Genomic DNA, 57,671 nt, shown 5'->3' on the forward strand with positions numbered 1-57,671 from the left:
GGACCAGGGCGCTGCTCACCGGGGTGGTGGTGAAACTGCGCCAGCCGCGGACCTTCTCCCGGCGCCGGCGGACCGTACCGGGCCTGGCCAGGAGCACCCGGGCCATCACGCGGGCCCAGCCGGAGCCGCCGTATCCCGTGTACGCGGTGATGTACGGCTTCCATCCGCGGCCACGCAGGCGGCGCTCGACCATCTCGTGGACGGCGTCCTCGATCAGGGCGGCCCGATGTATCCGGACCATGGGCGAGGATCCCCCCGCGGGAGTTATCGTCACCGTCGCCTCCTTGCCGATCCGTACCGCCCGCCCGGCCACGGTACCCGGAGGTTGTCACGGTCCGCTGGGAACGGTCGGCGGATCCGGGGTGGACATCAGGCGGCGGCGGGTAGTTCCGCCGGTGTCCAGTGCTCGGCGAAGACCTGCTGCTCGCCCGCCTCGGTGACCGGGCCGCGCAGCCGGGCGGCGGCCGCCTCGGCGCGCAGGCCGCGCAGGGTCTCGGCGGCGGCGTCGGCGCTGCGCCAGGCGGCCCGTTCCTTCTCGACGGCCCGCTGGTACGCGTCGAAGCGGTGCGCCCGGACCGCGTTGAGCAGGACCGGCTCCTGCTGGACCGGGTGCAGCCGGGGGTTCCAGCCGCGGTGCGCGTAGACGTCGTTGAGCTGGGCGATCGACAGGTCCTGGGAGCGGCACAGTTCGGTGGCGGCACGGTGCAGGTAGCGCTGACGGTCGACGTTGTCGCCGAGCTTGCGGCGGCGGCTCATCAGCGGGAACGCCGTGGCGGCGCCGGCCCGGCGGGCCTCGTCGGACGCCTGCTCGTAGGCGGCCCAGGTCTCGTCGACGGCCTGCTGGGCGGTGAGCCAGTCGGCGCGGCGCCGCTCGGCCACGTCGGCCGCCTCGTCGGCGGCGGCCTCCAGCCGGTCGGCGAGCCGGTTCTCCTCGACGGGCGGCTCGGGCACGGTCACGCCCCGGGGCAGGGCCGCGACGGCGACCGCCACGGCCAGGGCGAGCAGGATGGTGAGCCAGATCGCGGTCGCCTGCGGGACCGCGCTGAGAAAGGTTTGCAGGACGGATTCCATGGAGCACCCCAGTGGTAGGTCGATCTACGGCCGGTGGTGACGGATCCGGGAGGGGACCCGTCAGTGAACCGGGGGTGCGCGGGGGCCGGTGGCCCCCGGGGTCTCGCCACGCGGGATACGGGTGGTGAACGTCACTGTCGTGGGGAGGGCGGCGGCCTGGCCGACCGGCTCCGGCCCGATCCGCTCCGACTCGTAGATCGCCGGATCCGGGGCGGTGATCTCCGCCGCCGCGACGGCCGGCGCGGGTGCGGCGGGTGCGGCCACGGGGGCCGCCGTCGCAGGTCCGGGCAGGCGCAGGGTGACCGCCAGGGCGAGCATCGCCAGCCCGGTCAGGAAACGCAGAATCCGCTGCCCGTCCCAGGGACGGGCGGCCGGCTGCGCCACCGTGATCACGTCCATCAACCTACTGGGCACCCCTCCCGGTCGCGCCGGACGAACGCGGCCGCACCACTCGTACGGGTTGCTTCCGCGGTCACCCGGGCGAGGGACCATGGAGGGCATGGACCTCGAGATGGTGGAGCAGGTGGCCCGGCTGGACGAGTGGGTCGCCGAGGGTGACGTCGTGGTGCTCAGTGGCGCCGGCCTGTCCACCGATTCCGGTATTCCGGACTACCGCGGCCCCTCCGGTTCGGCCCGGCGCGGCTCGCCGATGACCTATCAGACGTTCACCGGCGATCCGGTGGCCCGCCGGCGTTACTGGGCGCGCAGCCACCTGGGCTGGCGCACGATCGGTGACGCGCGGCCCAACGACGGCCACCGGGCGGTGGCCCGGTTGCAGGAGCGGGGCCTGCTGGCCGGGGTGATCACGCAGAATGTGGACGGTCTGCACCAGGCCGCCGGTGCCCGGGACGTGATCGAGCTGCACGGCAACATGGCCCGGGTGGTGTGCCTGGCGTGTGGCGACACGTCCGGCCGTGACGAGCTGGAGGCGCGACTGTCGGCGGCCAATCCGGGGTTCGAGGCGGTGGCGGCGACGGTCAATCCGGACGGGGACGTGGAGCTGGACGACGCCGAGGTGGCCGGGTTCACCGTGGTCGACTGCGGGGCGTGCGGCGGGATGCTCAAGCCGGACGTGGTCTATTTCGGCGAGACGGTGCCGCCGGACCGGGTGTCCCGGTCGTTCGCGCTGGTGGCGGGCGCGCGCACGCTGCTGGTCCTGGGTTCGTCGCTGACCGTCATGTCGGGGCGCCGGTTCGTGCTGCGGGCGGTCCGTGACGGCGTGCGGGTGGCGATCGTGAACCGGGGCGTGACCCGCGGCGAGCCCTATGCGGACCTGGTGATCGACGCCCCGCTCGGGGTGATTCTCCCGAATCTTGCCCCACTTACCGTTTAAGACTGTTTACCGAACTCGGTTACCGTCTTGAAATCGAAATAGCTCGCTCGGCCCGTTGACGTGACGGCTCTCACTGAGGTTGACTGCCGAAACCGGTCCCGAAACCGGTTCCGAAACCCCGGGGCAATCAACCGGAAGCAACTGAGGAGCGAGCGTGCCGATCACCATCGCCGACGTGGCGGCCCGGGCGAAGGTCAGCAAGACCACCGTTTCCCGGGTTCTCAACGGCAAGGGTGAGCTGGACGAATCGACCGCCGCGCGGGTCCGCGCGGTGATCGAGGAGCTCGGTTACGTGCCCAGCGCCCGGGCGGTCAATCTGGCCCGCGGACGCACCCGGGTGGTGGCCATGCTCGTGCCCTCGCTGACCTGGCCGTGGATGGGCGAGGTGGTGCAGGGAGCGGTCGACGTCCTCGAAGCCGAGGAGTACGGCCTGCTCCTGTTCACCTGCAATCGCGGCGAGGACTCGATGCGCCAGTTCGGCGCCCAGGTCGCGGCCAAGTCGTTCGACGGGCTGCTGGTCATCGAGCCGGAGGGCACTCTCGACTACATCGCCACCCTGCACGCCCGCGGCCTGCCGATGGTCCTGATCGACGATCGGGACCAGATGTCCGGGCAGATCCCCAGTGTCGGGACGACCAATCACCTCGGCGCCGGCGTGGCCGCCCGGCACCTGATCGAGGTGGGCCGTCACCGGCCGCTGATGATCACCGGGCCGTCCCGGTTCGGCTGCACCCAGCAGCGCCGGGACGGGTTCACCGCGGTCTACGCGGAGGCCGGTCACCCGGTCGACGAGGACCGGATCCTGCTCGGCGACTTCACCTTCGAGCAGGGCGCCAAGGTGATCCACCAGGCGATCGCGGCCGGTGTCGAGTTCGACGCCGTCTTCTGCCACAACGACGTCTCCGCGGCCGGCGCCATGCAGGCACTGCTGGAGAACGGCCGGCGCATCCCGGAGGACGTCTCGGTCGTCGGCTTCGACGACATCCCGATGGCGGAGCACACCCAGCCGCCGCTGACCACGGTCCACCAGCCCATGCGCGAGATGGGTGAGGCGGCGGCCCGTACGCTGCTGGCCCATTTCGAGGGAACACCGCTCCCGAACCGCCCGACGATCATCCCGGCGACTTTCACCGTCCGAGAGTCCACCGTCGTCTGATCGGCGAACCGACACACACCCGATAGAAACATCGACCGGCCGCCGCGGCGGCCGGGGATCGGTGGCACCCGGGGCCGGCCGACGGCCGGTCACGCGATGCCGCACGCCCTCAGGGCACCCCTCTCACCCCTCACCACGCGATGAATTCACGAGGAGAACTCTCGATGCAGCGTCGTAAGCTTTTCGCGGTCGCCCTGGCGGGTGTGCTCGCCAGCGGCGGTATGGCCGCCTGCAGCGAATCACCCAACGCCGCCAACAAGGACAACGCGGCGAACGGCAAGGCGGCCGGCTTCCTGTCCATCGGTATGCCGAACAGCACCCAGACCGAGAACAACAACCCGTTCATCGGTTCCTCCTCGGCGACCAACCTCGGCTACCGCTGGATGATCTACGAGCCCCTCGGCCAGTGGAACAACACGAAGCCCGACCAGCCGCTCAAGCCGTGGCTGGCCAGCGAAATCAAGTGGTCGGCCGACTGGAAGACCGTCGACCTGGTCATCCGGGACGGTGCCACCTGGTCCGACGGCAAGCCGCTGACCGCCGAGGACGTCGTCTTCACGCACACCCTGATCCGGGACAGCAAGGACGGCGCGCTCAACTCGTACGCCATCCCGTACGACCAGATCACCGCGGACGGCAACAAGGTCAAGATGACCTTCAAGTCGTCGCAGTTCACCACGCACCACAAGGTCATCGGCCAGACCCCGATCGTCCCGAAGCACCTCTGGTCGACGATCGCGGACCCGGCCACCGACACGATCAAGACCCCGGTCGGCAGTGGTCCGTTCACGCTGAAGACGTGGTCGCAGACGGGCATCATCCTTGAGGCCCGTGAGAGCGGTTACTGGCAGGAACTGCCGAAGGTCAAGGAGCTGCGGTACACCTCGTACTCCGGCAACGACACCCAGCTCACCGCGCTGGCCAGCGGCCAGTCCGAGTGGAGCTTCGTCTTCATCCCGGACTACCAGCAGACCTTCATCGCCAAGGACCCGGCGAACCACAAGATCTGGGCCCCGGGCGTGCTGGGCATCCACGGCCTCTACATCAACACCACCAAGAAGCCGTTCGACGACCCGAAGCTCCGCCAGGCCATGAACATGGTCATCAACCGCACCGACATCTTCACGCAGGCCGAGGCCGGCTACTTCCACCCGGAGATCAAGAGCGTCACCGGTCTGCCGGAGGGCGCGGGTGACGCCTACATCGCCGACGAGTACAAGGGCAAGACCTTCTCGGTCGACGTCGAGGGCGCCAAGACGCTGCTGGCCGGTGCCGGTTACAAGCTCGAGGGCACCGTCCTCAAGGACAAGACCGGCGCGCCGGTCACCATCAAGCTGACCGACCCGGCTCCGTGGTCCGACTACCAGACCACCCTTGAGATCATCAAGGACAACCTGAGCAAGATCGGTATCGCGGCCGAGGTCGAGAAGCCGAACCAGAACGTCTGGGACACCAACGTGCAGAAGGGCGACTTCGGCGCCACGATGCGGTGGACCAACGGTGGCTCGACGCCGTTCGACATCTACCAGACCGTCATGGACGGCGACCTGATGAAGCCGATCGGCACCGCCGCCCAGCAGGGCAACTTCGGCCGCTTCGAGAGCCCGGAGGCGACCGCCGCGCTCAAGGCGTACTCGAACGCGACCGACGAGGCGACGCGTAAGACCGCGCTCGCCACGCTCCAGAAGATCTTCGTGGAGCAGGCCCCGATGCTGCCGATCGGCTCGGACAACGTCGGTGCCGCGTACAGCACCAAGAAGTGGGTCGGCTGGCCGTCCGACGCGGACTCGTTCGCGCCGGGACAGCCCACCCAGGCCGGTGCCCTGATGGTCGTACTGGCCCTCAAGCCCGCCGCCTGACCGTTCTGACAGGGGCTCCCCGCCCGGTTCTCCACCGGGCGGGGAGCCCGCTCCAGTGCCCACTCCTGCACGAAGGAACCCCGGCATGACGTCGATACCCGACGCTGAGACGCCGGCCGGTGAGGTGGTGCTTGAGGCCATCGGCCTGACCAAGCACTTCCCCGTCCGCCGGAAATTGCGTGATCTGTTCAGTAGGAAGCACGACGCCGTGCACGCCGTCGACGACGTGAATCTCACGTTGCGCCGCGGTCAGGTGACCGCCCTGGTGGGTGAGTCCGGCTCCGGCAAGTCCACGGTGGCCCGCCTGCTCGCCCAGCTCTACCCCCGGACCGCCGGGGACATCCGGCTGCACGGGACGTCCACCCGGGTGAAGTCCGGATCGGCGTTCCGCCGCTACTGCGCCCAGGTGCAGATGATCTTCCAGGACCCGTTCGCGTCGCTGAACCCGGTGCACACCATCCGGTACCACCTGACCCGGTCGCTGAAGATCCACGGTCACGCCGGAAAGACCGCCGAGGACCTCGAGAACGCGCTGCACGGGCTCCTGAACCGGGTGCACCTGACGCCGCCCGAGCGCTACCTCGACAAGTTCCCCCACGAACTCTCCGGCGGCCAGCGCCAGCGTGTGGCGATCGCCCGCGCTCTCGGCGCCGAGCCGGAGGCACTCCTCGCCGACGAGCCGGTGTCGATGCTCGACGTCTCCATCCGGCTCGGCATCCTGAACCTGCTGCGCGACCTCAAGGAACGCCTCGACCTGGCGATCCTCTACATCACCCACGACATCGCCTCGGCCCGCTACTTCGCCGATCAGACCCTGGTGATGTACGCCGGGCGGATGGTCGAGGGCGGCGACAGCGAGAGCGTCACCCAGTCGCCGGCCCACCCGTACACCCGGCTTCTGATCGACTCCGCCCCGGACCCGGACCGGCTGACCGCCGACGCCGACGTCCTGGAGGAGGACCGTGGCAACGGCGAGCCGCCGAGCCTGATCCACCCGCCGTCCGGCTGCCGGTTCCACCCGCGCTGCCCGATGGCGATGCCGCGCTGCACCACCGACCTGCCGGTCCGGCTGGAGATCGGCGACAGGCCCGGGCACTGGGCGGCCTGCTGGCTCTACGACGAGGCGACCGTCGCCGCCCAGCGACCCGGCTCGGCGGTGGCGTCATGAAGTTCCTCCTCCAGCGTGTCGCGTTCTATGTGTTCACCGCGTGGGCGGCGATCACGCTCAACTTCTTCATCCCCCGGCTGATCCCGGGTGACCCGGTGCAGGCCCTGATCACCAAGTACCAGGGTCAACTCAGCACGCAGGCCATCGAGTCGCTCTACGTGCTGTTCGGCATCGACAAGAACGGCAACGTGTGGTCGGAGTACGTCGACTACTGGAAGCAGCTGTTCGCCGGTGACCTCGGCCTGTCCTTCGCGTTCTTCCCGACCCCGGTGTCGGAGGTGCTGTCCGACAGCATCCTGTGGACGCTGATGCTGGTCGGCGTCACGACGATCCTGAGCTTCATCATCGGTACCGGGCTCGGCGTGCTGGCCGGCTGGCGGCGCGGTTCGTGGACCGACGGCCTGCTGCCGGTGACCACGTTCTTCTCCTCGGTGCCGTACTTCTGGCTCGGCATCATCGCGATCTACCTGCTCACCGGGCCGGACAGCTTCTTCCCGTCGGGCGGCGGCGCCGAGGTCGGCCTGGTGCCGGCCTGGGACATGTACTTCATCCCGAGCGCCCTCCAGCACAGTCTGCTGCCCGCGCTGACCATCCTGATCTCCTCGGTCAGCGGCTGGATCCTGAGCATGCGCAACATGATGGTGACCGTCTCCAGCGAGGACTACATCACCGTCGCGCACGCCAAGGGCCTGCCCGAGCGCCGGGTGGCGCTCAGCTACGCGGCCCGTAACGCGCTGCTGCCGAACGTGTCCGGGTTCGCCCTGTCGCTCGGCTTCATCGTCGGCGGCACCTTCCTGGTGGAGATCGTCTTCTCGTACCCGGGCATCGGTTTCCAGCTCTTCCAGGCGCTGGGCGCTAACGACTACCCGTTGATGCAGGGCATCTTCCTGGTCATCACGATCTCGGTGCTGGTGGCGAACCTGCTCGCGGACGTCGCGTACCTGTTCCTCGACCCGCGCACCCGTAAGGAGGGCTGAACCGGTGACGATCCCCACCTCGAGCATCGAGCAGGTCATTCCAGGCCAGGGGGCGATGGCCCAGCCGGAGGCCGGCAAGCCCGGCAAGGCCAAGCGCCGGCGGTTCCTGTTCCTGAGCAACCGCAAGGCCGCGACCGGCCTGATCATCCTCGGCATCTACATCCTGCTGGCGATCATCGGCCCCTGGATCGCCCCGTTCGACCCGGGTGCCCGCGGCGCCGACCTGATGCAGGGCCCCTCCTCCGCGCACTGGATGGGAACCACCCACCTGGGCCAGGACGTCTACAGCCAGCTGCTGGTCGGCACCCGCAGCGTGATCTTCGTCGGTTTCCTGGCCGGCATCGTGGCGACCGTGCTGTCGGTCCTCATCGGGGTCACCGCGGGCTACGTCGGCGGCAAGACCGACGAGGGCCTGTCCGCGCTGTCCAACGTCTTCCTGGTGATCCCGGCCCTGCCGCTGATCATCATCGTCACGTCGATCATGGAGAACGCCGGCGAATGGGTGGTCGCCCTGGTCATCGGCTTCACCTCGTGGTCCTGGAACGCCCGGGTGCTGCGGGCGCAGACGCTGTCGCTGCGCCGGCGTGACTACGTCGAGGCGGCCCGGGCCACCGGTGAGCGCAGCTGGCGGATCATCATCTTCGAGCTGCTGCCGAACCTGACCGCGGTGATCGCCTCCGGCTTCGTCGGCACGGTCATCTTCGCGGTGCTCTCCGAGATCACCCTGGCCTTCATCGGCATCACCTCCGGCAACACCTGGAACTGGGGCACCATCCTGTTCTGGGCGCAGGGCCAGCAGGCCCTCGCCCGCTCGGCCTGGTGGTGGTTCGTCCCGGCCGGCCTGGCCATCGCGATCCTCGGCACGGCGCTCTCGCTGATCAACTTCGCGATCGACGAGTTCGTCAGTCCCCGGCTCCGCAGCGCCGGCAAAACCAAGATCAAGACCAATACGGGGCGTACGGTCCGCATGCGCATCGGTTTCACGCCGGTCCTCAGCAACTCCCCCGAACCACACACCCGTGCCCGGCCCATCCCGGCCGTCGACCCGCACGGCGCCACCCCGGTCGTACGAGAGGAAGCCACGCCATGAGCGACCGGAGGGAGCTCATCATCGAACTCAGCCCGGAGAGTCATGACGGCCCGGAGCGCAGCGGAGGGTTGTCATGAGCGAGCCGGTTCTCGAGATCAAGAACCTCAACGTCGGGTACGGACTCGGCGACCAGGGTGTCCGCGCGGTCCGCGACGTCAACCTCACCCTGCACCGCGGTGAGGTGCTGGGCCTGGCCGGGGAGAGCGGGTCCGGCAAGTCGACCCTCGCCTACGGCATGACCCGCCTGCTCGCGCCGCCCGGGGTGATCACCGGCGGCCAGGTCATCTACCACCCGGCCGAGGGTGACCCGTACGACGTGCTGGCCCTCTCCGACGAGCGGCTCCGCAAGTTCCGGTGGGCGGAGACGGCGATCGTGTTCCAGGGCGCGATGAACTCGCTCAACCCGGTGCACAAGATCTCCACCCAGCTCACCGACGTGCTGCAGGCCCACGAGCCGAAGATGAGCGAGACCAGCCGGCTGGCCCGTGCCCGGGAGATGCTCAAGCTCGTCGGCATCGCCCCGGACCGGATGGACGCCTACCCGCACCAGCTCTCCGGCGGCATGCGCCAGCGCGTCATGATCGGCATGGCGCTGATCCTCCAGCCGCAGGTCGTGATCATGGACGAACCGACCACGGCGCTCGACGTGGTGATGCAGCGGCAGATCCTCGGCCAGCTCATCGAGCTGCGCGAGCGGCTGGGCTTCTCGGTCATCTTCATCACCCACGACCTGTCGCTGCTGGTGGAGTTCTCCAACCGGATCGCGATCATGTACGGCGGCCGGATCGTGGAGGAGGCACCCGCCTCGGCCATCTACAAGGACGCGCTCCACCCGTACTCCCAAGGGTTGCTGGGGTCCTTCCCGGCTCTGAAGGGCCCGCGCCGTGAGCTGACCGGCATCCCCGGCTCGCCGCCCGACCTGAAGGGCATGCCGACCGGGTGCTCGTTCCACCCGCGGTGCCCGAAGGCGTTCGACCCGTGCGCCGGGAACATCCCGGTGCTCGGCCGGCCCGGCACCGGGGACGGCCGGACCCGCTCGGTGGCGTGCTGGCTGCACCCGACCGGGGAGCCGGTGGGCTGAATGGACTTCACCTGGGGAGTCGCCACCTCGGCCTATCAGATCGAGGGCGCGGCCGCCGAGGACGGGCGGACCGCGTCGATCTGGGACACCTTCGCCCGTGACGTGGTCGGCGAGACCGGCGACGTGGCCTGCGACCACTACCACCGGATGCCGTCGGACGTACAGCTGATCAAGAGCCTGGGGGTGAACGCCTACCGGTTCTCGGTGTCGTGGACGCGGGTGCAGCCCCACGGCCGCGGCCCGGCCAACACGCGCGGACTCGACTTCTACGACCGGCTGGTCGACGAGCTGCTGGCCAACGGGATCGAACCGTGGCTGACGCTCTACCACTGGGACATGCCGCAGGAGCTGGAGGACGCCGGCGGCTGGCCGAACCGGGACACCGCGTACCGGTTCGCCGAGTTCTCCGAGATGGTCTTCGCACGCCTCAACGACCGCGTCCGCAACTGGGGGACGGTCAACGAGCCGTGGTGCGTGGCCTATCTCGGTTATGAGCACGGCGTGTTCGCGCCCGGCCGGCGCGACGTGGCCGCGGCCACCGCGGCCGCCCACCACCTGCTCCTCGGGCACGGTCTGGTGGCCAACTCGATCAAGCGGCCGGACAACAACATCTGCATCCCGCTGAACATCGGCACCGCCACCCCGGCCTCGGACGATCCGCTGGACGTCGCGGCGGCGTGGCGGGCCGACGGCAACGTGGCACGGATCTTCCTGGACCCGCTCAAGCACGGCCGCTACCCGGCGGACGTGGTCGAGGACCTCGCGGCCCGCGGCTACGAGCTGCCGGTCCGCGACGGCGACCTGGAGATCATCTCCCGGACGCAGATCGACACGCTCGGGGTCAACTTCTACTTCGGGCAGGACTTCGCCGGCCGCGACCTGGACGGCAACACCGTCGACGCGGCCGGGCAGCCGGTGGTCCGCGAGATCAAGCCGGACGTGCCGCAGACCGACCTGGGCTGGCCGATCACCCCGGACCGGTTCACCACGCTGCTGCTGCGACTGCACCGCGACTACGGGTATCCGCTCGTGGTCACCGAGAACGGGGCGGTCTACCCCGACCACCCGGACACCGACGGCTTCGTCGAGGACACCGAACGGACGGCGTACCTCGCGGCACACGTCGACGCGGTCGCCGCGGCCCGTGCCGAGGGTGCCGACGTGCGCGGCTACTTCGCGTGGTCGCTGATGGACAACTTCGAGTGGGCGGAAGGCTACGCGAAGCGGTTCGGTCTGGTGCACGTCGACTACGAGACACAGCGGCGCACCCCTAAACGCAGTGCGCTGTGGTTCCGGGATCGCATAACGTCCGCTCCATGACCGACTACCTCGAGATCAACCGCGCCAACTGGGACGAGCGGGCGGCGCCACATGCGGCGTCGCCCGGCTACCAGGTCCAGAAGTTCGTCGACGACCCGGCGTACATCAGCGACGTGGTCCGCTTCGACCTACCCCGGCTCGGCGACGTGTCCGGGCTGCGCGGGGTGCACCTGCAGTGCCACATCGGCACCGACACGATCTCGCTGTCCCGGCTCGGGGCGCGGATGACCGGCCTGGACTTCTCCGGGGCATCCCTGGAGCAGGCCCGGTCCCTCGCGGCCCGGGCCGGCGCCGACATCCCCTTCGTCCAGAGTGACGTCTACGCGGCCCGCGAGGTCCTGGACGGCGAGTTCGGCCTGGTCTTCACCGGGATCGGGGCGATCGGCTGGCTTCCCGACATCAGGCGCTGGGCGCGGACCGTGGCGTCGCTGCTCGCCCCCGGCGGGCGGTTGTTCATCCGTGAGGGACATCCGGTGCTGTGGTCCCTCGACTACGACCGTACCGACGGACTGCTGTCGATCACCGAGCCGTACTTCGAACAGAAGGAACCGCAGATCTGGGACGAGCCGGGCACCTACGTGGAGTCCGACCACGAGTTCCAGCACACGGTCACCCACGAGTGGAACCACGGTCTCGGCGAGATCGTCACCGCCGTCCTCGAGGCCGGGCTCGTCCTGACCGGCCTGGAGGAACACCAGAGCGTGCCGTGGGAGGCCCTGCCCGGCCGCATGCACAAACTGGACACCAAGGAGTGGCAGCTCACCGAAAAGCCGGAGCGGCTGCCCCACACCTATACGCTCCAGGCGCGCAAGCCCGTTTAATGATCGCCTCCGCCGGGGTATGAGCCGCTCATTCCCCGGCTTGGAGGCTCTCAATGCGTATCGGTGCGGTCATTCTCGTCATCTGGCTCGTCCTCGGCGTCGTCGCCGCCTACGAGCGTGGTTACTTCTCCGACAGCGAGGACGCCAGCTGCGCGGAAGCCGGCACGGTCATCGTCACGACCGTGGCCGGTCCCCTCAACTGGATGGGCGTCAACCCGAAGATCACTTGCGACGTGCCGGAGCCGAGCAAGTAGACCCCTACCGCAGCAGACCCCGCTCGTCGATGTGCCGGGTGGGCTCGCCGAAAAACAGCTCCGGATCGGCCGGGCCCACCGCGATGTTCAGCGTGTCCTGCCGGTACTCCCCACGGCCGACGTCGATCCGCTGCCCGGACATCCGGTAGTTCACCTGCCAGCGCAGCCACTCACCCGGCGCCAGCCAGACGGCCGACGGTCGGCGACCCCGCGACGGGTCGCCGAGCCGGGCCGGGAGCAGCTCCACGCGTACCCCCTTGTCCGCCCGGACCAGACGCAGACCGGACCGCGCGAGGCCCGGCTCGCGCTCCGGAGGCTCCGCGCCGATCGACTCGATCGGCCGAAAATCATTACGCTCGGTGATCATCACCTCGTGCACCACACTGCGCCACCTCGCGGGCAGACGGAAGCCCTGGGGCACCGCGCTCCGGAGTGCGGCCCCCGGACCACCCCGGGAACGTCTGGTCCACTCGGTAGTCACCCACTGCGTCACGACGTCCACCGCTCCCCCTTTCCCGCAGGCGCCATCCTCCCTGGTTGAAGCGCACGGGAGCACGGATTATTCACGTGGTGGACACCTCTGCGCCGACGGCGCGCCGAAATCGATCCAGGGCTTGATCTGGAGCGCGCTCCAGGTTCTACGGTCGATTCGGACAGCCGGGAACGAAGAGGAGACCATCATGGAACTGCGACCCTTCGGCCGACTCGGCCGTATCAGCGCGCTCACTCTCGGTGGCGGCGGAATCGGTGGTGTCTGGGGTGGCACCGACCGCGCCGAAGCGGTCGCCACCGTCCACGCCGCCCTCGACGCCGGCATCACCATGCTGGACCTGGCGCCCAGCTACGGCACCGGCTTCGAGTCCGAAGTGGCCGTCGCCGACGCGCTCCGCGGGCAGACCTCCGACGTCATGATCACCAGCAAGGTGCAGCTGCCCGACGACGACGGCCGCGACTTCGCCGCCCGCATCCGCGGCAGCCTGCACGCCAGCCTCACCCGCCTGGAACGCGACCACCTCGACGTCCTCGTCCTGCACACCCAATTCCGCCGGTCCGGGACCGTCCTGCCCGGAACGATCGACCCGGCCGGATACCGCGACGAGATCGTCCCCGAGTTCCTCCGCCTCCAGGAAGAAGGCAGGATCCGGGCCTGGGGCATCACCGCCGTCGGCGACCCGGCACCCATCCTGGAGGCCTTCGCCACCGCCCCGCGGCCCGACACCGCCCAGATCGTCGTCAACGCCCTCGACCAGAACGGCGACCTCTGGATCCACGGCGACACCGTCCGGCCCGACAACGCCGCCCTGGTGCGTACCGCCGCCGACGCGGGCGTCGCCGTCACCGCCATCCGCGTCGTCGCCGCGGGCTCCCTCACCGACGCCCTCGACCGCACCGTCCCCGACGATCACCCGGCCGCCGTCGACTTCGCCCGCGCCGCACCGTTCCGCGCCCTCGCCGCCTCCCTCGGCGAGAGTCCCGCGGGGCTCGCGTACCGGTACGCGCTGAGCGTTCCCGGCGTCGCCAGCGTCATCCTCGGCGTCAAGAACCGCACCGAACTCGCCGAATGCCTCGCCGCCGAGGCTCGCGGTCCGCTGGCCCCCGACGAGCTCAAGGCGGTCACCGCCCTCACCGACTGATCCCCGGCCGCCGGCGCCGCGTTCTCACCGCCTCGCCGGCGGCCCCTCACCCGTCCGATCCCGGTGCCGCCCGCGCCACGCCCCACCGGCCTCGCCGGCGGCCCCTCACCCATCCGATCCCGGAGCCCGGGCCGCGTCCTAACGCCTCGCCGGCAGCCCCTCAGCCGTCTGACCCGACCGCCTCGCCGTCGGCCCCTCGGCCGCCTAACCATTCCCTACACGCCCAATCACCGCAGCGGCCCAGCCCGGATGCCAGAAAGCGTCTGCCTCCGGAGCCTGGCCGGCGGCCGCCGATCTCTCTGGCTGGTCGTCACCGCTGTCTCAAGAGCCGCGAGACAGCGGTGACGACCAGCCAGGAAGATCGAGCTGGCTCTCACCGCTGTCTCAGAGCCTTTGAGACAGCGGTGACGGCCAGCCGGGGCGTATGCGGTCCCGGATGGCCGGGCCGTCCGGTGTCAGGACAGCTTGCGGATTCAGCACCGGCACCGGGCGAAACGAGGCCGCGAGCCATCCCCGTAGCGGCCGACGTGGTACCTCGGCCACGGCTCGTGGGGTGCGGGCCTGGCCGCGGCAGCTCCGGCAATGGCGGGTGGCGCAGTTGCGGCTTGCCGACCGGACCGGGCGGGTGGCCCCGTTGCGGCTTGCCGACGGGGACCGGGCGGGTCAGGTGAGAAGTGGGCCGCCGGGTGCCTGCGGTTCCAGTTCGGTGATGTGGGCGGTCGTCGCCTCGGGGCGGCCGTGGTACTCGGCGGGAGTGTTCTGGAACAGGACGACCCGCCAGCCGGGCAGCCGCAGTTCGGCCACCAGCGTCTGGACCGCGTTGGCTGCCGGATCCAGGGTCGTGCCGTCCGGCGGGATCATGCCGGCGATCGATCGGATCAGGACGGCTCCCGGGCCCAGGAGACGGATCTCGCGCACTCTGGCCACATAGGTGGCGGTCGGGTGGTCGTGGAAGATCGGCGTCAGGTGCTTGGCGACCTCCGGACCGTCCACCTGACTGCCGTCGAATCCGACCAGAACCCCGTCCTCCGCGAACAAGCTCCCGAACCGGTCAGCGTCACGCTCGTTCCAGGCGGTGAGCAGATCCCGGTACAGCTCTCGGACTCCTGTTTCAGCACGCGTCACACCCATGCCGAGAACAATCCCACGCCGACACCGTCGATGGCGACCACTCGCCCGGTCGAACGCCATCGTCGGCGCCAAAGACGGTCGCGTAAGACCTCCGAAATCCGCGGCTCCTCGCGGAAAATGCAGAACTGCGCCTCCGGTCGCGGGACGCCCCGAAACGCCGCCTCCGGTCACGGGACGCTCCAGAACTCCGCCTCCGGTGGCGGGACACTCCAGAACTCCGCCGCTGGCCGTGGGGGCCAGAACTCCACCGCTGATCGCGGGAAGCCTCAGAACTCCACCGCTGATCGCCAGACTTTGCGGCTGGTCGTGAGCGCTGTCTCGGGAGGCTTGAGACAGCGCTCACGACCAGCCGGGGTTCACCAGAGGGGGCGGATGCGGCCCGGGGTGGCGAGGTGGGTCAAGGCTCTGCGGAGGGCGGCCGCTTCGCCGGGGGTCAGGGTGGCGGCCAGTGGGGCGAGAGTGCGAGCGGCCGCGCGGTCGGCCGCCCGTGTACAGGCGTGACCTTTTTCGGTCAGCACCAGCAGGCGGGCTCGGGCGTCGGTGGGATGGGGGCGGCGTTCCACGTACCCCTTGCGGATCAGTTCCTCGGCCATCTGGCTCGCCGCCTGTTTGGTGATCTCGAGGTGTTCGGCCAGGTCGGTGGCGGTGGCGCCGCCGCCGGACAGGCGGGCGAACGCGAAGCCGTGTGCGGGGCGGAGGTCGGTGAAACCACTGGCCCGTACATCTGCGTCGATGCCGTCGACCAGCGCGCGAGCCGCGCTGAGGAGAAGCACCGGGAGGTCGCGGAGATCGTCGTGCACAGAGGCAGTTTGACATATCGGTCAAGCTGCTTGACTATTTGGTCAAGTAGCTTGACTAGTTGAGGAGTGGGCATGGCGATTCATCGCGGTACCGAGGCTGTGGTTCACCGGCTGCACGGGAGCGTCTTCCACGCTTTCGCGTCGCCGTCGACCGGCAGCCGCGAGTTGTGCACCTGGCGGGTCGAGATAGCTGGCGGGGTGACGGGCGTGCCGCATCGGGTGGGCCGGGAGGAGGTGCTGATGGTCTCGGCCGGCGAGCTGTCGGTCAGTCTGGACGGCGTCGCCGGGCGCGTCGGAGCAGGCGATGTCCTGGTCGTGCCGGCCGGCACGGAGTTCCGCGTGGACAACGAGGGAACCGGGACCGCTTCCGCCTGGGTCACCACGAGCGTCGGGTTCGAGGCGACCCTCCCGGACGGGACCACCATCACCCCGCCCTGGGTGAGCTGACCCGGCACTCATCGCGCAGCTGACCAGGCAGTCGCGCAGCTGACCCGGCAATGGGCGGCCGACCAAGCGGTCACGCAGCTGACCCCGCAGTCATCGCGATGTTGATCCGGCATTTGCGCGGCCAACCAGGCCGCCCCGCGACTGACCCGGCAACGGGCGGCCGATCAGGCGGGTCAAGCAGCTGACCCCGCCCCCATCGCGCAGCTGATCCGGCATTTGCGCAGCGGACCAGGCCGCCCCGCGACTGACCCCACCCTCATCGCGGAGCCGGCCCGACGGTTGGGCGGCCGACCAGGCAGTCGCCGCAGCTGAGCCCACCTGCGTCGGGCAGGCGGCCGGGAGAAAGGCATCGCCGGGCGGAGACTGCTCCCGCCCGGCGATGAAGGAACAAAACGTCAGTCGCGCTCGATCAGGTGCCCGATCAGCTGCGGGCCCATGATGACCGCGTTGCCGGAGCCGTCCCGGCGGGCGTCGGGCTCCGGGAGTTCGACCGGGTCACCGGTGTTGGAGGCGCCGACCGGGCGGGGGCCGACCCAGGCGACGGTGAGCCGCGTCTCCCCCTTGAGGAACCGCTGGACCCGGACGCCGCCGGTGGCACGGCCCTTGGCCGGGTACGACGCGAAGGGTGACACCTTGACCTGGGTTCCGGTCGCGGTGACGACCATGGGCTCACCGTGTGCGGTGTCGGAGGTGACGACGGTGTTGAAGGAGATCACCTCGGCGTCGGGGGTGAGGTTGACGCCGGCCATCCCGCCGCCCTTGAGGCCCTGTGGTCGCACCAGCTTGGCCGGGAACCGCAGCAGGCTCGCGTCGGACGTGACGAAGACGAGGGCTTCGGCGCCGTCGGTGAGCCAGGTGGCCTGGAGGACCTCGTCGCCCTCCTTGAGGGTGATCACCTCGAACTCGTCGGAGCGGACGGGCCATTCCGGCGCGCACACCTTGACGATGCCGAACTTGGTGCCCATGGCGATACCGGGTGACTCGCCGCCGCCGAGCGGTGCCATGCCGACGACTTTCTCGCCCTTGTGCAGGGGCACCAGCTCGGACGCCGACATCCCGCCGCGGAGGGAGACGGTGCCGGACTGTTCGGGCAGGACCGGCAGGGTGAGTACGTCGGTCTTGAAGGCCCGGCCGCGGTTGGTGACGAGCAGGATCCGGCCGCGGGCGGTGGAGTGGATGATCGCGCGGACGGCGTCGTGTTTGACGCGGCCGCTGCGTTTGCGGGCCTCGGTGGACTCCTCGCTCTCGGCGGCGGTCCGGGCGATGAGGCCGGTCGCGGAGAGGATGACCTGGCAGGGGTCGTCGGCGACCTCGAGAGGGCCGGCCGGGACGGAGGCGGCGAGGACCTCCTTGAGGTCACCGTCGATGAGGGTGGTGCGGCGGGCGGCGCCGAACTCCTTGGCGACGGCGGCCAGCTCGTCGGAGACGACCTTCTTGAGGACGTCCTCGTTGTCGAGGATGCGGGTCAGCTCGGCGATCTCGGTGCGCAGCCGGTCCTGCTCGGCCTCCAGCTCGATCCGGTCGAACCGGGTGAGCCGCCGCAACGGCGTGTCGAGGATGTAGGTCGCCTGGATGTCGGAGAGACCGAATTCGGTCATCAGGCCGGACTTGGCGGCGGCCGCGTCGTCACTGGCGCGGATCAGCGCGACGACCCGGTCGATGTCGATCAGGGCGATGAGCAGACCGTCGACGAGGTGCAGGCGGTCCTCGCGCTTGGTCCGCCGGTAGAGCGTGCGCCGGGTGACGACGTCGTAGCGGTGCTGGACGAAGACCTCGAGCAGTGCCTTGAGCCCCAGCGTACGGGGCTGCCCTTCGACGAGCACCAGGTTGTTGATGCCGAAGGAGCTCTCCAGCGGGGTGAGCCGGTAGAGGTCGGCGAGCAGCGCCTGCGGGTTGACGCCGATCTTGCACTCGATGACGAGGCGGGTGCCGTGCTCGCGGTCGGTGAGGTCCTTGACGTCGGCGATGCCGGTGAGGCGGGCGGCCTGGCGCTGGCCACGCCGCGGGCCGGAGGTGATGACCTTGCCCTTCACCTCGTCGGTGATCGCCTCGATGATCTTCTCGGCGCCGACGCCGTAGGGCAGCTCGGTGACGGTGATGGCCTGCCGGCCGCGGCCGCCCTCGAGCAGGCCGGTCTCGGCGCGGGCGCGGACCCGGACGACGCCGCGGCCCGTCTCGTACGCCCGGCGCACCTCGTCGAGGCCGAGCAGCTGCCCGCCGGTGGGCAGGTCGGGCCCGGGAACGAAGCGCATCAGCTCGTCGAGGTCGGCCGACGGTTTCTTGATCAGGTGCCGGGCGGCCGCCACGACCTCGCCGAGGTTGTGCGGGATCATGTTCGTCGCCATCCCGACGGCGATCCCGGACGTGCCGTTGACCAGCAGGTTCGGGAAGGCGGCGGGGAGCACCCGGGGTTCCTGCTCGGACCCGTCGTAGGTGGGCTTGAAGTCGACGGTGCCCTCGCCGAGCTCGCCGACCAGCAGCATCGCCTCGCGGGACATCCGGGCCTCGGTGTACCGGGCGGCGGCCGGGCCGTCGTCGGGGGAGCCGAAGTTGCCGTGGCCGTCGATGAGCGGCGTGTTGAGCGAGAAGTCCTGGGCGAGCCGGACCAGGGCGTCGTAGATCGCGACGTCGCCGTGCGGGTGGTACTTACCCATCACGTCGCCGACGACGCGGGCCGACTTCACATAGGGCCGGTCGGGGCGCTGCCCCTGCTCGGACATGGACCAGAGGATGCGCCGGTGCACGGGCTTGAGACCGTCCCGCGCGTCCGGGAGGGCGCGCGAGTGGATGACCGAGTAGGCGTACTCCAGGTAGGAGTCCTCCACCTCGGTGGTGAGCGGGTTGTCGATGACCCGGGCGCCCGCCTGGTCGAACGCGGACAGGTCGACGCGTTTGTCGGATTTTCGGCGTGCCATTGGTAGCGGACCTCTCAGGCGTCGATCGTCTCTTGGTCGATCCGGCCCGCGGCCTCGATCAACCAGTTCTTCCGGGGCTCGACCCGTTCACCCATCAGCAGTTCGAGGGTGGCTTCGGCTTTCTCGGCGTCCTCGATGGTGATCCGCCGGACGGTGCGCTCGGCCGGGTTCATCGTGGTGTCCCACAGCTCGTCGGCGTCCATCTCACCGAGGCCCTTGAACCGGGGCACCGGTTTCTGGACCTGACGGCCGGCGCGCTCGATACGGGAGACGGTGCTCTCCATCTCCTGCTGGGTGTACGTGTAGAGGGTCTCCGCGTTGCGGCCCTTGGTGACCACCTTGTGCAGCGGTGGCATGGCGGCGAAGAGCCGGCCGTTCTCGATGACCGGCCGCATGTACTTCGCGAAGAGCGTGATCAGCAGGGTCCGGATGTGCGAGCCGTCGACGTCGGCGTCCGCCATGATCATGACGCGGCCGTAGCGCATCGAGCCGATGTCGAAGGTACGCCCGGAGCCGGCCCCGAGGACCTGGACGATCGCCGAGCACTCGGCGTTGTCGAGGACCTGCTGGAGGCTCGCCTTCTGCACGTTGAGGATCTTGCCGCGGATCGGCAGGAGAGCCTGATACTCCGAGGAGCGGGCCATCCGGGCGGTACCGAGGGCCGAGTCACCCTCGACGATGAAGAGCTCGGAGCGGTCGATGCCGATGGCCCGGCAGTCGACCAGCTTGGCCGGCATCGACGCGCCCTCGAGGGCAGTCTTGCGGCGGGCCGCGTCCTTCTGCTGTTTCTGGGTGAGGCGGACCCGGGCCGCGTCCACCACCTTCTGCAGGACGGTCCGGGCCTCCGTCTTGGTACGCCGCCCGTCGACCCATTCCTTCAGATACGTCTCGACGAGGCTCTGCATGACCCGGGCGACCCCGGCGGTGGACAGCTCGTCCTTGGTCTGCGAGGTGAACTGCGGCTCCGGCACCCGCACGTGGATGACCGCGGTCATGCCCTCGAGGAAGTCGTCCAGGACGGGCGGCTCCTCCTTGGGCTTGAGCAGCCCCCGGGCGTTGCGGATCGCGTCGGTCAGGGCACGCACGAGGGCCCGCTCGAAGCCCTTGCGGTGCGTGCCGCCGTGCATGTTGCGGATGGTGTTGGTGAAGCACTCGACGGTGCGCTCGTAGCCGGTGCCCCAGCGGAAGGCGACCTCGATCTGGGCGTGCCGGACCACGTTGGACTGCATCACGCCGTTGGCGTCGGCCGCGTTCTCCTTGTAGGTGCCCTCACCGGTGACCAGCAGGGTGGCGGAGACCGGCTTGTCGGAGGCCGGGCTGAGGAAGTCCACCATGTCGGCGAGGCCGTTGGGGTAGTGGAACGTCTCGGTCGCCGGCTCCTCGGCGGTCGCGTCGAACAGCGTGTACTGCACGCCGGGGACCAGGAACGCGGTGTTGCGCAGCTTGGTCCGGACGGCGTCGACGTCGAGCCGGGCGCCGGTCTCGAAGTAGCGGGCGTCGTACCAGTACCGGATCGAGGTGCCGCCGGGCTCGCCCCGTTTCATCCGGCGGATCACCCGCAGGCCGGGCTCCCGGCTGAACGGCGCCTCCGGCCCGGGGCCGTCGAAGACCCCGGGGACGCCGCGCTGGAACGAGATCTCGTGGACCTTGCCGTCCCGCTTGACGGTGACGTCGAAGCGCAGGGCGAGCGCGTTGACCGCGGACGCGCCGACGCCGTGCAGGCCGCCGGAGGTCTTGTAGCCGGAGCCGCCGAACTTGCCGCCGGCGTGCAGCCGGGTGAGCACCAGCTCGACACCGCTCAGCCCGGACTTGGCGTGCACGTCGGTGGGGATGCCGCGGCCGTCGTCGTCGACCTGGACCGAGCCGTCGCTGTGCAGCGTCACGGCGATGCGGGTGGCGTGGCCGCCGACCCCCTCATCGGTGCAGTTGTCGATGATCTCGTTCGCGAGGTGGTTGATGCCTCTGCTGTCGGTGGACCCGATGTACATGCCCGGGCGTTTGCGGACAGCGTCGAGCCCTTCGAGGTGCGTGAGGTCGTCAGCCCCGTACAAGGTCTCTGGTTGCGCGGTCACGAGGCGGCACTCCCGGTCAAGCCATGGTGGTCGAGGACGGCGCGAGCCTACCCGGCCCCTACGACACTTCTGCCCCAGGCGAGGCAGGTCTAGACCAGTCCGTGGCCAAAATAGGGATGATCCACCCCAAGAAGTGCGCTACACCACAGTCGCCAGCGACACGGTCTGCGGCTGAAGAGCCCGAAAGAGGTCCAGCGGGTACGGCTTGCCCGGCACCGACACCGGAGGCAGCTCCTGGTAGGCGATGAGCGTGTCGGTCACGTCGCGGGTGGCCGAGCAGACCACCACGGTGTCGTGCGGCGCGTAGGCCTGGAGCCGGGCCGCCGTGCTCACCACGCTGCCGCTGATCATCCCGTAGCCGCCGTCGAATGCGGCCAGCGGATCGACGATCACCTCGCCGGTGGCCAGGCCGACTCTCGTACGCACGCCGAACCTGCCGGCCAGAAGGCGCCCCCTCAACGCCTCCTGGACCGACAGGCCGGCCCGCACCGCGGAGGCGGCCGCCCCCGGGCCGAATCCCTCCTCCGCGGCGCCGAACACCGCCATCACCGCGTCTCCCACGTACTTCTCGACGATGCCGCCGCAGTCACGCACCACGGCCGCGACCGTCGAGAAGTAATCACGTTGCAGCGCCCGCACCTCCGCGCAGTCCAGCCGGTCCACCAGAGCGGTGAAGCCGACGATGTCGACGAACAGCACGGTTACGGTCTGACGCCGCTCCTGAACGGCACTGATGACGGTGCTCATGTCTTCGCTCCCCCAGATCACTGCGTTGACCGGGAGTACGGTGCCAGCCAGGGACAGCACGCGGATCCGCAGAACGACGTATCTCTGACAGCATCGAATTCCGTCGTTTTTGTGACGCAGAACAGTCCGAACCGACGACATAGTGATAGGCGGATACGGATTAGGCTGCCGGGCATGGCCAGACAGGGGGACGAGGGGCCGCTTGTCGGGCGCACCGGCACGCTGGCCGATGTTCAGTCCAACCTCCGCAACGTCGGTCCCGGCGGGACGGCCGCGGTGTTCGTGACCGGGGAGAGCGGCGTCGGCAAGAGCCGGCTGCTGCGGGAGACCGCCGACGCCCTGCGCGGGACGGGTTTCGCGGTGCTGTTCGGCACCTGCCTCGACATCGGTGACGCCTCGCCGCTGCACCCGGTGCTGCAGGCGCTGCGCCGGCTCGACGGCTCGGCCCCGGCGGGTGCCGCCGACGACGCGGGCGCGCTGCTCGAACGGGTGTCGCGTGACCTGCGGGCGATCGCCGGGGACCAGCAGCTCCTGCTGGTGCTCGACGACCTGCAGTGGGCCGACCGGAGCACCCGCCAGCTGCTGCTCTATCTGCTCGCCGGGCTCGGTGACGTCCGGGTCTCGGTGCTCGCCGCGATCCGGGCCGAGGCGCTGCACGGCACCCACCCGCTGCGCCGGGTGCTGGCCGAGCTGCGGCGCCTGCGCTCGGTCCGGGTGGTCGATCTGGCCCCGCTCAGCCAGGAGCAGACCCGGGACCTGGTGACCGCGATCGTCGGCGGCACGGTGGCCCTGGAGGACGCCGACCGGGTCTTCAAGCGCAGCGGCGGCAACCCGTTCGTCGTCGAGGAACTCTCCCGTGACCTGCGCGACGGGCGGGTCGAGCTGTCCGACACGCTGCGCGAGATCTTCCTGTCCCGGGTCGACGAGCTGCCGCCGAACGCGCACACCGTGGTGCACGCGATCGCCGCCGGTGTCGAGCCGGTCGAGCACGCCGTGCTGGCCGGGGTGGTCCCGTTGCCGGAGGACCAGCTGATCGAGGCGGTCCGGGCCGCGGTCACGCACCGTTTCGTGGCCAGCGACCGGGACGGTTACAAGCTGCGGCACCGGCTGGTCGCCGAGGTCCTGGAGCAGGAGGTGCTGCCGGCCGAGGCGGCCTCACTGCACCGGCGGTACGCCGAGACGCTGGAGTCGGTGGACGGCGAGCCGGACAACGCGCGGCTGGCCTTCCACTGGCAGCGGGCCGGCGAGCCGGACCGGGCGCTGACCCCGGTGGTGGCGTCGGCCCGGGCCGCCGAGCGGATGTACGGCTTCGCCGAGGCGCACCGCTACTGGACGATCGCGCTGCAGCTGGCCGGGGAGACCGACCGTCGCCGTACCGAGCTGCTGGGGCACGCCGCCGAGTCGGCCCACCAGTGCGGCGAGCACCTGCTGGCGCTGGCCCGGCTGGAGGAGCTGGCCGGCCGGTCCGATGCTCCCGGCCGGTCCGAGTTGCACCTGCGCCGGGCCCGTTACCTGGCCTCGGCCGGCCGTTCGGCGACCGCCGAGATCGAGTATCAGCGGGCCCTGGAGGCGCCGGACTGCACCCCGCGCCGGCGGGCGTCGGCTGCGGCGTACCTCGCTGAGCTGCTGTTGCATCTGGGCCGTTATGCCGACGCCAACCAGCACGCCCGGGAGGCGCTGGAGCTGGCCGCGGTCAACGGCGCCACCACCGATCTGGTCCGGGCGAGCGCCGCGCTGGGCTTCAGCGCCGCGTTCCGCGAGGACCCGGACGCCGGTCTGGCGGTCATCCGGCACGCCGTGGAGATCGCCGAGCGGTCCGGGCACCCGGACGACCTGGGCGTGGCTTACCTGCACCTGGCGGAGCTGCTGGCCGGCCCGCTGAACAGCATCGAGGAGGGCGTGCTGGTGGCCCGCCGCGGCGCCGATCTGCTCGCCGCCCGCGGGGTGGGCCGCACCTACCAGACCCGGCTGCTGGCGATCGCCGCGAAGGGGCTGTTCCGCAACGGTCAGTGGTCCGAGGCGTACGCGGTGTTGGAGACCGCGATGCGCAACCACCCGTCCGGCGCCGACGCGGTGGAGCTGCTGCTCGCCCGGTCGCAGCTGTGGGTCGGTTTCGGTGAGGTGGACAACGCCCGCCGCGACCTGGACGCGGTGGCGACGCTGCTGGCCGGCGGCGGGGCGCGGCACGTGTTGCCGATGTTGACGCTGCGGGCCGGGCTGGCGATGTGGCAGGGCGAGCACGCCGAGGCGCGGGCCGCGGTGCAGCGTGGCCTGACCGAGACCCGTTCCGACGACCTGGTGCTGCTCGGGGTGCTGGCCTGGCACGGTCTGCGGGCCGAGGCGGAGGCGCACGTGGCCGGTCAGCCGACCGACGCGGGGGCCCTACGCCGGCTCCGGACGGTGGTGGATCGCCTGGTCAAGGGAGTGGTGGACGCGCCGCCCGCGGTCCGTGCGGTGGTCGACGGCTACCTGGACCTGTGCACCGCCGAGCTGAGCCGGGTCGAGGACCGGCAGGATCCCGAGCCGTGGGCACGGGCGGCGGCCATCTGGGACCGGCGCCAGCAGCCGTACCCGGCGGCCTATGCGCGGTTGCGGCACGCCGAGGCGTCGCTGCAACGGCGGGTCCGGCGGACGTCGGCGATCACCGGCCTGCGCCAGGCGTACGCGACGGCGACCGCGATGGGTGCGCGCCCGTTCGCGAACGAGATCGTCGGGGTGGCGCAGCGGTTCCGGGTGACGCTCGGCGACGACGTGCAGGTGCTGCCGGCCGGGCCGGAGCGGGCCGCCGACGAGCTGTCCACGCTGACCGGGCGGGAGCGCGAGGTGCTGGCGGCGGTGGCCGAGGGCCTGACCAACCGGGAGATCGGTGAGCTGCTGTTCATCAGTGAGCGGACCGTCGGCGTGCACCTCGGGCACATCTTCGACAAACTCCAGGTACGCACTCGCGTACAGGCTAGTCGCGTCTTCCTGACAGCGGCCTGACCAGGCAATCGTTATCCGGCCGTGACATACGTACACGGAATACGTCGTTCTACCGATCCGATGACGGACCCCCGGTGGAAGTGTAGGCGCCACGGGGGAGCACCGCCCGGCGACAGGCTTCGCCGGGCGGTGCTGGGGGCCCTCCGTTGCCTTTGCATCACCCACGGAGGAACCCATGACCCAGCCCATCTGGGGCCCCGTACAGCAGGAGATGTCCGATCTCCTGCAACGGCACCCCGACGACGTCCCCGGAGTGGTCGACCTGCTCGCGCAGCTGCAGGTCGCTCTGTGCCGCGTGCCACCGTTGCTCGATGGCAACCCACTGGCCGACTTCAACAAGCTCTATCTCACGATCACCGAGAACGTGCTGGAGCGTCTCTACGCCGGCAGGTTCAAGGACCCGGCGTTCCTCTCCCGGCTCGATGTCGAATTCGCGGCCCGCTACTTCGACGCCCTGCGCTACTGGACCGAGGCCAGCCCGGCCTGTCCGGGCGTGTGGGCCGGCCTGTTCCACCGGATTCCCGGGCCGGACGCGCGCGCCCTGCCGTCCGCGATCGCCGGCGTCAACGCGCACATCAACTTCGATCTGCCGTTCGCCCTGGTCACCACGTTCGACCACCTGGGCAGCGACCCGGTCGACGGCAGCGACCAGCACTACGACTATCTCCAGGTCAACGACATCTTCGCCGATGAGATCCCGGGTCTTCGCCGCGGCTATCTGGACCGCTGGCAGCTGCTCATCGACACGATGAACGGTGATCTGGACGACTGGTGGCAGGGCGAGATGGTGGAATACACCCGGAACGTCGCCTGGCGCAACGCCCAGAAGATCTGGGCGATCCGGCACGATCTGGGTGCGCTCGACAAGGAGCGCCGCCGCCTCGACAACACCGCTACCGGCCTGGGCAAACTGCTGCTCTCACCGTTCGGCAGCTTCCTGCAGTAGGACGTCAGCCGGTCATCAGCCGATGATGACCAGGCGGGCCGTGACGGCTGACCCGTCACGGACCCCGCCGACGCCCACCCGCACGCCGGGACGCACCGCGCCACGCTCGGCCTTCTTCCGGTTCTCGGTCACCCGCAGCCGGTCGCCGAAGGTCCAGGTCACCTCGTAGCCGTCGGACGACTTCACGGTGAAACCCTTGTCGTCCGCGGTGGTGACCTCGCCGCGCTGCACCACGACGGTGCGCTCCTCGCCCTCGCGGGTCCGCACCACCACCTCGCCGTGCAGCGTGTTCTTCCGCAGCAGCTTGCGCACCGCGCGGGGCCGCACGCCCGGCGAGTCCGTGGCCGCATCCCCCGCGCCGCCGGCGTCTCCGGCCTCGAAGCCGACCTCCTGCAGGGCCACCATCTCGACGGCGGCGTCGGCGACATCGGCGGCGGGCGCCTGGGCGCCGCATCCGGTCACCGCGAGAGCAACGGCAAAGATCAGAACCTTCATCGATGTACGAGCCATGTGCACCATGTTCGACATGAGGCGATCGGGCCGTATCAGACCCATGTTCGAGTTCGGTAAGGAAAGGACCCACGAGCCGGCCGCCGGCTACGGTTCGCGGGCCTGGCCCGGCCGGGCGGATCCGGGGAGTTCGACGGTGAACATCGCTCCGCCCTCCGGTGCGTGACCGGCGGTGATCCGGCCACCGAGACGGGTCACCAGGCGCGCGGCCAGGGCCAGGCCGAGCCCGCTGCCCACCTGGCGCACCCCGCGGTACCGCCGGTTCAGTTCGCCCCGTTCGAACGCGACGGCCAGGTCGTCGTCGGTGAATCCGGGACCGCCGTCGCGTACCTCGATGATCCCGGTGCCCTCTTCGGCCCGCACCGCCAGGACCAGCGGCGCCCCCGCCGGGACCACCCGCAGGGCGTTCTCGCAGAGGCCGTCGAGCACCTGGCGGATCCGGCCGGGGTCGGTGCCGACGGTGACCGGACGGTCCGGCGTCCGCACGGTCAGCACCGGCCCACCGTCGGCGCACCGCGCGGCCCAGGCCTGCCCGGCCTGCCGCACCAGTTCCGTCAGGTCGACCTCGGTGACGTCCAGGGGCAGGTCGGCGGCCTCCAGCCGGGAGAGCACCAGCAGGTCCGAGATGAGCCGGTCCAGGCGCTGCGCCTCGGCGAGCACGGTCGACCCGGCGGCGGCCGTGTCGTCGCCGGCGATCACCCCGTCGGCGAGGGCCTCGGCGTATCCGCGGATGGTCGCGAGCGGGGTGCGCAGCTCGTGCGACACCGACAGCAGGAAGTCGCGTTCCCGGCCCTCGCTGGTCTGGAGGGCGGCCGCCAGCTGGTTGAACGCGTCGGCGAGCCGGACCGCCTCGGCCGGCCCGGCCCGGGCGATCCGCACCGAACGGTCGCCGGCGGAGAGCCGCCCGGCGGCGGCCGCCGCCAGCCCGATCGGCCGGGCCACGAACCTGGCCAGCAGGGCGCCGGCCAGGACACCGCCGACCAGGCCGGCCAGCAGAGCCACCCAGACCCCGCCGAGGATCCGCCACCCGATGCCGGAGGCGACCCGGCGGGTCAGGACGACACCACTGGAGACGCCCGGGAGCGGCCGGCCGACGATGAACGACGCCCGCCCGCCGATCAGGGCACGCACGTCGACGGTCTCGCCCGCGAGGACCCGGCGGAGCACCCGGGGCGGCAGTCCCTCGCGGTCGACCCGACCGTTTCTGATCAGATAGATCTCGATGTCCTGAGCCCGGAGCCGGTCGGCGATGCGCCGCCGGGCAGCCGGCCTCTCGTCGGTGAGCGACTCGACCGCGAGGACGCTCTTGTCCATCAGCTCGGTGCGGATCTGCGCGTTCACCGAGCGGACCGCGATCGGCACCGCCACCAGTGCGGTCACGATCACGGCGACCACCGCGGTCGCGACGGTGACCAGCACGGCGCGGCCGGTCAGCGTACGGAAGAAGTCACGCATCAGCGGTGTACCCGACGCCGCGGACGGTCCGGATCAGGCCGGCGGACGGGCCGAGCTTGGCGCGCACCTGGGCCACGTGCACGTCGACGGTCCGGGTGCCGGCATGCGACGCGTAGCCCCAGACGGCGGCCAGCAGCTCCTCCCGGGTGAACACCCGTCCCGGACGGCCCAGCAGATGCGCGAGCAGGTCGAACTCGGTGGCCGTCAGGGTCAGCGGGATGCCCTCCACGGTGGCGGACCGGCGGCCGGGGTCGAGGATCAGAGGGCCGAGGGACCGTACCCGATCGGTCTGGCCGGCGACCGTCGCCCGGCGCAGCAGCGCCTTGACCCGCGTCACCAGTTCCCGGGGGCTGAATGGCTTGGTCACGTAGTCGTCGCCGCCCAGCTCCAGGCCGAGGATCCGGTCGACCTCGTCGTCCCGTGCGGTCAGGAAGATCACCGGGGTCCAGTCACCGTCGTCCCGCAGCCGGCGGCAGATCTCCGTCCCGTCCAGTCCGGGCAGGGCGATGTCCAGGATGCACGCGACCGGGCGCAGCCTGCGGGCGGCCGCCAGCCCGGCGGTGCCGTCCCGCTCGACGTGCACGCCGAATCCCTCCCGGCTCAGGTAGAGCCGGACCAGGTCGGCGATCGGCCGTTCGTCCTCGACCACGAGGACCAGCCCCTTCCCCGGCGCGCCCGTCACCGGCCCATCATCGGCTTCCCCACCCGGTACCGCGTTCACCAGGTCATCATGCCGTTGTCCGGGCCCCCGGAACGTTCGAGGAAGGTAAGGACCGCCGCAGACCCGACCGGGTGATGTGTGCGCGTCGCACCGGGCGGCCCGGCGTCGGCGGTTCTGCGGCCACGACCAGCGGCCCACGGGCGCTGGTCGCGCTCCCAGAAACGCTGTGGAAGCGCTTTCCCGACGTGCTATAAAAGCGACAGCGGGGTCCACCGGGCGGGATCGCCGCCCCCATGAGCGGGGCGAGGCGTCGCACACGGGGGGACGCCTCGCCCCTTCCCTGCACCGCGGCCGGCCGGCACGGGGCGGCCGGCCGTGCACAGTGCTCTGCGCCTGGTCAGGATCTGGGTCACGTCCGTGGCCCCGCTGGTCCACGATCAGAACCAGCCCAGCTCCGCCGCTACGAGCGGCTGGCTCTCACCGCTGTCTCAGGTCCTCTGAGACAGCGGTGACGACCCGCCGGCCTGCCTACCGGATGTGGCGGGCGCGGTGGGTTGCGGTCGGGGGCGGCCGACGGCGTACCGGAAAAAGGGGTTCGGTCTCCGGGGTTCGGGAACGATGGGTGGCATGGCCTATGTGAATCCGGCGGGTGAGTTCTCCCGCGATCAGCGGTACATCGCCACGCGGATCACCGCTGACGGGCGCGACGGTTTCCCGGTCGAGGCGGGGCGATACCGGCTCGTGGTGGCGCGGGCGTGCCCGTGGGCGAATCGGGCGATCATCGTGCGGCGGCTGCTGGGCCTGGAGGACGCGCTGTCGATGGGCGTCTGCGGGCCGACGCACGACGAACGGAGCTGGACGTTCGATCTCGATCCGGGCGGGCGCGATCCGGTCCTCGGCATCGAGCGGCTGCGCGACGCGTTCCTGGCGCGCTTCCCGGATTACGACAAGGGCGTCACCGTTCCCGCGATCGTCGACGTGCCGACCGGAGAAGTGGTCACCAACGACTTCCCGCAGATCACCCTCGACCTGTCGCTGGAATGGACGCGATTCCACCGGCCGGGTGCGCCGCAGCTGTATCCGCCGCACCTGCGCGACGAGATCGACGAGGTGAACGAGGGCGTCTTCGCCGATGTGAACAACGGCGTGTACCGGGCCGGATTCGCGGGCACGCAGGAGGCGTACGAGAAGGCGTTCGACCGGTTGTTCGCCCGTCTCGATCAGTTGTCGGAACGCCTTTCCGGGCAGCGCTATCTGGTCGGCGACACGATCACCGAGGCCGATGTCCGGCTGTTCACCACGCTGGCCCGCTTCGACGCGGTCTATCACGGCCATTTCAAGTGCAACCGGAGCAAGCTGGCCGAGATGCCGGTGCTGTGGGCCTATGCGCGGGACCTGTTCCAGACGCCCGGCTTCGGGGACACGATCGATTTCGTGCACATCAAACGCCATTACTACGAGGTGCACCGCGACATCAACCCGAGCGGGATCGTCCCGGCCGGCCCGGATCTTCGCGGCTGGCTGACGCCGCACGGCCGCGAGTCCCTGGGCGGCCGGCCGTTCGGTGACGGCACTCCCCCGCCCCCGCCGAACCCGGCCGAGACGGTCCCGGCGTCACACTCCGCCGAGCAGGTCCCGCAGTAGGGCATTGAGCTGGGCGCTCTTCTCCGGGGAGAGGTGGGCGAGGAGGCGCTGCTGCTCGGCGAGACCGGCGGCGACCGCCTCGTCGGCGATGGCGTGCCCCTGCGAGGTCAGGCGGACCAGGATGCCGCGGCGGTCGTTCGGGTCGGGTGAGCGGGCGACCAGACCGGCCTTCTCCAGGCGGTCGAGGCGGGCCGTGGTGCCGCCGGTGCTGAGCATCATCGACGCGGCCAGGGCACCCGGGGAGAGCTGGAACGGGTCGCCGGAGCGGCGCAGCGTGGCCAGCACGTCGAAGTCGGCGCGGGCGATGCCGAACCTGGCGTAGGCGCGCTCGGTGGCGTCGCCCGCGAGGCGGGACAGGCGATAGATACGTCCGAAAACGCCCATGGCTTCGGTGTTCAGGTCGGGGCGTTCGCGGGCCCATTGGCCGAGGATCCGGTCGATGTCGTCGGTCACGTTCCCCATTCTCTTGATGACAAGCCTCTCGGCAAAGTTTATCTTTACGTCGAGATACTTTACGTCGAGGGAGTTGGTTCGGATGCGGGTACTGCTGGTCACCGCCCTCACGCCGGTGCTGTGGGGGACCACGTATGCGGTCACCACCGAGTTCCTGCCGCCCGACCGGCCCCTGCTCAGCGGGATGCTGCGGGCCCTGCCGGCCGGTCTCGTGCTCCTCGCGCTCACCCGGCGGCTGCCACGCGGCGCCTGGTGGTGGAAGTCGGCGGTGCTCGGGGCACTCAACATCGGCATCTTCTTCGCGCTGCTGTTCGTCACCGCGTACCGGCTGCCCGGCGGGATGGCGGCGGTCCTCGGAGCGGTGCAGCCGCTGCTCGTGGCCGGGCTCAGCGTGCTCCTGCTGGGTGAGCGCGTCGCCGGGCGTACCGTTGCCGCGGGTCTGATCGGGGTCGCCGGCGTCTCCCTCGCGGTGCTGACCGTTTCCGCCCACCTCGACCCGGTCGGGGTCGTCGCCGGCCTGGCCGGCGCCGGATCGATGGCGCTCGGCCTCGTTCTCACCAAACGGTGGGGCCGGCCCGGCGTCTCGTTGCTCACCGTCACCGGCTGGCAGCTCACCATGGGAGGTCTGCTGCTGGTCCCGGTCACCCTCCTGGCGGAGGGCCCGATTCCCGCACTGTCGGTGACGAACCTTTCGGGGTACGCCTACCTGAGCCTGATCGGGACCGCGCTCGCCTACACCCTCTGGTTCCGCGGCCTCGACCTGCTGCCGGCGTCGCGGGTGTCCCTGCTCAGCCTGTTCGCGCCGCTCACCGCGACGATCGTCGGCTGGGCGGCGCTCGGCCAGACGCTGACGCCGGTGCAGCTGACCGGGATGGCGCTCGCCTTCGGCGCCGTCGTCTGGGGACAGTCAGTGCATGTCCGCCGTCGTCACGATCCGCTTCGGGTAGCCGCCGCGGGCCGCCCGCAGCATGGCCCGGCCGACCTCGTCGGTGGTGGTGACGTAACGTGGCGCCACCCGGCGGATCAGCGGGACCAGCGGCGCGATGACCGTGTAGGCCGTGTCGTACCAGCCGGTCCTCGCCCGGACGCCGTGCGTGGGCTGGATGAAACCGGGGCGGAACGCGAAGCCGTTACGGAACATCGCCATGATCTCCCGCTCGGTGCGGGCCTTCACCCGCGACCACATCAGACGGCTGTCCGCGTCGGTGCCCTCCCCGGAGACGTAGACGAAGGTCAGATCCTCGCCCAGCGGAGCAAGAGCGCGGGCCGCGGCCATCGGGAAGTCGTAGGACACCCGGGTGTAGGCGGCCTCGTCCATCCCCACCGATGACACACCCAGGCAGTAGAAACAGGCGTCGTAGCCGGTCAGCTCACCGGCGAGCGGGCTCAGATCGGCGAAGTCGTCCAGGGTGACCTCGCGCAGTTTCGGATGCTCGACACCGGTCGGGCTGCGGGTCACCACCAGCACCCCGGTCACGTCCGGTGCGAGCAGGCACTCCCGCAGCACGCCCTGACCCACCATCCCGGTCGCGCCGAACACGATCACCCGCATGCTCCCAGTGTGCCGCGTGCGGGGGCGGAAAATCGTCGTACCCCGGGCCTAGGGTCGTCGTGTGCCCGTTGAACGATGGTCCGCCGCCCAGGTCGAGGCGCTCGCGCCCGATCCCGCCTCGCTGCGTAACGCGCGTGCTGCCGCCGGCCAGTTCACCGCCACCGGCCTGACCGGCGACATCCTCTGGGGACTGTGCCGGGGGTATCAGGTCGCCGCCGATCTGGCCGGGCCGGCGTACAAGTGCTCCTGTCCCAGTCGCAAGATCCCCTGCAAGCATGTGCTCGGCCTGCTGCTGCGCTGGTCCGCCTCCGGCGTCTCCTCCGGATCCGGCTCCGCTGACCCGGCTGTCGAGGCCGGCCCTTCTGATCCGGCCCCCGGATCCGTCTCCGCTGACCCGGTCCCCGGTTTTGTCGCCGCCTGGCAGGCCGCTCGTGCTGCTCGGGCCGCCCGGTCCACGGTGTCCGCGCCCGATCCGGTGGCCGCGGCCAAACGCGCTCAGGGCCGCGCCGACCGGGTCGCCGGCGGTATGGCCGAGCTGCGCCGATGGCTCGACGACCAGATCGGGCAGGGCCTGGCCGCGGCGGGGCGGGCCGGGCCGCAGCCGTTCGAGACGATGGCGGCCCGGCTCGTCGACGCGCAGGCGACCGGGGCGGCCAACACGGTCCGGCGGCTCGGCGGTTTCGCCGGGGTCGGGCCGCAGTGGGCCGACCGGCTGCTCGGCGAGCTGGCACTGCTGCGGCTGCTCGTCGCCGGCCACTCCCGGCTCGACACGCTCGATTCGGCGCTCGCCGCCACCGTCCGGTCCCGCGTCGGCTTCCCCACCCCCACCGAGGAGGTGCTGGCCGGTCCCCGGGTCACCGACCGCTGGCAGGTTCTCGGGCAGGTGGAGACCGACGACGGCGCGCTGACCAGCCGGCGGACGTGGCTGCACGGCGCCGACGGGCGGTTCGCCCTGGTGCTGACGTTCGCCGCGCCCGGCCGGCCCCTGCCCGCCGATCTGATCCCCGGCACCGAGTTCCGCGGCGACCTGTGCTTCCATCCGGGTGCGGCGCCGCTGCGGGCGATCGTCGCCGAGCGCGCCTCGGCGGCCGAGCCGTTCGGCTCCCCCGACGGCGCGGGCACCATCAGGGCGGCGCTCTCCCGGTGGGCGGCCCTGCTCGCCGCCGACCCCTGGCGGTCTGACGCACCGATGCTCCTCTCCTCGGTGCGGCCCACGTCCGACGGTCACCTGGTCGATGCGGAGGGATCCGCTCTCCCGCTCGCTCCCGGCCATCGCTCGCCCTGGTGGCTGTTCGCCGCGGCGGGCGCAGCCCCCGCGACCGTCGCGGCCGAGTGGTCACCGGCCGGATTGCGTCCCCTCGCAGCCTGGGTCGATGGGCTCTTCGTGCCCGCCGCGCCCCCGGCACCGGATCCGTCCTCCCGGCGCGCCGCCGAACTGCCACCGGAGCTGCTGACGGCCGCCCTGGTCGGCACCGGCCGTCGGCCGTGGTCGGCGTTGTCGGTGCAGGTCGGCGCCCTGACAGTCGACCTTGTTTCCGCTGTCACCCGCACCGCGGGGAGTTCACTGCCGGTTACCACGGCCACCCACACCGTCGAGGGGCCACCGCCAGCAAGCCCCGTCATCCGCACCGCCGAAAAGGCACCGTCGGCAACCTCCATCCCGCACACCGCGGAGACGTCACCGCCGACAACCCCTGCCACCCACACCGAGGAGAGTTCCCCGGTCGGGTCGGGTGTCTCCACTGGGCCGGCGGGCAGTTCGGCGGTCGGCGGGGAGGGAGCCGCCGCGGCACTGCTGGAAGCGGCGGCTGTGGCGCTGACCTGCCGCCGGGCGGGGGTGGAACCGGAGACCGGACGGGTTCCGCTGGCGCCCGCGCCGGCCGAGTCGGATGCTCTCCTGCCGCCGGCCGCCGCGGTCCGGCTCGCCCGGATCCTCGGTGGCGGGGCGCCCGGCGGCGGCCACCACGAGCAGGAACTGCTCGCTCAGTGGCTGACCGCGGCCGCGGCGCGGGGCGGCATCGTGCCACCGGTGATCCTTCCCGATCTGCTGGAGGCGGGCCGCCGCAACACCTCGGTGCGGGCCGACGTGGCGCGGGTCGCCGGGCGGCGCGGCGCCTGGCTGGCCGGGCAGCGCGCCGACTGGCGCTGGCTGCTGAACGAGGCGGCGCCCACCCTGACCGGCGACTGGACGACGGCGACCACCGCCGAACGCCTCGGCCACCTCACGGCACTGCGCGCCACCGATCCCGGCCGGGCCCGTGAGCTGTTGGAGAGCACCTGGGCCGAGGAGTCCTCGGAGAACCGGGCGCGGTTCCTCGCCACGTTCGGACCCGGCCTGTCCACCGCCGACGAGCCGCTGCTGGAGCGTGCCCTCGACGACCGCCGCAAAGAGGTCCGCGAAGCCGCTCTCGATCTTCTGCGTCACCTGCCCGGTGCGGCCCTCGGCAGGCGGATGGCCGCCCGCGCCCGGAAGGCGGTCCGGCTCGACGGCTCCGGGCGGCTGATCGTCGAACCACCCACCGAACTCGACCACGACCTGCGGCGTGACGGCGTCGGCGCGACACCGGTCCGTGGCATCGGCGTCGGCGCCTGGCTCCTCGAGGAGGTCATCGCCGGCACCCCGCTCGAGACGTGGACGCCGCGTGCACAGCCCGGCACCCCGGCTGTTCCCGCGACCACGGCAGGAGTCGATCCGACCGAACCGACCGAAGACCGGCCAGGGGCCTTGACCTCGGGTGATCGCGACCCGGCCGGATCGGACGACAGCCGGCCCGGCGCCTTCACCGCGCGCGACCTCGACCCGGCCTGGTGGCTGGCGGCGGCGCGCGGGCATGACTGGGCGGTTCCGCTGCTGCACGGGTGGGCCAAGGCCGCCGTCGTTCAAGGGGATGCCCGGTGGGCTTCGGCTCTGCTGGCCGCCGACGGCGGGGCGCTGCGCGAGGCGGTCCGGTGGGACCTGCACCTGGTATTGCCCCCGGAGGTGCTGGCCCGGCTCGCCATCACGGCGCTGCGGTCCGAGGACGGGTCCGCGCAGCGGCTGCTCGGGCTGCATCCGGGGCCGTGGCCGGACGGTCTGGCGGTGGCCGTGCTGGAGACGGTGGAGCAGCGTGCTCGTACCGACCGGCACACCTGGCAGCTCGGCGAACTGTGCCGGGCGGCCGGGCTGGCCATGCCACCCGGATACGCCGACCTCGCCGGGCGACTGGCCGCACGCCTCGATCAGATCGTCGACCCGGCCCGGGTACGCCCGGTGGCCGAGTTGGCCCGCACCCTCACCTTCCGCCACGAGATGCTTCAGGAGCTCCAGTGAACGACGGCACGATCCCGACGGCCGGTGAGAAGACCGCTGGTGGACGGACCGCCATTGAGCAGTCCGCCATTGATCAGACCGCCACTGATCAGACCGCCACCGAGCGGGCCGCCGGCGGGCAGGGCCCGGCAGGGGTCATGCGGCCGCACGCCGAGGAGCAGTATGCGGAGGAGCTGGCCCTGCTCGCGGCCGCCGACGAACGGCCCCGGCCTCCCGGCTGGCGGCTGTCGCCACAGGCCGTGGTCACCTATCTGCTCGGCGACGGCGCGAAGATCACCCCGAAGTACGTGGGACCCCGCCGGCTCATGGAGGTGGCCGTCTCCACCCTGGCGACCGATCGGGCCCTGCTGCTGCTCGGTGTTCCCGGCACCGCCAAGACGTGGGTGTCCGAGCACCTCGCGGCGGCGATCTCCGGTGATTCGACGCTGCTCGTGCAGGGCACCGCCGGCACCGCCGAGGAGGCGATCCGCTACGGGTGGAACTATGCGCGGCTGCTCGCCGAGGGCCCAACCGACGCGGCGCTGGTGCCGAGCCCGATCATGCGGGCCATGCGGACCGGGTCGATCGCCCGGATCGAGGAACTGACCCGGGTGCCGTCGGACGTGCAGGACGCGCTGATCACCGTCCTGTCGGAGAAGTCGCTGCCGGTTCCCGAACTCAACACCGAGGTCCAGGCGCTGCGCGGGTTCAATCTGATCGCGACCGCCAACGACCGGGACCGCGGTGTCAACGAACTGTCCAGTGCGCTGCGGCGGCGGTTCAACACGGTGGTCCTGCCGGTTCCGGCCAGCGCCGACGACGAGGTGGAGATCGTCGCGCGGCGGGTGGCCCAGCTAGGGCGGGCCCTGGAGCTGCCGGAGGTGCCGGCCGCGATGGAGGAGATCCGCCGGGTGGTGACGATCTTCCGGGAGCTGCGGTCCGGGATGACGGAGGACGGGCGTACCACCTTGAAGTCGCCGACCGGGACCCTCTCGACCGCCGAGGCCATCTCGGTGGTGACGAACGGGATGGCGCTCGCCGCCCACTTCGGCGACGGCACGCTGCACCCCGGCGACGTGGCCGCCGGCATCGTCGGCGCGGTGATCAAGGATCCGGTGTCCGACGGGGTCGTCTGGCGCGAATATCTGGAGACGGTGGTCCGGGAGAGGTCCGGCTGGCTCGACTTCTACCGGGCCGCCCGCGATGCCTGAGCGGATCTACGGGATCCGGCACCACGGGCCCGGCTCGGCCCGCGCGGTGGTGCGGGAGCTCGACACGCATCCGCCGGAGGTGCTGCTGATCGAGGGCCCGCCGGAGGCTGACGACCTGGTCCGGTGGGCTGCGGACGGCGGTCTGGAGCCGCCGGTGGCGCTGCTCGGATACGCGACCGACGACCCGGGCAGGGCGGCGTTCTGGCCGTTCGCGGTCTTCTCCCCGGAATGGCAGGCCATCCGGTGGGCGGTCCGGCGCGGCGTCCGCGTCCGATTCTTCGATCTTCCGTACGGCTACCGCGTCGCGCCGTCCGCGGCCTCGCCGGAGGCGGTGGCCGACGGAGCCGTCCACCCGTCACCACAGGCGAAAGGGCCGGCGGGAGTTTCGGGAACGGCACCGGGCGCCGGGCCGAAGACCGACGGTGAGCATCTGACGGAAGCCGGCGCGGGAGCCGGGCCGGAGAACGCCGGTGAGGACCTGACGGAAGCTGTGCCCGAGACCGTCGGTGGGCATCTACCGGGACCAGGCGCGGGTGCCGGGCCGGACGGTGAGGACACCGCGTCGGGGCCGATGCGGCCGGTGGATCCGATCGCGGAGTTGGCGGCCGCAGCCGGGTACGACGATCCGGAGCGGTGGTGGGAGGACGTCGTCGAGCATCGGGGGATGCCGGTGTTCGAGGCGATCGCCGAAGCCATGACGGCCATCCGGGAGCACGCGCCGGAGGATCCGGACGATCTGCTGCGCGAGGCCTTCATGCGGTCGGTGCTGCGGGAGGAGCGGCGCCGGCACGAGGACGTGGCCGTGGTGTGCGGGGCGTGGCACGTTCCGGCGCTGCTCAGGAAGGTGCCGGTCAAGGACGACACCGCGCTGCTCAAGGGCCGGCGTAAGGGGAAGGTGGCGTTCACCTGGGTGCCGTGGACCTACGGGCGGCTGGCGTCGTGGTCCGGGTACGGGGCCGGGGTGCGCTCCCCGGGCTGGTATCACCACCTGTTCACCACCGGGGACGACGTGGTCACCCGCTGGCTGGTGGACGCGGCCGGAGTGTTGCGGGCCGAGGGTGTGCCCACCTCGTCGGCGCACGTGATCGAAGCCGTACGTCTCGCCGAAGCCCTGGCCACGCTGCGCGGGCGGCCGCTCGCCGGGCTGGCCGAGGTGACCGAGGCCGCCGAGGCGGTGATGTGCGACGGCGAGCCGTTACGGTCCGAGTTGATCGCCCGCAGGCTGGTCGTCGGCGAGCGTCTCGGGGCCGTGCCGGACGACATGCCGGCCGTGCCGCTGGTGCGGGATCTGACCGCGCAGCAGCGGTCGCTGCGGCTCCGACCGGATGCCGCCGAGCGCGCCCTGGACCTGGATCTGCGGCAGGACAACGACCTGCGGCGCAGCCGGCTGCTGCACCGGCTGACGGTTCTCGGCGTGCCCTGGGGCCGGCGGGCCACGACCCGGCGCGGGACCGGGACGTTCCGGGAGGAGTGGCGGCTGGCGTGGCAGCCGGAGTTCGCGGTCCGGCTGGTCGAGGGCGGCATGTGGGGCACGACCGTGGTGGCGGCGGCGACCGCCCGGGTCACCCGGCGTGCCCGGGAGGCGTCGGCCCTGGCCGAGGTCACCGAGTTGGTGGAGACGTGCCTGCTCGCGGATCTCGCGGAGGCGTACCCGTCGGTGCTCGCCGCCCTGGACACCCGCGCCGCGCTGGACGCTGACGTGCATCATCTGATGGCGGCGATTCCGGCGCTGGCCAGGACGCTGCGGTACGGCGATGTGCGCCGCACCGACGTCGCCGGGCTGGCGACGGTGACCGCGAGCCTGCTGGGCCGGGTGTGTGCGGGGCTGCCGTCGGCGGCCGGTTCGCTCTCCGACGACGCGGCGCGGCAGTTGCGGGACGGCATGGACGGCGTTCATCAGGCGGTCGGGCTGCTCGCCGACGAGTCGCTGCGGGACCGCTGGCTGGCCACCATCGGCTCGCTGGCGACCCGGCCGGGGTTGCACGGGCTTGCGGCGGGGCGGCTGACCCGGCTGCTGCTGGACGCCGGGCGGCTGGACGGCGCCGAGGTGCGCCGGCGACTGCGACTGCCGCTGACCGTCGGCACCCCGCCGGCGCACGCGGCGGCCTGGGTGGAGGGGTTCCTGTCCGGCGGCGGGCTGCTGCTGGTTCATGACGAGGCGCTGTTGTCGCTGGTGGACGACTGGCTGGCGGACATCCCGGCGGAGGCGTTCGACAGTGTGCTGCCGCTGTTGCGGCGTACGTTCGGCGGTTTCGACTCCGGGGAACGGCGGGCCATCGGCGAGCGGATCGCCGGCGGCAGATCGGCGCGGACCGGGCCGATGATCATGATCGACACGGGGCGGGCGGCTGCTCCCCTGACGACACTGGGCGCGCTGCTCGGCCGCCCGCTGAGCGTGGGAGGACCCCCACCCGGGAGCGCCGTGGCGGCCGAAAACGCCGGGGAGGCCGGGAACGCCGTGGCGTCTGAAAAAACCGAGGGGGCCAGGAGCGCCGTGGCGGCCGAACAAACCGGGGAGGCCGGGAACGCCGTGGCGGCCGGCGGCGCCCGGGAGGCTGGAAGCGCCGTGGCGGTGGCCGGATCGGGGGAGGCATGAGCGACACGGATCAGGCGGCCGCGGAACGCAGGCGGCGGTGGCGGCTGGTGCTCGGCGGAGCCGCGGACGAGCCGCTCGGCAAGGCGGACGGGCGGGACGGGGCGATGGACGCCGCGATGGCCGCGCTCTACGACGCCGGCGCCTCCGACGAGCGGCCGGCACAACGGTCGGCGGGGCTGGGTGGTTCGGCGCCGAAGGTGGCCCGCTGGCTCGGCGACATCCGGGAGTATTTCCCGGGAACCGTGGTGCAGGTGATGCAGGCCGACGCCATCGAGCGGCTCGATCTGACCCGGCTGCTGCTGGAACCGGAGATGCTCGCCGCGGTGGAACCGGACGTGCACCTGGTCGGCACGCTGCTCTCCCTGAACCGGGTGATGCCGGAGGCCGCCCGGGAGACGGCGCGGCAGGTGGTCCGTACCGTCGTGGAGCAGTTGGAGCGCCGCATCGCGCAACCGACCCGCACCGCGGTGACCGGCGCGCTGAGCCGGGCCGCCCGGATCAGCCGGCCGCGGCACGCGGACATCGACTGGGACCGGACGATCCGCGCGAACCTGAAGCACTATGTGCCGGAGCACCGGACGGTGATCCCGGAACGGCTGGTCGGGTACGGCCGGCGGGGCACCGCCGTGCAGCGGGACGTGGTGCTCTGCGTCGACCAGTCCGGTTCGATGGCCGCGTCGGTGGTGTTCGCCGGGGTGTTCGCGGCGGTGCTGGCGTCGATGCGGTCGCTGCGGACCTCGCTCGTCGTATTCGACACCGCGGTGGTCGACCTGACCGATCAGCTGGCCGATCCGGTGGAGGTGCTGTTCGGCACACAGCTGGGTGGCGGCACCGACATCAACCGGGCGATCGCCTGCTCGCAGCAGCTGATCACGCGGCCACGGGACAGCATCTTCGTGCTGATCAGCGACCTGTACGAGGGTGGCGTCCGGGAGGACATGCTGCGCCGGGTGGCCGAGATGACGGCCGCGGGTGTGCAGGTGGTGGTGCTGCTGGCGCTCTCCGACGAGGGGGCGCCGGCCTATGACCACGAGAACGCGGCCGCGCTGGCGGAACTCGGTGTGCCGGCGTTCGCGTGCACCCCGGACGTGTTCCCGGATCTGATGGCGGCGGCGATCGAGCGTCGCGATCTGCGGGCCTTCGCCGATCGGGGCACCTCTTGAGCGATCCCCTCGATGTAACTACCGTAAGATCTATGAGTGCTTACCTGACGAACCATCGTGAGTGGCAGGAGAGCTGGGACCGGCAGCAGGCGGCCTTCATGCCGGACCGGGAGGAGCGATTCGCGGCGATGCTCGAGGCCGTCGCCGCGGTCACCGGCGGCGAGGCACCACGGCTGCTCGACCTGGCCGGCGGCACCGGCACCATCTCGCTGCGTACGCTGGCGCGCTTCCCCGACGCCCAGGTGACCGTCCTCGACCAGGATCCGGTGCTGCTCACGATCGCCGGATCGTCGCTGCGGGACCGGGCGACCGTCGTCGACGCCGACCTGGGCGACCCGGGCTGGCGGGCGAAGCTGCCGGCGGAGCCGTTCGACGCGGTCCTGACCGCCACGGCGCTGCACTGGCTGCCGGCCGAGCGGGTCGCCGCGCTGTACGCCGAGATCCGGGAGGTGCTGCGCCCGGGCGGACTGTTCGTGAACGCCGACCACATGACCGACGAGGGCCTGCCCGAGCTGTCCCGCCAACTGCTCGATCACGCCCGGGCGCGACGCGAGGCCCGGTACGCGACCGGCGCGGCCACCTCCTGGCCACAGTGGTGGGCGCTGGCCGCCGCCGACGGCCAGCTGGCGCCGAAAGCCGCCGAGCGGCAGCGGATCTACCCGTCCGACCAGCACAGTCAGGAGTGGACCCCGCCGGTGTCGTGGCATGTCGAGACGCTGCGCGCGGCCGGCTTCCGGGAGGCGGGCATCCTCTGGCGAGGCGGCACCGACGCCGCGGTCGCCGGCCTTCGCTGACCTGCCCGCCACCCCGATCGGCGCAGGCTGCGCACGACCGCGCCGGCGGGCCGGGCCGGTAGTGGTCAGGCCGCGCCGGAGGGCCGGTCGGTCCAGCGCAGGAAGCGTTCGAAGAGTTCGGAGGCGGGCGTCCGGGGCATGTCCCGGGCGGCCTCCTCCAGGTGGTTCCACATGAGGACGGCCAGGTCGACGCGACCGTTGGCGCCGGCCAACTGTTCGCGGGCCGGGTCGCACGGCCAGGGCCGGCCGCAGGCTCGGCAGTCCCACGACGGCCGGGCGGGATCGTGATCCGCCTGGTCGCCGGTCACGTGCCGCCACCTCCCCCGCTGCGGGGCACGACGGACGTCCGCCGGATCCGCCCGCCCTCGAACCCGCGTGTCCACACGATGCGCGTGCATCGGCTGACGGTCAACCGCCCGAACCGGCCCCTCGCCGGTCCGGGTGACGCCCGGCCGGGGCATCGGCACCGGTCGTTGCATCCCGGTCACGCACGGTCCAGCCCGGCGACGCAGGCCGCATGCTGCGGCAAGGGCGATTCCCGATCGAGGGGTACGGCCGGAGCACGGTGCCGCACCGGCCCGGTGACGAGATACCGACAGTGTTCGTCGATGAACCGAATCCCGCCCGATATGTACCTTTCTTTGGGAGCATGAGGCGAGACGACCGGCCCGGGACGGTGACATGGCCTACGACGAGCACCACGAACACGACGAGTACGCGACGACCGAGGGCGGCCTGTACGCCTCCGCGTCGGTGGAGGACCCGGACCGGGCGGCGCGACATCGCCGACGGCTGGCGGCCGGGATCACCGGGGCCGTCGTGGCACTGGCCGGCGCCGGGTTCCTGATCACCCGGTTGATGAACGAACAGCAGCCGACCCTGCCGGAACCGGCGGCGCTGGCTCCGCAGACGACTGAGGCGACGACCGCGCCGACGCCGGAGGAGACCGCGCCGGTGACCCGTACCCCCAAGGTCACCAGGCATGCCGTGCCCGTCGAGCAGAGCCCGGCACCGCCGATCGCGGCGAGCCGCGCGGCGAGCCGGGCGGCGAGCCCGGACGCGGCCGAGGCCCGCGCCTCGGCCGCCATCGAGGAGCTGCGCGAACGGCTGCGGGTCAGCGAGCGGACCAGGATGGTCGAGCAGCCCTACGAGGACGGCACGATGACGGTCCTGGCTTCGTGGCGGGACGTCACCGGCGAATCGCTGCTGCGCAGGGCGCTGGACGCCGGCACACCGGCCGGGAACGGCGTTCGCTGTACGACCAGGCTCAGCAACGAACCGGACTGGGATCCGGGTCCGCCGCCCACCCTGATGTGCTGGCGTACGTCGGCGTCCCGGAGTGTCGTCGTCGTCTCGACCGCGTCGTCGACGGGCGCCGAGGCCATCGCCGCCTCCGCCTCGCTGATCGAGACCGAGTGGCCGAAACTCGACTGACCGGCACCGACGCGAACCGCGGCGGGACCCGAGGGGTCCCGCCGCGGTTGTCGGAGCGGATCGGTCAGGCGACGAACTCGCCGCTGGTGGCACCGAGGATCGTGGTGCTGGCCGGAACCACCACGCGGTAGGTCTGGCCGCGGCTCAGGCCGGTCAGCGTCGCCTTGGCCGGCGACGTCGGCGCGGTGTAGGCGCCGACCTTGCGCCAGACGCCGGCGATCTTCTGCTGGATCTCGGTCGACCGGCCGGTCGCACCGGTCAGGGTGATGTGGGCCTGGCCCCAGGTCGCGGGAACCACGGTGACCGCGGCACGGACCTTCCAGCTGACCGTCGCCGAGGTCGCCGCCTCGTTCGCCGCGGTGGCGGCGGCCTTCAGGACGACCTGGTAGGACGCCTTGCCGGCACGGTCCACCCGCACGGCGCCGAAGTCGTCGGTGACGGCGGCGGTGCACAGCTGCGCGGAACCGGCCTCGGTCACGCAGACCGAGACGGACTTGCGGGACCACACCTGGCCGCCGGCCTTGACCGTAAACGTGGTGCTGGTCGCGGTGCCGTGGACGACCTCGCCGCCGGCCGTGTTCGCCGTGATGACCGGAACGGCCTTGACCGGGGTGCCGGTGGCCGGCGGGGTCGTCGGGGCCGTGGTCACCGGCGCGCTGGTGGGCGGGGTGGTCGGGGCGGTCGTCGGGGCCTTGGTCACCGGCGCGGTGGCCGGCGGGGTGGTCGGGGCGGTCGTCGGCGCCTTGGTGGGCGGCGTGGTCGGGGCCGTGGTGGCCGGGGCCAGCGCGTTCAGAGCGGCGAGCGCGTCGATGCGGCCGTTGCCGAAGTCGTTGTCGAAGCCGGCACCGCCCAGGTCGACGGCCGACTTCTCCAGCGTCGCCTCGATCTGGTCCGGCGTCAGCGAACCCTGGTAGCTCTTCATCAGCGCGGCGACCGCGGCGACGTGCGGCGACGCCATCGAGGTACCGCTCATCGTCTTGTACTGGCCACCCGGGGCGAGGCTGAGGATGTCGGTGCCGGGCGCGGCGACGTCGACGTAGTTGCCGGCGTTCGAGTAGACACCCACCCGGTCGTTCGAGTCGGTCGCGGCCACACCGATGACACCGGCGTCGGCGGCCGGGTACGACGTGGGGCTGCCCTGCTGACGGCTGTTGCCGACGGCGGCGATGACGGTCACGCCCTTGCTGCGGGCGTACGAGATGGCGTTGCTCACCGCGGCGACCTGCTGCGTGCCGCCCAGCGACATGTTGATCACCTGCGCGCCGTGGTCGGCGGCCCACGTGATGCCCTCGGCGGTGTCCGACATGTTGCCGCTGCCGTTGTCGCCGAGCACCTTCACCGGCATGATCTTGACGTCCGGGGCGACGCCGGAGATGCCGACCGCGTTACCGGTGACGGCGGCGATCGTGCCCGCCACGTGGGTGCCGTGCCCGTGCCGGTCGGTGGTGGCGCCCTCCCGGTCGGTCGTCGCGTCGAGACCGCTGACCATGTTGGCGGCCAGGTCCGGGTGGGTGCCGTCGACACCGCTGTCGATCACGGCGACGACCACGCCGGCGCCGGTCGACTTCTGCCACGCCTCGACAGTGTGGATCTTCGGGATGTCCCACTGCTGGGCCCGGTAGGTGTCCGAACCGGTCGGGGCACCGAGGGCGTACACCGGGGCGTCCATCTCGACGCCGACCGCACCGTCCGCCTTCTGCGCCTCCTCGACCAGCTTGATCGCGGAAGCCTTGTCGGTCGCCTCCTTGACCGTGACGACCGGCCGGCCGTTCTCGTCGATCGTCGTGGAGACCACCCGCGCCGGCTGCGCCTCGGTGACCGTCGCCGGCACGATCTGCTCCGGCGCCGTGGTCAGGCCGTAAGTGACCGGCGCCCAGTCCGCCGAACCGCTCGGAAGGGCGAGAGCCCCGACAGCGGCGAGAGCCCCCGCAGCGACGGCACCGACGGCGTACTTACGGATCTGAACCTTCATCAACTGCGTTCCCCCCGTTTGGCTGGCTACGAGATAAAGATTCGGGCCCGGGGGTTGTAGAGACGGTTGACGAAATGGTGCACATCAGGAGCGGGCCTGCGGGCCCGCTCCTGATGGGTTCGATCGGTCGGCGGTGGGCGCGGTTGAGTGGTCGCCCTCCGCATTTACGGGGTGGGGCGGCCGCCCTTACCGGCATAGCCGGCAATGCCCTCGGCCTCGGCGGCCTCACGCAACAGCAGGTGGTGAGCGGCGATGACGGGGGCGGCCCTCCGGGCGAGCGCCTTCACGGACGGGTCGCCATCCTCCTCGAGGTACCCGCTGATCAACTCCATGGTCGCCCGGTGAGCGGCGAGTTGAGTCAGGATGAAGTGCTCGTCGAAGGTGTCGGCGCCGGCCGCCTCGTAGGTGCGGATGAGCGACTGCTGCTCCGGAGTGGGCTGGCTGGGTAGATACACCCGCAGCTTGCGAGCCTCGTGATAGATCGCCGCATTCAACCGGATGTGGTCGCGCATGAGGGCTCCGGCGACGGTCTTCACCTCCGGAGTCGTCGTCTTCTGCCAGGCGATGCGGCCCGCGGCGATCTCGGCGAGGCCACCCTGGTGCGCAGCCACGAGAAAGGCGGCGTCCTCCGGCGAGGGACCGGCGGCCTGCACCGGAGTGGGCGCGAGGGCCAGAAGGCCGGCCACCCCGAGAGCCGTCAGCATGCGGCGGAAAAGCATAGAAGTCTCCTTATCGAGCAGAATTACCCTATGCGTATGGTATGAGTAATTCTTGCCTTTTGAGGCCGTTCAAGCGCTCTGCCCGCGGTGGACCCAGGAAGGCCGGCGCCAGGGCTCTCGGGATACTCTCAGCTTCGAATGCGGGGTATTTGAGACGTTTTGTGACTGCCGTTGGCAGCATGGGATAGCGGAGTCCGCCTCATGAACCCGGCGGACCGACAGCCGAAACCCGAGGGACAGGACGACATGACCACGCATGACGATGACCGGCCCGGCGACGACGGCTCGCGAGGCGCGGCGCCCACACCGCTCGTCCGATCGAGGCGTCACCGCCTCAGGACGGCGGCGGGGATAACCGGCCTGGCCGCGCTACTCGGAGCCGGCGCATATGCCACCACCAGTCGGATCGTCGGCGACGGTGACACCGAGACGCGGGACGTGACCGCCGTCGGCCAACCCGCACAGCGGGCCACCGGGCCGGCAGAGCCGACCGTCTCGAGCTCGGCACCGACACCCGGCGCCGGTGGCTCGGCGCCCTCCACGGGAAGCGCGACCGGAGCGGCGCAGCCGGTGAACCCACCGGCAGCGGAGCCCACGGAGAGTAAATCGGTGAGGCAGCAGATCGTGGAGGCGCGGGAGAAGGCGGCCAAGGACGGCATCCGGGTGCAGCGCGCCCGGACGCCGGCGCCCGACGTGGCCGCCCCGGTCGGCGAGGTCACCGAGGCCACCGAGCCATTCCAGGACAACGGCACGCTGCGCACGATCTCGGCGCGGTACGACCTGACCGGCCAGCGGGAGCTGCTCTGGATCGCGAACGAGGGCAAGAAGGTCGGCGACGCCCGATGCACTCAGAAGTTCCAGTTCAGCAACAACACCACACCGCGTGAACGCCCGACCATGCTGCTCTGCTGGCGGACTTCGCAGGACAAGAGCGTTATGGTGCTCGCGGTCACCCCGGAGGGACGACCCGACGCACGGGACGCGGTGGCCAAGCTCGACACGCGGTGGAGGGCCATGGGCTGATCCGGAATGTGGGATCGGTATTCCACTGCGTCGCCGCGTCCAGTGTGGTGCAGAGGAGATCGCGTTGACGACGAAGCAGTGGCCCGGAACGTGAAGCTCCGGGCCACTGCTTTCAGGAACCGATGGATCAGTACTCCGACACCGTGAAGCTCGCACCACTCGAGACTCGCGAGTACTGCGTCGCGGGGTCGAGGGTCGTATCCGCGATGTCGTTCACCACGACCAGGCTGTACGCACCGTCGGGCACGTCGGCGCCCAGAACCAGGCCGCCGGCACTCAGCGTGTTGGCGAGGTCCAGGGTGCAGATCAGCTCGTTGTCACTGATCACCGTCGGCGTGGTGCACTGCGTTACCAGGCCGGCGTTCAGGCCGGAGCCGTTGTTCGCGGTGGTGAACCAGGCGTTGTTGACCAGGAACACATAGGCGCCGGTGGCCGGTGCCACACCGCCGGTCGCGGCGGAACCCCAGCCCGTGATGCTGCTGAAGCCGGCACCCATCACATCGATGGTCGGCGTGGTGTTCGTCGCCGCGGCCGTCGGTGAGATGGTGATGCCGTAAGAGTAGGTGAACTCGGCCAAGGTACTGGTCTGGGTACCGGCAGCGGTCGTGACGCTCAATTTGACCTCACCGGCCGCGTGCGCGCTGGTCGTTCCACTGATCGAGGTCGCGTCGACAACCGCGACATCCTCCAGCGGGCTACCTCCGAGTGAGGCGCTGAGGGTGGCGCCCTCGGCCGTCGGAATGCCCGTCAGGCCGGTGATGACGATGTCGGTGCCGCCCTGAGCCGGGCCGCCGCTCGGGACGATGGCCGGGTTGGCAGCCCCCAGCGCCGGCGCCACGGTGTAGGCGGCCGGAGCCGCGATCAGGTTGCCGGCATTGCTCATGAAGAGGCAGGTGTTCCACGCGGTGGTGGAGGCACCCGGGTCGACCACCACACCGACCGGGACCAGGACCGCCACCTTGCTGGTGGAGATCTTGGTGACGGTCACGGCGGGCACGTGATCACCGGTGACACCCGCGTAGGTGGACGGGCAGTTGCCCTTGGTGAAGGTGACGGCAGGCGACCCGCCGGTGATGACGGCCGAAGGCGTGGTCACGGTGATGGTGTTGGTACCACCGGAGTTGCCGGCCTTGGGACTCAGCGTCGGTGCGGCCATCGTGGTGTACGTGGTGGTGCCGAGCAGGGCACCGGAGCCCGTTCCCGCATAGATGCACAGGTTGTAGGTTCCGGCGGCCAGCGCGGGGGCGGTGATGGTGGCCACCGTGTTGCCCACGTTCTTCGTGGTGGTGGTCGCCGCGGTCGCAGAGGTCGTGTTGTAGGTCGTGGCACACGCACCGACCGACGCCAACTTGAACACGGCGGCGGGCGCCGTGCCGGAGGCCAGGTATGGCCCGAGTCCGGTGGCGGTGATCGTGACTCCGGCCGAGGTGGAGCCGATCGTCGGGCTCAGCGCGGGGGCGGTGTTCAAGCCGTTCAGCACCAGGGTGTCGGTCGAGTTCACCGACAGCGGGGTGGTGCTCGAGACGGCGCCGGACGTCACGCCGTAGATGCAGGCACGGTAGGTTCCCGCGGCGAGTGAGGGGACCGTCATGGTGGCGGTGTCCGGGTCGTTGACGACCACGGTCGCGGCCAGGTTGGTGCTCGAGGTGGTGCCGAACGTCGTCGGGCAAGTGCCGCTGTTGGCGACGAAACGTCCGGAGGCGGCCGTGATCGAGGTGAAGGCGCCGACCGACGTCATGATCGTGGTGCTGCCACCACCGATCGGCCCGACGTCCGGATCGATGGTGCCCGCCACCGCATAGGCGGGCGCTGCGGTACCGGCGACGACCGCTGCGGCCGTAGCCACCACAGCGGCACCAGCCCGGAACGGCCGGCTGCCGGTTCTTGATGCGGACTTGCGCATGCGAGGTCCTCCTACGGTTTCTACGAACCGCGTCGTCGGATGGGTGAGCCCGCACGTGTCGTGACGGCGGGCCGTCTCGCAGGAGCGTAACGCGGCATTTCCGGTGAAATACCCTGAACACGAGTTTCGCTCGGAGATATGCGATGAGCATCTACAAACATCGTTTAATGCATTTCTGGTCCCTCTACATCGTGCCCACACTCGAGGGCCGGATACGCAAGACGACACCTCAGCGCAGGGGCACATCACGGCCGGGGCACTGGTGGAATTGAGCTTTCGGGCAACTCTCAGCTAGCGATTGCGGCGATTCAGCCCGGCTCGCCAGGCCCATTGGAAGCATGGGTCTCGAGGTCCGCCTCCCGACTCGGCGGGCCGGACAGCCGAAACCCAAGGGGCAGAGACGACATGACCATGCACCACGACGACCGGCCCGGCGACGACGGCACTCCGATGGCACCGATGGCACTCGTACGCCCGCAGCGTTCCCGCATCAAGCGGGTGGCAGGCGTGGTCGGCCTGGCCGCGGTCCTGGGATCCGGTGCCTACTTCACGACTCTGTCCGTCACCACGGACAACGAAGCCGAGCGCCGCGAGGTGACCGCGCTCGGCACCCCGCACTCAGCGAGCACCGTCGATCCCCGACCATCCGCATCCGGCTCAGCCGGGACATCGGACGGCACCCCGGAAACCGGGAAGACCGGCGGCGCCATGCAGGCGGCGAAGGCGGAACCCTCCTTCGAGGAGCCCGCCGAACGTGTGCGAAAGGCCCGCGAGGCGGCCGCCAAGGACGGCGTCGAGATCACCCGCCCGCTGCCCGCCCGCACGGAGAACCCGGCCGGCGAGGCCGCCGCGCGAGCTGCCGAGGAGGTCACCGTCGGCTCGGCCAAGGAGGGCGGAACAATGCGGATCGTGACGGTACGAGGAGATCTGAGCGGTCAACGCGAGATCGGCTGGGTTGCCGGTGGCGTCAAGAAGCACGGAGAAGTCGAGTGCTCGCAGCGGTTCAGGCTCTACAACGAGCAGGAGCCCAAGACCCGTCCGAATCTCCTGGTGTGCTGGCGGACCAGTGCCGAGCGCAGCGTCATCGTGGTGGACACGAAGATCGGGGGCCGGCCCGCGGTCGCGAAGAGCCTCGCGGTCATCGAGCGGGAGTGGCGCAAGCTCGGCTGATACGCGTCACGCGAAATGCCAGAACGGTGGCCCGGAGCCGAAGCTCCGGGCCACCGTTCGTTGATGGCAAGCCGTCAGAAGGAGGAGACGGTGAAGGTGGAGGCGCTGGAAACGCTGCTCTGCACATAGCTGGGATCGACGTGCACCGCGTTGAGTGCCGCGTTGCTCACGTACTGCAGGTTGTAGGCACCCTCGGGAACAACGGTGTATCCACTGCTGATGACCGCGTTCACGGTGCCGGCAGCCGTGGCCACGACGTCAGCCGAGTTCGCGGTGTTCCGCATGACCGCGGTCGCACCCCCGCCGGCGATCGTGTAGACCGTCGTGCCGGCAGCGGGAATGCCCGTACCGGCGATGAACTTGCCCGCGTCGGTGGCGCTGGTCAGGACAGGTGTGATGCCCGCCAGGTTCATCTCGGTGCCGCCCCCGATGTTGGTCGTCACCGCGACGACCTTGGTGTCCGTGGAACCCGCGACGGTGATCGTGGTGTTGTCGTTGGCGCTCACGGTGCCGGAGGCGGGGTTGGACATGATCGCCTCGGTGTCGCTGTACACGGCCGAGATCACTGTTCCGGCCGGGATCAGCGGGGTGGCAGCCGTATCGATGACTGCCTTGCCCACGTCGCTCTGGTCGAAGGTGGTTGCGGCTCCCGCGGTGAGCACCCGGCTTCCGGTGGTGATCTTGAAGTCGATCGCGGCCCCGTACTTCGGCGCCGCCCGGAGGACCGTCTCGCCGGCTGTGTCCAACCGCTTGGTCAGGTCCAGCCTGCAGACCAGCTCGCTGTCACTGAGCACGAGCACCTTGCCGCAGTCGGCAACCGCCGGGTTGGCCCGGTAGGCCGCGCCGTTGACGGCCGCACTGCTGTAGTTGCCCCTGACCAGGAAGATGTGCGCCCCGGTCCCGACGGTGGCACTCCAGGCCGCGCTCTCGAAGCCGATCCCGTTGACGATCACATCGATGGCCCGGGTGTTCGGGGCCGTCTTGGGATTGGCCACCAGTGCACTCGTGAACGAATAGGCGTTGAGGAGGGTGTGCGATCCACCCGCCGTGGTGGTCACCAGGGCGACGCCGTTGGCCGGCGCGCGCTGCGGGGTACGAGCGGTGAACGCCGTGGCACTGATCGGCGTGATCTCGGTCAGCGGCACACCGCCCAGCGTCGCGGTGATGGAGCCGGGCTCGGTCGGGAACGCGGTGCCGGTGACCGTGATGATGCTGCCACCCAGCGAAGGCCCGGCCTTGGGCGAGATGCCGACTGCGGTCTGGACGGTGGTGACCCGGTACGGGTAGCTCGCCACCAGAGCGGAGACCACTCCGGGAGCACCGGCGTCGTCGGTGGAGTTCTGATAGATGCACAGGTTCCAGGGAGCCAGTGTGGTACCGGGATCAGCGGCGCCTGAGGGCACGGTGACCGCCAACCGGTTGTTGGTCACCTTCCGGATCCGATCGGCCGCGGCCGGCACCTCGGCCGTGTCGTCGTCGTACTCGGCGGGGCATGCCGCGGCGGTGAACAGCACACCCGGTGCATCGAGGCCGGCCAGGAATGGCTCCGGCGAGGTGACGTCGATGTTGTTACCACCGCCGTACGGGCCGACGGTCTGGCTCAGGGCCAGTTGGGAGGCGGTGTAGACGGATCCGGAGATGAACGGGGCGGTGCTGCCCACGCCGTTGTAGAAGCACAGGTTGTACTTCGTCGGGACGGCGGTCGTGGAGGTCACGCTGGCCGGCACGACGACACTCGCGGCGGCGTCACCGGTCCTGGTGACCGTGGCCGCGACGCCGGCAGCCGGTGCACCATAGGTCGTCGGACAGTTGTCCGTGACGAACTGTGCGCCGATGGTCGCGACACCGGTGAACACATTGGTCGCGGTGGTGATACCGACGGTGTTGCCCCCACCGGTCAGACCCACGGCCGGGTTCAGCGCCGGAACCGTTCCCACGTAGAACGAGTAGCCGTTCTGGTTGCCCTGCCGGGCGGTGGTGTCATCGTCATAGAAACAGGCCACGTACCTCTTGGCCTGACCGTTGGTACCCGCCGTGGCACCGGCGGGCGAGTCGAACGACACCGTATCGGTCACGTCACTGGACGTGACCCCGGTCTGGGTCGCGGCCAGGACGGTGGCCGACGCCACCGGCAGCGTGCTGGCACAGACCGGGGCGACGGTACCGGGTGCAGTAAGGACGAACACCCGGTTCGCGGTGGTGTTCGAACCGGTGGTGAGGGTGACGCCGTCGGTGTCGACGACGGTGACCCTCCCGCCGACACCCACCACCGGAGGACTCACCGTGACAGCGGCGAACGCCGCCGACGGGGCCACCAGCAGAGCGGCACCGACCGCCCCCGTGGTCAACCCGGCGGCCGCCGCCACCCGGGCTTTGGAGCGTGACTTGGACTTACGCATGCGAGGTCCTCCTACGGGTCCCCATGGACCACGTCGCTGGATTGCTGGGCCCAGACGCACGGGTGAACCGTCGCGGGCCGTCTCGCCCGAAGCGTAACGATCCGTGGGGATTCAATCCGGGGAAGTACGTAAGATACTCATATGTCAGACAATCCTGTTCAACGGCCCTGATACGTCCATGAGGGAGCAATAAAAAACCGTGCGGTGACCCGGAGCGTGCGCTCCGGGCCACCGCACGGGTGGCACTTGTCGTCAGAAAGCGGCGACGGTGAAGGTGGAGGAACTCGAGATCTGGCTCTTCACGTAGTTCGGGTCATTGACCACCGCATTGAGGGCGGCATTGCTCACGTATTGCAGGTTGTAAGCCCCTTCCGGAACGGGGACCGTGGTGCCGATGATGACAGCGGGGGTCGGTGTGGCCGCGTCGCCACCAGACGCGTTACCACCCATGACGATGTTCGCGCCGGCACCGGTCGGTGCATTGCTCAACAGCCTGGCCGTCGTGATGTGGCTACCGATGATGTACTTGTTCTGATCGGCAGCGAGGAACGTACCCGTGGCGGCCACCAGGGCAGCGGACGCGCTACTCGTTGCGGTCACGGTGACGGGACGGGTGATCGGGGACGCGAGCACGGTCTCGGCTCCCGCCGCAGTGACCCCCGTGGCGGCATTCGACATGATCGCCTTGGTCCCACTGATCACATCGGTGATGACCGTTCCCACCGGAATGGTGGCATGCCCCGGCTCGATGACGGACTTGCCGACATCCGAGGCGGTGAATGCGGGGCTACCGTCGCCGGTGAGCAGTCGGCTACCGGCCGCCGTGACGAAGCCGTAACCCGGCGTCGGCGCCACGGCGGACATGAGAGCGGTACCGACCGCGTCGAGCCGCGTCGTCAGGTCCAGCCTGCAGATCACCTCGGTGTCGCTGAGCACCAGCACCTTGTTGCAGTCGGCAACCGGCGGATTCGCCCTGGCCGGGCTGCCGCCGGGGTCGACGTCGGTGGAGTTGTAGCTTCCCTTGACCAGGAAAATGTGCGCCCCAGTGGTCAGGGTGTTGTCCCATGGCGCGCTTTCGAAGCCCACACCCCGGACGACCACTTCGACGACCCGGTTGTTGGGCGCCGTGTTGGGGGTCGCGATCAGCGAGCTGGTGTAGGAGAAGGCGTTGAGCAGGGTGGCCGAACCGCCGGCGGTGGTGACGACCAGCGAGACGTTGTTGGCGGGGGCATGCCGGGGCACGCGGGCCGTGAACGCATTACCGCTCAACACCGTGATCTCGGTCAGCGGCGTACCACCGAGCGTCGCGGTGATGGCGCCCGGCTCGGTGGGGAACGCCGTGCCGGTGACCGTGACGGTGCTACCACCCAGTGCCGCACCGGCTCTGGGAGAGATGCCGGTCACGGTCTGGATCGTCGTCACCTTGTAGGGGTTGGACGCCACCAGGTCGGACGACGCGGCGTTGTCGCTGTCCGTGGTGCCGGCGTAGATGCACAGATTCCACATGACGGACGAACCGCTGCCGACAGCCGTGTTCATCGCGTCCTGGTCGGCATAGAGGTTCGCCGGCACGCTGGTGGCCAACCGGGTGTTGGACAGCTTCCGGATGAAGTCGGGTCCGACCACCTTGTCGTTGGTGGCGTCGTCGTCGTCGTAGTCGGTCGGGCATGCCGCGTCCTTGGTGAACAGCACACCCGGGTCGTCGACGCCGGCCAGGAACTGGTTCGGAGAGGTGACGTTGATGCTGTTGCCACCCTGCCACGGGCCTGTGCTCTGGCTCAGGGCCAGTTGGGAGGCGGTGTAGACGGATCCGGAGATGAACGGGGCGGTGCTGCCCACGCCGTTGTAGAAGCACAGGTTGTACTTCGTCGGGACGGCGGTCGTGGAGGTCACGCTGGCCGGCACGACGACACTCGCGGCGGCGTCACCGGTCCTGGTGACCGTGGCCGCGACGCCGGCAGCCGGTGCACCATAGGTCGTCGGACAGTTGTCCGTGACGAACTGTGCGCCGATGGTCGCGACACCGGTGAACACATTGGTCGCGGTGGTGATACCGACGGTGTTGCCCCCACCGGTCAGACCCACGGCCGGGTTCAGCGCCGGAACCGTTCCCACGTAGAACGAGTAGCCGTTCTGGTTGCCCTGCCGGGCGGTGGTGTCATCGTCATAGAAACAGGCCACGTACCTCTTGGCCTGACCGTTGGTACCCGCCGTGGCACCGGCGGGCGAGTCGAACGACACCGTATCGGTCACGTCACTGGACGTGACCCCGGTCTGGGTCGCGGCCAGGACGGTGGCCGACGCCACCGGCAGCGTGCTGGCACAGACCGGGGCGACGGTACCGGGTGCAGTAAGGACGAACACCCGGTTCGCGGTGGTGTTCGAACCGGTGGTGAGGGTGACGCCGTCGGTGTCGACGACGGTGACCCTCCCGCCGACACCCACCACCGGAGGACTCACCGTGACAGCGGCGAACGCCGCCGACGGGGCCACCAGCAGAGCGGCACCGACCGCCCCCGTGGTCAACCCGGCGGCCGCCGCCACCCGGGCTTTGGAGCGTGACTTGGACTTACGCATGCGAGGTCCTCCTACGGGTCCCCATGGACCACGTCGCTGGATTGCTGGGCCCAGACGCACGGGTGAACCGTCGCGGGCCGTCTCGCCCGAAGCGTAACGATCCGTGGAGGTTGAGTAGCCTAGAGCAGGAAACATCCTCATATGTCGGACGATTGCCTATTCCGGGTCTCGCGTGGGGACGTGCCGTCCGGAAAGACGGCCCTCGGCCGCAGCCACGTCGATGGATCCGCCCCGCATCCACGACAAGACACCGGCAATCCGAGAATTCGTCGACGGGCTTACTCACACCAATTGATTAAGTAAGCCTTGCCTAACCGATTAGCTCATTTTCGCGAACCCTGCCCGACGAATTAGTCGATTCTCGAGAATGCCGGCCGGATAAAGGTGTGCGACTCGCAGAATCGGTTATGTTCGCAACGGACAGACCTAGCCGCTGACCGAAGGAGAACCGTCGTGACCCAGATGATGGGCATGCCCCGTGTGCAGACCTGCACCGTCACCGACTGTGGATACAACCATGACGGATGCACGGCGTTCGCGATCACGATCAGTGAGATGAACTCGGCCTGTGACACGTTCGCGGGGTCTGGGCTCACCGGCGGCATGGGGGTCGCCACCGCTCAGGTGGGCGCCTGCAAGCGCGCCGACTGTACGTACAACAAGGATCTGGAGTGTCAGGCTCCGGCCATTACGGTGGGCGCCTCCGCCGATAAGGCGGACTGCCTCACCTACCAGCACTCCTGACCGAATCCGGCCATTGATCCCGCCCCCACGCGAGGGGGCGGGATTTCTCGTCTCCGCAGCAGGGTGCCGGTAAGCGGTTGACACCGGGACCCACCCGCGCTAGGTTCACCTCAGATCGAGTAAGACTCAACTTGAGAAACACTCACAGCGAGAAGGATGGCGCGGCGATGGATGAGGCGAGCTTCCTGGCGGGATACGACCCGCGGGACTACCCGGCGGTCGCGGTGACCGTCGACGTGGTGGCGCTGACCATCCGCGACGGGCGGCTCTGTGTGCTGCTGGTCGAGCGCGGCGCACAGCCGTTCGCCGGCCGGCGCGCACTGCCCGGCGGGTTCGCCCGGGACGAGCCGCTCGACGCCGCGGCGATCCGGGAGCTGAGCGAGGAGACCGGCCTGACGCCCGGCGAAGGGCATCTGGAGCGGGTTCATCTCGAACAGCTGAAGACGTACGGCGACCCGGGCCGCGACCCCCGCATGCGGGTCGTGTCCGTCGCCTACCTGGCGTTCGCCCCGAGTCTGCCCGAGCCGACCGCCGGCAGTGACGCCGCCCGCGCCTACTGGGTGCCGGTGGAGGAGGCGACGGATCTGGCCTTCGACCACGACGAGGTGCTGGCCGACGGTCTGGAGCGGGCCCGGTCGAAGCTGGAGTACACGCCGTCGGCGACCGCGTTCGTGGGCACCGAGTTCACGATCGGGGAGCTGCGGCAGGTTTATGCGGCGGTGTGGGGCGAGGAACTGCACGCCGGAAACTTCCACCGCAAGGTGCTGTCGGTCCCGGGGTTCGTGGAGAGCACCGGCGAGACGACGGCACGGGGCGGGGAACGGGGCGGGCCGAAGGCGAAGCTGTACCGGGCCGGTGACGCCCGGCTGCTGCATCCGGCTCTGCTCCGGCCGACCAGGGAGGATCGGGTGCGATGAGCGGATCTCAGGGGGCGGCCCTACGGGAGGCCGGCGGTTCGAGGGGGACGGCCGGCCACCCGACCTTCGAGGAGGCGGTGGCCCGGATCAAGGCGGCCCGGAGCTTCCAGGATCTGACCGAGTCGGAGAACGGCGCGGGTAGGGCGTACCGGAGATGGGCGAAGTTGATCCACCCGGACACGGTGGGGGCGCAACGGCGCGCCACCGCGACGGACGCCTTCGCGACGCTCTCGGCTCTCTACAAGGCGCGCGAGAAGAGCGACTGGCGCACGAACCCGTGGGGCAGCGGCGACGTCGCCGAGCTGTATGTCGACGGCGACCGGCTGATCAAGGTGCCGCGCTCCCCCGCCGACAACGACCTGATGGAGACCGAGGCGACCGCGCTGCGGAAGCTGTGGACGGACGGCGACCCGCGGTTCCGTCCCTACGCGCCGCGCCTGATCGAGACCTTCGTCCACGAGGACGACCAGCGTCGCCGCAGGTGGGTCAACGTGCTGGAACGCCAGCGCGGCATGGGCAGCCTGGCGGAGATCAAGGGCGATCTGGGGGTACGGGACGCGGCCTGGATCTGGCGCCGGCTGCTGATCGCGATCGGCTGGGCGCACCGGGCCGGCGTGGTCCACGGGGCGGTTCTGCCCGAGCACGTACTGATCCATCCGGGCCGGCGCGGCCTGGTTCTCGTCGACTGGTGCTATGCGGGACATCGACCTGCGGCGATAGTGAAAGCGAGGGAGGACCACTATCCGCCGGAGGTGCGCCACGACCGGACCGCTGGACCCGCCACCGACATCTACATGGCGACGGTGCTGATGACGCGGCTGATGGGCTCGCGGATGCCCGTCCCGCTGCGGCGGTTCGCCGCCGGCTGCACCTATGACGCGCCGCGGATGCGGCCGCAGGACGCCTGGGCCCTGTTGGGCGAACTCGACGACATCATCCCCCGGCAGTACCGGAACTGAGGAGCACATCATGGGAAGCGGACACTGGTCGACCGATGTCTACACGGCGGCCGCCGGCTACCGGGCGGCGTCCGGGAAGAGCGCGTTCGACTACAGCGACTCGGGCGCGCGGACGGTCCACCCGGACCTCGACCCGGACGGGGTGTTCATGCGGGAGAGCCGGGACAGCGGGGAGCACCCGTTCAGTACGCCGATCGCGGTGCTGTTCGACGTGACCGGCTCGATGGGCAATGTGCCGCGGGTGCTGCAGACGAAACTGCCGCAGCTGCTGGGCCTGCTCACCCGGAAGAACTACGCGGTCGACCCGCAGATCATGTTCGGGGCGATCGGCGACGCCACCTGCGACCGGGCGCCGCTGCAGATGGGGCAGTTCGAGTCGGACAACCGGATGGACGAGGACCTCGCGAGGATCGTCCTGGAGGGCGGCGGCGGAGGCCAGAAACACGAGTCGTACGAGCTGGCGCTCTACTTCATGGCCCGGCACACGATCCTCGACTCGATGGTCAACCGGGGGCGCAAGGGTTACCTGTTCATCATCGGCGACGAGATGCCGTACCCGCGGGTGAAGCCGCGCGAGGTGAAGGCCGTGATCGGTGACGTCCTGCCCGAGCCGATCCCGACCGAGGACATCCTGGCGGAGCTGAAGCGCAAGTTCGAGGTCTACTACATCCTGCCGACGGCGGCGCACCACAGTGGCGACAAGGAGGTGCTGTCGCGGTGGC

Annotated in this window: 47 protein-coding genes and 1 pseudogene (2 of these 48 cut by a window edge); 28 read left to right on the forward strand and 20 right to left on the reverse strand. The window is 70.6% G+C overall.

Going from position 1 to position 57,671, the window contains the following annotated elements; translation table 11 throughout:
• The 3 genes from BC793_RS05085 to BC793_RS05095 form a co-directional block, all read right to left on the reverse strand.
• Positions 1 to 241, reverse strand: partial view of an App1 family protein phosphatidate phosphatase gene (locus BC793_RS05085; protein WP_109589665.1) — the start only. 785 nt of this gene lie to the left of the window's left edge; only the first 241 of its 1,026 coding nucleotides appear in the window; its start codon is at positions 239 to 241; its stop codon lies off the left edge, out of view.
• Between the two features lie 128 nt (positions 242 to 369).
• On the reverse strand, positions 370 to 1,071 hold the full coding sequence (locus tag BC793_RS05090; RefSeq protein ID WP_109589666.1) for a hypothetical protein: 702 nt from the start codon (positions 1,069 to 1,071) through the stop codon (positions 370 to 372).
• Between the two features lie 60 nt (positions 1,072 to 1,131).
• Positions 1,132 to 1,470, reverse strand: coding sequence for a hypothetical protein (locus BC793_RS05095; RefSeq protein ID WP_109589668.1), 339 nt, complete (start codon positions 1,468 to 1,470; stop codon positions 1,132 to 1,134).
• 91 nt (positions 1,471 to 1,561) lie between these two features.
• Between BC793_RS05095 and BC793_RS05100 the strand changes: the two genes are divergently transcribed.
• From BC793_RS05100 to BC793_RS05145, 10 genes are all read left to right on the forward strand, one after another.
• Positions 1,562 to 2,404, forward strand: a complete 843-nt coding sequence (locus tag BC793_RS05100; protein ID WP_109589670.1) for an NAD-dependent protein deacetylase — start codon at positions 1,562 to 1,564, stop codon at positions 2,402 to 2,404.
• A 154-nt stretch (positions 2,405 to 2,558) separates the two neighbouring features.
• On the forward strand, positions 2,559 to 3,560 hold the full coding sequence (locus BC793_RS05105; RefSeq protein WP_109589672.1) for a LacI family DNA-binding transcriptional regulator: 1,002 nt from the start codon (positions 2,559 to 2,561) through the stop codon (positions 3,558 to 3,560).
• Between the two features lie 164 nt (positions 3,561 to 3,724).
• A complete protein-coding gene (locus BC793_RS05110) occupies positions 3,725 to 5,419 on the forward strand; it encodes an ABC transporter substrate-binding protein (RefSeq protein ID WP_109589674.1) in 1,695 nt (564 codons plus the stop codon).
• An 85-nt stretch (positions 5,420 to 5,504) separates the two neighbouring features.
• Complete coding sequence (locus BC793_RS05115) at positions 5,505 to 6,587, forward strand: ABC transporter ATP-binding protein (RefSeq protein WP_109589677.1); 1,083 nt, start codon at positions 5,505 to 5,507, stop codon at positions 6,585 to 6,587.
• A complete protein-coding gene (locus BC793_RS05120) occupies positions 6,584 to 7,564 on the forward strand; it encodes an ABC transporter permease (RefSeq protein ID WP_109589679.1) in 981 nt (326 codons plus the stop codon). Before BC793_RS05115 ends, BC793_RS05120 begins: the two co-directional genes overlap by 4 nt.
• A gap of 4 nt (positions 7,565 to 7,568) precedes the next feature.
• A complete protein-coding gene (locus BC793_RS05125; protein WP_109589681.1) occupies positions 7,569 to 8,654 on the forward strand; it encodes an ABC transporter permease in 1,086 nt (361 codons plus the stop codon).
• 73 nt (positions 8,655 to 8,727) lie between these two features.
• Positions 8,728 to 9,735 (forward strand): ABC transporter ATP-binding protein, encoded by a 1,008-nt coding sequence (locus BC793_RS05130; protein ID WP_109589683.1) that lies wholly within the window; start codon positions 8,728 to 8,730, stop codon positions 9,733 to 9,735.
• Positions 9,736 to 11,055, forward strand: a complete 1,320-nt coding sequence (locus tag BC793_RS05135; protein WP_109589685.1) for a GH1 family beta-glucosidase — start codon at positions 9,736 to 9,738, stop codon at positions 11,053 to 11,055.
• A complete protein-coding gene (locus BC793_RS05140) occupies positions 11,052 to 11,876 on the forward strand; it encodes a class I SAM-dependent methyltransferase (protein ID WP_109589687.1) in 825 nt (274 codons plus the stop codon). Before BC793_RS05135 ends, BC793_RS05140 begins: the two co-directional genes overlap by 4 nt.
• A gap of 53 nt (positions 11,877 to 11,929) precedes the next feature.
• Positions 11,930 to 12,130, forward strand: coding sequence for a hypothetical protein (locus BC793_RS05145; protein WP_109589689.1), 201 nt, complete (start codon positions 11,930 to 11,932; stop codon positions 12,128 to 12,130).
• 4 nt (positions 12,131 to 12,134) lie between these two features.
• Here the strand turns inward: BC793_RS05145 and BC793_RS05150 are convergent, their stop codons facing one another.
• A complete protein-coding gene (locus BC793_RS05150) occupies positions 12,135 to 12,512 on the reverse strand; it encodes a hypothetical protein (RefSeq protein WP_239170110.1) in 378 nt (125 codons plus the stop codon).
• A 298-nt stretch (positions 12,513 to 12,810) separates the two neighbouring features.
• Here BC793_RS05150 and BC793_RS05155 point away from each other — a divergent pair, with 298 nt between their 5' ends.
• Complete coding sequence (locus tag BC793_RS05155; RefSeq protein ID WP_109589694.1) at positions 12,811 to 13,764, forward strand: aldo/keto reductase; 954 nt, start codon at positions 12,811 to 12,813, stop codon at positions 13,762 to 13,764.
• Between the two features lie 663 nt (positions 13,765 to 14,427).
• Here BC793_RS05155 and BC793_RS05160 read toward each other — a convergent pair.
• On the reverse strand, positions 14,428 to 14,895 hold the full coding sequence (locus tag BC793_RS05160) for an SgcJ/EcaC family oxidoreductase (protein WP_109589696.1): 468 nt from the start codon (positions 14,893 to 14,895) through the stop codon (positions 14,428 to 14,430).
• Between the two features lie 356 nt (positions 14,896 to 15,251).
• The gene (locus BC793_RS05165; protein ID WP_239170109.1) at positions 15,252 to 15,695 is read right to left on the reverse strand and encodes a MarR family winged helix-turn-helix transcriptional regulator; all 444 of its coding nucleotides are present in this window, start codon (positions 15,693 to 15,695) and stop codon (positions 15,252 to 15,254) included.
• 72 nt (positions 15,696 to 15,767) lie between these two features.
• On the opposite strand from BC793_RS05165, the gene BC793_RS05170 reads away from it, so the two are divergent.
• Positions 15,768 to 16,142 (forward strand): cupin domain-containing protein, encoded by a 375-nt coding sequence (locus BC793_RS05170; protein WP_109589698.1) that lies wholly within the window; start codon positions 15,768 to 15,770, stop codon positions 16,140 to 16,142.
• A gap of 395 nt (positions 16,143 to 16,537) precedes the next feature.
• On the opposite strand, the gene BC793_RS05175 is transcribed toward BC793_RS05170, so the two are convergent.
• From BC793_RS05175 to BC793_RS05185, 3 genes are all read right to left on the reverse strand, one after another.
• Positions 16,538 to 19,057, reverse strand: coding sequence for a DNA gyrase/topoisomerase IV subunit A (locus tag BC793_RS05175; RefSeq protein ID WP_109589700.1), 2,520 nt, complete (start codon positions 19,055 to 19,057; stop codon positions 16,538 to 16,540).
• Positions 19,058 to 19,071: 14 nt separating this feature from the next.
• Complete coding sequence (locus BC793_RS05180; RefSeq protein ID WP_109589702.1) at positions 19,072 to 21,129, reverse strand: DNA gyrase/topoisomerase IV subunit B; 2,058 nt, start codon at positions 21,127 to 21,129, stop codon at positions 19,072 to 19,074.
• 138 nt (positions 21,130 to 21,267) lie between these two features.
• On the reverse strand, positions 21,268 to 21,876 hold the full coding sequence (locus tag BC793_RS05185; RefSeq protein ID WP_109590364.1) for an adenylate/guanylate cyclase domain-containing protein: 609 nt from the start codon (positions 21,874 to 21,876) through the stop codon (positions 21,268 to 21,270).
• A 174-nt stretch (positions 21,877 to 22,050) separates the two neighbouring features.
• Between BC793_RS05185 and BC793_RS05190 the strand changes: the two genes are divergently transcribed.
• Entirely contained in the window at positions 22,051 to 24,858 is a 2,808-nt protein-coding gene (locus BC793_RS05190) for a helix-turn-helix transcriptional regulator (protein ID WP_109589704.1), read from the forward strand.
• 175 nt (positions 24,859 to 25,033) lie between these two features.
• Complete coding sequence (locus BC793_RS05195; protein WP_109589706.1) at positions 25,034 to 25,804, forward strand: DUF5995 family protein; 771 nt, start codon at positions 25,034 to 25,036, stop codon at positions 25,802 to 25,804.
• A gap of 15 nt (positions 25,805 to 25,819) precedes the next feature.
• Here the strand turns inward: BC793_RS05195 and BC793_RS05200 are convergent, their stop codons facing one another.
• The 3 genes from BC793_RS05200 to BC793_RS05210 all read right to left on the reverse strand — a co-directional run bounded on the left by BC793_RS05200 (position 25,820) and on the right by BC793_RS05210 (position 28,451).
• Positions 25,820 to 26,314, reverse strand: coding sequence for a hypothetical protein (locus BC793_RS05200; protein ID WP_109590366.1), 495 nt, complete (start codon positions 26,312 to 26,314; stop codon positions 25,820 to 25,822).
• Positions 26,315 to 26,401: 87 nt separating this feature from the next.
• Complete coding sequence (locus BC793_RS05205; protein ID WP_109589708.1) at positions 26,402 to 27,769, reverse strand: HAMP domain-containing sensor histidine kinase; 1,368 nt, start codon at positions 27,767 to 27,769, stop codon at positions 26,402 to 26,404.
• On the reverse strand, positions 27,762 to 28,451 hold the full coding sequence (locus BC793_RS05210; protein WP_109589710.1) for a response regulator transcription factor: 690 nt from the start codon (positions 28,449 to 28,451) through the stop codon (positions 27,762 to 27,764). The genes BC793_RS05205 and BC793_RS05210 overlap by 8 nt, the downstream gene beginning before the upstream one ends.
• A gap of 606 nt (positions 28,452 to 29,057) precedes the next feature.
• On the opposite strand from BC793_RS05210, the gene BC793_RS05215 reads away from it, so the two are divergent.
• Positions 29,058 to 30,074, forward strand: coding sequence for a glutathione S-transferase family protein (locus tag BC793_RS05215; RefSeq protein ID WP_109589712.1), 1,017 nt, complete (start codon positions 29,058 to 29,060; stop codon positions 30,072 to 30,074).
• On the opposite strand, the gene BC793_RS05220 is transcribed toward BC793_RS05215, so the two are convergent.
• Positions 30,045 to 30,536, reverse strand: a complete 492-nt coding sequence (locus BC793_RS05220; RefSeq protein ID WP_109589714.1) for a MarR family winged helix-turn-helix transcriptional regulator — start codon at positions 30,534 to 30,536, stop codon at positions 30,045 to 30,047. The two genes, BC793_RS05215 and BC793_RS05220, sit on opposite strands and share 30 nt — an antisense overlap.
• Before the next feature lie 73 nt (positions 30,537 to 30,609).
• On the opposite strand from BC793_RS05220, the pseudogene BC793_RS51060 reads away from it, so the two are divergent.
• A pseudogene (locus BC793_RS51060) lies at positions 30,610 to 31,413 on the forward strand (EamA family transporter); the annotation flags it as partial.
• Between the two features lie 21 nt (positions 31,414 to 31,434).
• On the opposite strand, the gene BC793_RS51065 reads toward BC793_RS51060, so the two are convergent.
• Positions 31,435 to 32,079 carry a Rossmann-fold NAD(P)-binding domain-containing protein gene (locus tag BC793_RS51065; protein ID WP_239170107.1) on the reverse strand — a complete coding sequence of 215 codons (645 nt, stop codon included), beginning with the start codon at positions 32,077 to 32,079 and terminating at the stop codon, positions 31,435 to 31,437.
• Between the two features lie 61 nt (positions 32,080 to 32,140).
• Between BC793_RS51065 and BC793_RS05230 the strand changes: the two genes are divergently transcribed.
• The 5 genes from BC793_RS05230 to BC793_RS05255 are packed head-to-tail and all read left to right on the forward strand — an operon-like array spanning position 32,141 to position 41,132.
• Positions 32,141 to 35,389, forward strand: a complete 3,249-nt coding sequence (locus tag BC793_RS05230) for a DUF5691 domain-containing protein (protein ID WP_239170106.1) — start codon at positions 32,141 to 32,143, stop codon at positions 35,387 to 35,389.
• Positions 35,386 to 36,579 (forward strand): ATP-binding protein, encoded by a 1,194-nt coding sequence (locus tag BC793_RS05240; RefSeq protein WP_239170105.1) that lies wholly within the window; start codon positions 35,386 to 35,388, stop codon positions 36,577 to 36,579. Before BC793_RS05230 ends, BC793_RS05240 begins: the two co-directional genes overlap by 4 nt.
• A complete protein-coding gene (locus BC793_RS05245) occupies positions 36,572 to 39,175 on the forward strand; it encodes a DUF5682 family protein (RefSeq protein WP_239170104.1) in 2,604 nt (867 codons plus the stop codon). Before BC793_RS05240 ends, BC793_RS05245 begins: the two co-directional genes overlap by 8 nt.
• Positions 39,172 to 40,338: a VWA domain-containing protein gene (locus BC793_RS52210; protein WP_109589718.1), complete on the forward strand. Its 1,167-nt coding sequence runs from the start codon at positions 39,172 to 39,174 to the stop codon at positions 40,336 to 40,338. Before BC793_RS05245 ends, BC793_RS52210 begins: the two co-directional genes overlap by 4 nt.
• A gap of 32 nt (positions 40,339 to 40,370) precedes the next feature.
• A complete protein-coding gene (locus tag BC793_RS05255) occupies positions 40,371 to 41,132 on the forward strand; it encodes a class I SAM-dependent methyltransferase (protein WP_109589720.1) in 762 nt (253 codons plus the stop codon).
• 65 nt (positions 41,133 to 41,197) lie between these two features.
• On the opposite strand, the gene BC793_RS05260 is transcribed toward BC793_RS05255, so the two are convergent.
• Positions 41,198 to 41,440 carry a hypothetical protein gene (locus BC793_RS05260; RefSeq protein WP_109589722.1) on the reverse strand — a complete coding sequence of 81 codons (243 nt, stop codon included), beginning with the start codon at positions 41,438 to 41,440 and terminating at the stop codon, positions 41,198 to 41,200.
• A 373-nt stretch (positions 41,441 to 41,813) separates the two neighbouring features.
• On the opposite strand from BC793_RS05260, the gene BC793_RS05265 reads away from it, so the two are divergent.
• On the forward strand, positions 41,814 to 42,566 hold the full coding sequence (locus BC793_RS05265; RefSeq protein ID WP_109589724.1) for a hypothetical protein: 753 nt from the start codon (positions 41,814 to 41,816) through the stop codon (positions 42,564 to 42,566).
• Positions 42,567 to 42,630: 64 nt separating this feature from the next.
• Here the strand turns inward: BC793_RS05265 and BC793_RS05270 are convergent, their stop codons facing one another.
• Together BC793_RS05270 and BC793_RS05275 are read right to left on the reverse strand one after the other, a co-directional pair.
• A complete protein-coding gene (locus BC793_RS05270) occupies positions 42,631 to 44,538 on the reverse strand; it encodes a S8 family peptidase (RefSeq protein WP_109589726.1) in 1,908 nt (635 codons plus the stop codon).
• A 164-nt stretch (positions 44,539 to 44,702) separates the two neighbouring features.
• On the reverse strand, positions 44,703 to 45,257 hold the full coding sequence (locus tag BC793_RS05275; RefSeq protein WP_109589728.1) for a DUF4142 domain-containing protein: 555 nt from the start codon (positions 45,255 to 45,257) through the stop codon (positions 44,703 to 44,705).
• Positions 45,258 to 45,866: 609 nt separating this feature from the next.
• On the opposite strand from BC793_RS05275, the gene BC793_RS48720 reads away from it, so the two are divergent.
• On the forward strand, positions 45,867 to 46,280 hold the full coding sequence (locus BC793_RS48720; protein WP_146246188.1) for a hypothetical protein: 414 nt from the start codon (positions 45,867 to 45,869) through the stop codon (positions 46,278 to 46,280).
• Positions 46,281 to 46,407: 127 nt separating this feature from the next.
• Here BC793_RS48720 and BC793_RS05285 read toward each other — a convergent pair whose 3' ends face one another.
• Complete coding sequence (locus BC793_RS05285; protein WP_158319200.1) at positions 46,408 to 48,126, reverse strand: IPT/TIG domain-containing protein; 1,719 nt, start codon at positions 48,124 to 48,126, stop codon at positions 46,408 to 46,410.
• Between the two features lie 462 nt (positions 48,127 to 48,588).
• On the opposite strand from BC793_RS05285, the gene BC793_RS05290 reads away from it, so the two are divergent.
• Positions 48,589 to 49,353 (forward strand): hypothetical protein, encoded by a 765-nt coding sequence (locus BC793_RS05290; protein ID WP_109589734.1) that lies wholly within the window; start codon positions 48,589 to 48,591, stop codon positions 49,351 to 49,353.
• Between the two features lie 74 nt (positions 49,354 to 49,427).
• Here the strand turns inward: BC793_RS05290 and BC793_RS05295 are convergent, their stop codons facing one another.
• Positions 49,428 to 51,752 carry an IPT/TIG domain-containing protein gene (locus tag BC793_RS05295; protein ID WP_109589736.1) on the reverse strand — a complete coding sequence of 775 codons (2,325 nt, stop codon included), beginning with the start codon at positions 51,750 to 51,752 and terminating at the stop codon, positions 49,428 to 49,430.
• A 252-nt stretch (positions 51,753 to 52,004) separates the two neighbouring features.
• Entirely contained in the window at positions 52,005 to 54,329 is a 2,325-nt protein-coding gene (locus tag BC793_RS05300) for an IPT/TIG domain-containing protein (protein ID WP_109589738.1), read from the reverse strand.
• Between the two features lie 453 nt (positions 54,330 to 54,782).
• Here BC793_RS05300 and BC793_RS05305 point away from each other — a divergent pair, with 453 nt between their 5' ends.
• From BC793_RS05305 to BC793_RS05320, 4 genes are all read left to right on the forward strand, one after another.
• Positions 54,783 to 55,073: a DUF1540 domain-containing protein gene (locus tag BC793_RS05305; protein WP_109589740.1), complete on the forward strand. Its 291-nt coding sequence runs from the start codon at positions 54,783 to 54,785 to the stop codon at positions 55,071 to 55,073.
• Positions 55,074 to 55,240: 167 nt separating this feature from the next.
• On the forward strand, positions 55,241 to 55,990 hold the full coding sequence (locus tag BC793_RS05310) for an NUDIX hydrolase (RefSeq protein ID WP_109589742.1): 750 nt from the start codon (positions 55,241 to 55,243) through the stop codon (positions 55,988 to 55,990).
• Complete coding sequence (locus BC793_RS05315; protein WP_239169646.1) at positions 55,987 to 56,949, forward strand: hypothetical protein; 963 nt, start codon at positions 55,987 to 55,989, stop codon at positions 56,947 to 56,949. Before BC793_RS05310 ends, BC793_RS05315 begins: the two co-directional genes overlap by 4 nt.
• A 10-nt stretch (positions 56,950 to 56,959) precedes the next feature.
• Positions 56,960 to 57,671, forward strand: partial view of a hypothetical protein gene (locus BC793_RS05320; RefSeq protein WP_109589744.1) — the 5' portion only. Its footprint extends 245 nt past the window's final position; only the first 712 of its 957 coding nucleotides appear in the window; its start codon is at positions 56,960 to 56,962; its stop codon lies off the right edge, out of view.

This window comes from Actinoplanes xinjiangensis (assembly GCF_003148685.1).
GTDB classification, from domain to species: Bacteria; Actinomycetota; Actinomycetes; order Mycobacteriales; family Micromonosporaceae; genus Actinoplanes; species Actinoplanes xinjiangensis.

Bases quoted from the DNA above. Each gene is read 5' to 3' on its own strand.
- BC793_RS05090 (WP_109589666.1), bottom strand. From the start codon at position 1,071: ATGGAATCCGTCCTGCAAACCTTTCTCAGCGCGGTCCCGCAGGCGACC.
- BC793_RS05095 (WP_109589668.1), bottom strand. From the start codon at position 1,470: ATGGACGTGATCACGGTGGCGCAGCCGGCCGCCCGTCCCTGGGACGGG.
- BC793_RS05100 (WP_109589670.1), top strand. From the start codon at position 1,562: ATGGAGGGCATGGACCTCGAGATGGTGGAGCAGGTGGCCCGGCTGGAC.
- BC793_RS05110 (WP_109589674.1), top strand. From the start codon at position 3,725: ATGCAGCGTCGTAAGCTTTTCGCGGTCGCCCTGGCGGGTGTGCTCGCC.
- BC793_RS05115 (WP_109589677.1), top strand. From the start codon at position 5,505: ATGACGTCGATACCCGACGCTGAGACGCCGGCCGGTGAGGTGGTGCTT.
- BC793_RS05120 (WP_109589679.1), top strand. From the start codon at position 6,584: ATGAAGTTCCTCCTCCAGCGTGTCGCGTTCTATGTGTTCACCGCGTGG.
- BC793_RS05130 (WP_109589683.1), top strand. From the start codon at position 8,728: ATGAGCGAGCCGGTTCTCGAGATCAAGAACCTCAACGTCGGGTACGGA.
- BC793_RS05135 (WP_109589685.1), top strand. From the start codon at position 9,736: ATGGACTTCACCTGGGGAGTCGCCACCTCGGCCTATCAGATCGAGGGC.
- BC793_RS05140 (WP_109589687.1), top strand. From the start codon at position 11,052: ATGACCGACTACCTCGAGATCAACCGCGCCAACTGGGACGAGCGGGCG.
- BC793_RS05145 (WP_109589689.1), top strand. From the start codon at position 11,930: ATGCGTATCGGTGCGGTCATTCTCGTCATCTGGCTCGTCCTCGGCGTC.
- BC793_RS05155 (WP_109589694.1), top strand. From the start codon at position 12,811: ATGGAACTGCGACCCTTCGGCCGACTCGGCCGTATCAGCGCGCTCACT.
- BC793_RS05160 (WP_109589696.1), bottom strand. From the start codon at position 14,895: ATGGGTGTGACGCGTGCTGAAACAGGAGTCCGAGAGCTGTACCGGGAT.
- BC793_RS05170 (WP_109589698.1), top strand. From the start codon at position 15,768: ATGGCGATTCATCGCGGTACCGAGGCTGTGGTTCACCGGCTGCACGGG.
- BC793_RS05175 (WP_109589700.1), bottom strand. From the start codon at position 19,057: ATGGCACGCCGAAAATCCGACAAACGCGTCGACCTGTCCGCGTTCGAC.
- BC793_RS05185 (WP_109590364.1), bottom strand. From the start codon at position 21,876: ATGAGCACCGTCATCAGTGCCGTTCAGGAGCGGCGTCAGACCGTAACC.
- BC793_RS05190 (WP_109589704.1), top strand. From the start codon at position 22,051: ATGGCCAGACAGGGGGACGAGGGGCCGCTTGTCGGGCGCACCGGCACG.
- BC793_RS05195 (WP_109589706.1), top strand. From the start codon at position 25,034: ATGACCCAGCCCATCTGGGGCCCCGTACAGCAGGAGATGTCCGATCTC.
- BC793_RS05200 (WP_109590366.1), bottom strand. From the start codon at position 26,314: ATGGCTCGTACATCGATGAAGGTTCTGATCTTTGCCGTTGCTCTCGCG.
- BC793_RS05205 (WP_109589708.1), bottom strand. From the start codon at position 27,769: ATGCGTGACTTCTTCCGTACGCTGACCGGCCGCGCCGTGCTGGTCACC.
- BC793_RS05215 (WP_109589712.1), top strand. From the start codon at position 29,058: ATGGCCTATGTGAATCCGGCGGGTGAGTTCTCCCGCGATCAGCGGTAC.
- BC793_RS05220 (WP_109589714.1), bottom strand. From the start codon at position 30,536: ATGGGGAACGTGACCGACGACATCGACCGGATCCTCGGCCAATGGGCC.
- BC793_RS51065 (WP_239170107.1), bottom strand. From the start codon at position 32,079: ATGCGGGTGATCGTGTTCGGCGCGACCGGGATGGTGGGTCAGGGCGTG.
- BC793_RS05245 (WP_239170104.1), top strand. From the start codon at position 36,572: ATGCCTGAGCGGATCTACGGGATCCGGCACCACGGGCCCGGCTCGGCC.
- BC793_RS52210 (WP_109589718.1), top strand. From the start codon at position 39,172: ATGAGCGACACGGATCAGGCGGCCGCGGAACGCAGGCGGCGGTGGCGG.
- BC793_RS05255 (WP_109589720.1), top strand. From the start codon at position 40,371: ATGAGTGCTTACCTGACGAACCATCGTGAGTGGCAGGAGAGCTGGGAC.
- BC793_RS05265 (WP_109589724.1), top strand. From the start codon at position 41,814: ATGGCCTACGACGAGCACCACGAACACGACGAGTACGCGACGACCGAG.
- BC793_RS05270 (WP_109589726.1), bottom strand. From the start codon at position 44,538: ATGAAGGTTCAGATCCGTAAGTACGCCGTCGGTGCCGTCGCTGCGGGG.
- BC793_RS05275 (WP_109589728.1), bottom strand. From the start codon at position 45,257: ATGCTTTTCCGCCGCATGCTGACGGCTCTCGGGGTGGCCGGCCTTCTG.
- BC793_RS05290 (WP_109589734.1), top strand. From the start codon at position 48,589: ATGACCATGCACCACGACGACCGGCCCGGCGACGACGGCACTCCGATG.
- BC793_RS05295 (WP_109589736.1), bottom strand. From the start codon at position 51,752: ATGCGTAAGTCCAAGTCACGCTCCAAAGCCCGGGTGGCGGCGGCCGCC.
- BC793_RS05300 (WP_109589738.1), bottom strand. From the start codon at position 54,329: ATGCGTAAGTCCAAGTCACGCTCCAAAGCCCGGGTGGCGGCGGCCGCC.
- BC793_RS05310 (WP_109589742.1), top strand. From the start codon at position 55,241: ATGGATGAGGCGAGCTTCCTGGCGGGATACGACCCGCGGGACTACCCG.
- BC793_RS05315 (WP_239169646.1), top strand. From the start codon at position 55,987: ATGAGCGGATCTCAGGGGGCGGCCCTACGGGAGGCCGGCGGTTCGAGG.